Here is a 53,299-nt window from a genome sequence, read left to right as displayed (position 1 = left end):
CATCTCTCTCAATCGCACCATATTGGAATTGAAACCAAATTGTTTTGTTAGTATGATTTACTTGAATGAACTCTCAATCGCACCATATTGGAATTGAAAAATAGGAAACAGCTCAAGTGCTACACAACAGTTTTGAAATAGTAAATCTCCTTACTGTTGGATAGCTTTACCGGTCTCTTGGGGAATAGAAGAAAAAGGGTATAAAGCCCAACAAAACCCCGACCATAGCATATACGAATATCTTCAGGATGGAGTCCAAACTGACACTATTGAGCAATGATTGCAGAAGCATTTCATCTATTGGAGCGGTATCCATGTAAACAATAAGGCTATCGAAAATAGCAAATAATGCTCCTATCAACCCTCCCAAGAATGGCACTAATGTGACAATATTATTCCTCGAGAATTTCATTAGAAAAATAATCCTTATAAATGCCCCAAGTTAATAAACGCATGGTTAATTCTACATAAGATTCGTATCAATTGGGATTGTAACTAAAGAGTTGACATCGGTCTTTAATTAAGACGATTTTGGGTTATCACCTTCCCAAATTAGCTCTTTGTCTCAATGTAGGGCATCGGTACAGAGCGAGATAGATTTTTAGGGAGTTCTTTCTGGGGTATAGGTAAAGAATTCACTGTTTTTGGAAGAATCATCTACAAGGGGGTTGGAGTTCAAAAGCCTCTTTCTTCTCGCTATTAAACATGATATATTTTGTAAACTTTCGCTTGCAGTGAAAACCCAAAAAACAGAGGAGAAAAAGACTCTGAGAATAGGAGAACACATTCCTTTTTACACTCATCACAGCCACCTTCCAAAATACCGATGAATAGGGCATTTCAGGAGGGTCAAAATTCTCTCCTGAGAGAAATTTTGCTAACATAGGAGAGAGCAATTTTTTTCACAGGAGAGAATTTTTGTTCTCTCCTATGTTAGCAAAAGGTGACTCCTCTCAACCTCAAAAAAGGGAGAGAAAACAGGGTCAAAATATCCCTGATTCGAGCATTAAAAGCACCTTAGGAGAGAAACATAAAAACACATATACAAATATAATAATACAGATCAGGCATTCATACAGAACTCAAATAAGCTCGAAGAAATCCAATAAGAAATGAATGTATGGGACTGCACAATCCGGAAAGAAAAGAATTGAGACTGTTGTACAATACGGTGCTCGATGTATTATTATCGGTGTTCAGATTTGGAGTATGATCTCTTTTTCCTTGATCTCAATGTCTTCATGATTGCCACGTTCTACAGGGTTCAGCAAAAAGGCTATTGAAATAGTCTTTCAGAGACTGTGCAACGGTCTCATAATTGAAAGTGAAAGTAAGAGAGAATCCATCGCTCTTACTTCAATCTTTTGCTTTCAATCCTCTCAAAATAAAGATGCCTGTCAAGAGCCATTATGGGCTCTTGACAGGCATCACAATTTATGAAAAAAGAGAAGGGAAAGGGCTGTTGAGGGGGACATAAGCCTTCTGAGGGGCTTATATCCGCGTTATCAAAGCCACAGCAGAAGCAGATATCCCTTCCTGTCGTCCTTCGAAGCCTAATTTCTCTGTTGTGGTTGCTTTGATAGACACAGCTGAAATCTCCAACCGGAGGATGGCTGCTAAAGTCTGACGCATAGCCGGAATATGAGGAGCTAATTTAGGACATTGAGCTGATATGGTAGCATCAACATTGATCACTGTATAGCCCTCCTCAAATAGCAGACTTACCACCTTTGACAATAAGATTTTGCTGTCAATACCTTTGTATGTGTCATCCGAAGGAGGAAAATGTATACCAATATCACCGAGAGCTGCAGCTCCCAACAGGGCGTCACAGATTGCATGACAAAGGACATCTGCATCACTGTGCCCTTGCAAACCGTGCGTGTGTGGCACTTCTATGCCACCCAGCCACAAAGGGAGTCCAGCCTCTAAACGATGCACATCATAGCCATAGCCGATTCGGAAAAGACAGTTATTTGAGGACATGAGATGTGAACTTTACTGGAAATAGATACATCAACGCAAAAGATTGCTAATGCCGTCCATGTCAAAAGCCAATGTAAAACGTAGGGTTTGGTCCAGAGGGTTGTTCTGTACTGTAGAAATCAGATAGGAAGCATCCACACGGAAAACATTCATCTTAAATCCGGCTCCAGCCGTGAAATAGGATAAGTTACCCTTGTCAGGATGTTGATAGTGGTAACCGGTACGAATGAAGAAGCGGTTGTCATAGCTATACTCCATCCCCAAAGACCAATTCACCTCCTGAAACTCCTCTTTGAAGCCACCGTGTGCATCGGAAAAACTTTTGAAAATACCGGCTATCGAACTGGTGTTTCTGTATTCGTCTCTTTGTTTTTGGTATTCCTCATCCGTCATGTCTCCTCTATGTGGAGGGGTGGGCACAAGAAGCTTATTTGCTTCCACATTGAACCCAATTGTGTTATACTCATCCAACGGATAGAGCAGACCAGTCCCCAAATTAAGAGACGTGGGGATGAAACTTGAGCGAGCGTTATCCCCAAAGCTGATTTTCGTCCCAATATTCTTGATGTTGAACCCGAAGGTATACAAGCTTTCTGCATCCCCCAACATAACATATTTGTGCAAAAACCCGGCAACATCGGCTGCAAAAGCAGTTCCTTTACTTGACCCATCCCGAAGACTTCTGTCTGCTTGGATGTATCGGAGTGCCACTCCCATAGAAAAGCTCTCGGAAAGCTGTCTGGAATAACCTAAGTCAATTGCAAATTCATTCGGCTGGGCATCTCCCAAAGAATTCCCCATATCATCGAAAGTGGTCAGCTTCCCCAAAGAGAAGTAACGCAAAGAAGCACTGATTGCCTGATTAGCATCTTGCCCGGGCATATAGTATCCTACCCCTTGCACAAGGTAGATATCATTGACCAACTTCGACAGCCACGGTGTGTATGAGATAGATACACCGGCTTTACTCTGCATGAAAGAGTACTTGGAGAGGTTCCAAAATTGTGAATAAGGATCCGGGGTTGTTGAGGTTCCCTGATCTCCCATACCAGCCGCTTTGGCATCAGGCGATATTTGCATGGAGGGAACTGCTGTGTATACTGTTCGTAAATTTTGCGCTTCAATGCTACCTATAGCTGCAACAGCCACAAGAAGCGAAAGGACTGATTTGAGAGAAAAGATTTTATTCATTGCCAATTTTAATAGTTGCTATATCTTATAATAGTAGGAAAATCACAATACGCTCTGGAAAAACCTTTGCTTGGAGCAGGACTCTTTCCGAGAGATAAACGCACAAAAGTACGCTTTATTGTCAATGTTCGGAGAGGGAGCTTTTGTACCACCAAAGATTGTTACCGTTTTGGATCCTTGGGTGTAAAAATATCATTATCCTGAAGGAGCCTCTTTTCTATATCGGTCTTTATCAAAAATGCGGGAGCAGAGATAAGGGAAATATCTGTTTATAAGTCTAAAAAAACTCACACAGCTTATATTTTCAGAAAACAAGGGGAGAAAAATCCGGAGTTTATGCAAATGCAAAAAGCAAAATAAGTCGATGGAACAGCAAACAACAAGGTCGGTTGTATTTGCTTTTAAGTCCCTTTCTTAAGATAAAATGGAGGAAAAATATCTATTTGCATATCCGATTGAATAAATACCAACTTTATGTCCTTTTCGTCCTTTCTATCAAGCCTCTTTTTATGCTGTAAATAAGTTTTTCGACGCAAAAATAATACATACCTTTGTCGCCGGTGAAAATGAAAATTCGAGAGGCCACCATTCTTGCTCTTGGTGTGTCCCCGATCGGATTTGTCATTTGGGTGTGTTCTTTTTAGAAGAAGTAACTTATGAATGGAAAAACAGTGATCATTGGGGTCATTGGAGCTGATGCGCACGCTGTGGGCAACAAGATTATTGCGTTTGCACTCCAAGGTGCAGGGTACAATGTAGTGAATCTGGGCGTGATGGTATCTCAGGAAGAGTATATCGAAGCAGCCATAGAGACCAATGCCGATGCGATCTTGGTATCCTCGCTTTACGGTCACGGAGAAATTGACTGTAACGGACTGCGAGAAAAGTGTAATGAAGCGGGACTGAAAGATATCCCTCTTTTAGCCGGTGGAAATTTGGTGGTGGGAAAGCAGAACTTCGAAGAGGTAGAAGCTCGGTTCTTAGCCATGGGATTTAACAAGGTGTATCCTCCCGGAACGCCAATCGAACAGACAATAGGAGACCTCGATGCTATTTTGGGCGTAGCCTGATTGGGCAACCGTTGTTGCGATGAAATACCTTACAGTAGACTTCGGTAGCACCTATACCAAACTTACGGCTATAGATGCACAGAAGAGAGAAGTCGTAGCCACAGGGGCTTCTTTTACTACCATTGAGACACATGTGATGGATGGCTTCCGATCCGCTCTGGCTAAGCTGGAGCAGCAATTGGGAGCCCCTTTTGTTTATGACGAATTGCTTTGCTGCAGTTCGGCTGCAGGAGGTCTCAAGATGGTAGCTTTGGGCTTGGTGCCGGAGCTAACCAGCAAGGCTGCCCGTATGGCAGCCTCCAGTGCTGGAGCCAAGGTTGTCAAAACCTATGCTTTCGAGATTTCCAAAGCCGAGCAAGACGAGATTGGCCAAATAAACCCGGACTTGGTGCTGCTTTGTGGTGGCACTGATGGAGGGAATAAGGATGTTATATTGGCAAATGCTCGACGGCTGGTTGCTATAGACAGAGATTTTTCGATCATAGCTGCCGGCAACAAAGCAGCATCCTACGAACTTGAAGAGATATTCAGAGCTTCGGGTAAAAACTACGTCATAACCGAAAACGTGATGCCCTCTTTCAACCGACTCAACATTGAGCCAGCTAAGCAGTGCATCAAAGACTTGTTTATATCTCGTATCGTTCAGGCAAAAGGATTGAGTGAGGCTCAAGCCAATACTCGTTATGAAATTATCCCAACTCCTTTAGCTGTCCTCAATGGCTGTGAACTTTATAGCAAAGGCACCAAGCATACGCCTGGTGTAGGAGATATCGTAGCTGTGGATATGGGAGGAGCCACAACGGATATATACTCCATGTCTGACGGAGCTCCCACAGTGGAACCGGTGATGATCAAAGGTCTGAAAGAGCCCTACAGCAAACGGACAGTAGAAGGGGATCTCGGTATGAGATACAGCCTTTCTGCCCTCGGAGATGAAGTAGATGTGTATGCCATAGCTTGTGAGCTGGGCATAGAGGAATCTCTGGTCTTAGATTGGGTCGCTCGTTGTACCGAACATCCCGACACACTGGCACAGGAAGATACCGTGGAGCATCGTATAGAAGAGGCTCTTGCAAAAGCTGGTATCTCATTGGCTGTGGAGCGTCATACAGGCGAAATAGAAAGTGTGTATACCCCTATGGGTCAGGTATTTACCCTTACTGGTAAAGATTTATCTAATGTGCCTTATGTAATCGGTATCGGAGGTGTCTTGATCAATAGCCCAAGAGCTGCCTATATCCTTAGTGGAGCCAAATACGATCCGACTCGCATGAAGCATACAAAACCTAAGAATCCCAGTTATCTGCTTGACCGCAGATACATCTTTGCCTCCATGGGCTTGCTTTCAGCGATAGATCCGGAACTGGCCCTGGAAATAATGAAAAAAGAAATAGTACCCATCAACTAATAAGACGCAGGACTGCGTATTACGTATGGAAATCAAGAACAAAAAGCTATCAGATGATGTCTTCTTTGCCGAGCGCAAGGAAATCCTACAACATTGGCCTACAGGTGCCGGTGTCAACTTTGAGGAGGCCGTAGCATATCAGAAGTCTATTCCTGAGGAAAAACGCTTTGGAGACAAGCTGCAACAAGCAGACAAGGCTGGAGTTACACTTATCCAACCTCGAGCCGGTGTGGCTCTCTATACAGAGCATATCAAGCTACTTCAGTACCTTGAAACCGAAGGTGGGGCCGATTTGCTTCCCTCTACAGTAGATAGCTATACTCGTCTTAATCGATATACAGAGGCGGAAACTGGTATAGAAAAGAGCAAGGAGAGCGGACGTTCTATGCTCAACGGTTTCCCTATCGTGAATTATGGTGTGGATATCTGTCGCAGGGTTACCTCCAGCCTAAAAAATCCAGTGCAAGTACGTCATGGTACACCTGACGCCCGTCTTCTTACAGAAATATCCATTGCAGGAGGTTTCACTTCTTATGAAGGTGGTGGTATATCTTACAATATCCCATATTCCAAAAATCACTCTTTGGCTCATACTATTGCCTATTGGCAGTATGCAGACAGATTGGTAGGGATGTATGAGGAGGCCGGAGTATCGATCAATCGAGAACCCTTTGGCCCTCTTACCGGTACACTTATTCCTCCCTGCATTTCCAATGCCGTAGCAGTGATAGAAACCCTATTGGCTGCTGAACAGGGAGTTAAGGATATCACAGTTGGTTACGGACAGTGTGGAAACTTGATCCAAGACGTAGCTGCACTTCGCTCTTTGCGTCAGCTAACAGCTGAGTATCTCACTCGCTTCGGATACGAAGGGGTGAAAATCACAACTGTCTTCCACCAGTGGATGGGAGGTTTCCCTCAAGATGAAGCCAAGGCTTTCGGTGTTATCTCATGGGGTTCGGCAGCAGCTGCTTTGGCCAAAGCAACCAAAGTGATTGTAAAGACTCCTCACGAAGCGATGGGTGTGCCGACCAAAGAGGCCAACGCTTCGGGATTACGTGCTACCAAGCAGGTTATCTCTATGCTGCGTGACCAAGACTTTACCTCTATCCCTGCTGTAGTAGCCGAGGGAGATATCATTGTGGAAGAGACCAAGTGTATTTTGGAAAAAGTTCTCGAGCTTGGAGGTGGAGACATCGCCGTTGGCACGGTGCGTGCATTTGAGGCCGGTATCCTCGATATTCCATTTGCTCCCAGTCGTTATAATGCAGGCAAAGTGATGCCGGCACGCGACAACTTTGGAGCCGTACGAATCCTTGAAATGGGACATTTGCCTTTACACAAAGATTTGGTCGATTTCCATCGTGCTAAGCTGGAAGAAAGGGCTAAGAGCGAAAAACGAGATGTAAACTTCAACATGGTAATAGACGATGTTTATGCCATTGGCAAGGGCTTCCTGGTTGGAAGACCTAAATAAATCAGGTAATACAACATATACCACAATATAGTATCATTCTATCATGAAGATCAAGAAAGTTATTTGTGCGCCGGGGAAGACGGGGTTCTTCTTTGACGATCAGAAAGCAATCAAGTTGGGTGCGAAAAATGATGGTGCATTCTACACCGGCAGCCCTGTAACCGAAGGATTCAGCTCTGTACGTCAGGCCGGTGAATCTATCTCCGTAATCTTCCTGCTCGAAGATGGCAGCATAGCACATGGAGACTGTGCCGCTGTACAATATTCAGGAGCCGGAGGTCGAGATCCACTATTTCTTGCTGAGAACTTTATCCCCATCATAGAAAAAGAGATTGCTCCTCTATACGAGGGTCGTGAGATCACCAATTTCCGTGAAATGGCCAATATCGTGGACAAGCACGTAAGTCCATCCACTGGTAAGATTTATCATACAGCAATCCGTTATGGTGTGACACAGGCTTGTCTAGATGCCGTAGCCAAGAGCCAACACAAGCTTATGGCACAAGTCGTTGCCGATGAATATGGCACGACAGTCTCCGATAAGCTAATCCCCATCTTCTCTCAGTCTGGTGATGATCGTTACCAGAATGCAGACAAAATGATCATGAAAGGTGCCGAGGTACTGCCTCATGCTCTTTTCAACCATGTGGAAGAGAAAGTTGGTCTCAAGGGAGAAAAAATAGTTGCCTACCTCGAGTGGCTGCGTAACCGTATTCTGAATAACAAGCCTTTTGAAAGCTATAATCCTACCATCCACATTGATGTATATGGAACTTTGGGGCTTGTCTTTGACAACAACTTCGAAAATATTGCCAACTATATCGGAGAATTGGAGAAGGTGGCTGCTCCTTTCAAACTTCGAGTAGAAGGCCCCGTAGATATGGGAGAAAAACAAGCTCAGATAGAAGCTTTGGCCGAGATACGCCGACTAATGGAAAGCAAAGGAATCAAGGCCGAAATCGTTGCAGACGAGTGGTGTAATACCTTGGAAGATATCATCGACTTCACAGAGGCCAAAGCCGGACACATGGCTCAAATCAAGACCCCCGACCTTGGCGGTATCAATAATGCCATTGAAGCCGTTATCTACTGCAAGAATCACCAGATGGGAGCCTATCTGGGCGGTACTTGTAACGAAACAAATCGCTCGGCAGAAATATGCGCACATATTGCCATGGCTACACAGCCTGTACAGTATTTGGCCAAACCAGGCATGGGTGTAGATGAAGGCTATATGATCGTTTTCAACGAGATGAGTCGAGTACTTGCACTGAAGAATGTACTCTAAACACTAATCACATATTTGGCGAAGGGGAGTTCTGACCTGCCTGTTCGGAGCGTGCCAGCTTGATCCGAACGTTTTTCGGATCGGATAGTCGAGGCGGAAGTTCCCTTCCCAATGAAAAATATCACTTCTTACTATGGAAGAAATCAGAATCTTATCGCCTACAGCGATTTTGGGCTATGGCTTCCCGATAGAGTCTTTTAACGAGGGAATGAAACGCAAACCACATGTGATTGCTGTGGATGCCGGAAGTACAGATCCTGGTCCATATTATCTGGGAGCGGGTAAGTCCTTTACTGATCGCAATAGTGTAAAACGTGATTTGGAGATAATGATCCCCGCAGGGTTGGAAGCCGGTATACCGGTTATTATCGGTACTGCTGGCGGTTGTGGTGGACATCCACACGTGGCTTTTGCTGTGGATATCATAGAGGAAATTGCCAGAGAGAAAGCTCTCTCTTTCAAATTGGCAGTTATCGAGAGCGAGTTGGATAAGGAATTTGTCAAGAAGAATCTGCGAGAGGGCCGAATCGAACCTCTTAAGCCGGCTAAAGCAATTACAGAGTCTGACATCGACGAGAGTGTACGTATAGTATGCCAAATTGGAGAAGAACCATATATCAAGGCTTTGGAGGAAGGAGCACAGGTTATACTGGCAGGTCGCTCTTACGATCCGTCTGTTTTTGCATCTCTGCCAATCAAAGAAGGTTTCCCCAAAGGATTAGCTATCCATATTGGTAAAATCCTCGAATGTGCAGCTATTTGCGCCTTGCCTGGTAGTGGTAGTGACTGTATGTTCGGCTATCTGCGTCACGATAGTTTTACTCTGGAACCTTTGTCTCCGGCACGTAAATGTACCACTTTGTCTATCGCAGCCCATACTCTCTACGAAAAATCCAATCCTTACATCTTGCCCGGTCCCGGAGGTGCAATCAATTTGCATCAGACTACATTCGAGCAGGTCTCGGACAATATGGTGAAAGTCAGTGGATCTAAGTTCGAACCGACTTCTGAGTACTATGTAAAACTCGAAGGAGTACGCAAAGTGGGATACCGTACCATTTCTCCTGCTGCAACAAAAGATCCTATCATGATTTCAAAAATAGATGAGATCGTAGAGGCCGTGAAAGCAAGAGTGCGGAATAACTTCGAAACTTACGGTATCACGGACTTCCATTTGGATTTCAAGATCTATGGTAAGAATGGGGTCATGGCCATGTTCCCAGGACAGGAGAAAAAAGTAAGCTCGGATGAGTTACTCATCATTATTGAGGCTGTGGCTGCTACTCAAGCTCAAGCTGATACCATTTGTGGTTTTGCTCGATCTACGATGTTGCACTATGGCTATGAAGGTCGCATATCCACGGCAGGAAATCTGGCTTTCCCTTTCTCTCCGTCGGACTGCCATGTTGGGGAAGTGTTTGAGTTCAATGTTTACCACCTAATGAAGGTAGACGATCCTGCCAATCTTTTCCCTATAGAGTACAAGCAATTCGATAAAGGTCAGATAAAATAAGAGGAGGAATGCAATGAAAGAATACAAGTTGAGAGATCTTGCTTCTGTGATACGCAGCAAGAACTCGGGTCCATACGAATTGACCTTTGATATGATCTTCAAGGACTTCGACACCTACCATATGGTACGAGATGCCAAGGTGATCAATGCTACTATGTTTGCCAAACTATATAGCATACCGGAGTCGGATATTCTCAATGTCGTGTATTTTGATCCGGCTAAAGCCATCAAGGTGACTATCGTTCGTCCGATTCCTTCAGGAGCTCTTGGTGAGACTGATGTTTATGGTGCACAGCAACATGCTCCTCTGATGAACTTTTCATTCAGTCTTTAAGACTCTGTTTTTTATGCGTTTGCAAAAGCGGTGACGGAAATGCCGTTGCCGCTTTTATCTTTTTGCACAGGTTACAATTACAGTATTGAAAGATAATATGATACGTCATATCGAGGCCTCCGATATTACATCTTTAGTCGAAAGACTTTGCATAGAGGCAAATTGCGTTATATCGAAAGACATCGAACAGTGCTTTTTGAGAGCAAAACAAACCGAGAAGTCTCCTTTGGGGCGTGAAATTATCGGGACTCTTTTGCGTAATGCAGAGATTGCTCGCAGCACAATGGCTCCCATCTGTCAGGATACGGGTATGACAGTTGTCTTCGTCGAGATGGGACAAAATATCCATATCAATGGCGGATTTATAGAAGATGCTATCAACGAGGGTGTAAGACAAGGCTACCAAAAGGGGTATTTGCGCAAGTCTGTTGTCCGAGATGCTCTTTTGCGAGAAAATACAGGAGATAATACCCCGGCTATTATTCACTACGAGATAGTGCCGGGGGATGTGTTTCGTATTACCGTTTCACCGAAAGGCTTCGGAAGTGAAAACAAAAGTGATCTGCAAATGCTCACCCCAGCTCAAGGAATCCCCGGAATAAAGAAAGTTGTTTTGGACACAGTCAGCCACGCCGGTGCTAATCCCTGTCCCCCTATTATCGTGGGAGTAGGTATTGGCGGTACGATGGAGAAAGCTGCTTTAATGGCCAAGAAAGCCTTATTGAGACCAGTGGGGCAGCATAGTGAAAGGGAGGATATTGCGAAGCTGGAAGAAGAATTGTTGGACGAAATCAATAAGTTGGGCATAGGCCCAGCTGGATTCGGGGGATCTACAACAGCCATGGCTGTAAATATAATCACCGGACCTACTCATATAGCAGGCTTGCCTGTAGCTGTGAATATTGGTTGCCATGTGACCCGTCATGCTGAAGGTTCTATCTAAAATGTAATAGCTATGCAAGAGAAAATAATTATCACGCCTCCTTTCACTACCGATATTATACGATCCCTTCATGCAGGAAATATGGTCTATATCACAGGTACTATCTATACTGCACGAGATGCGGCACATTTGAGGCTGGTGGAGATGTTGGATAGAGGAGAATCTATGCCATTTGATTTTGAGGGACAGGCTGTGTACTATGCTGGTCCTTGTCCGGCCAAACCCGGTCAGGCTATTGGTTCGGTTGGACCGACTACGGCTGGACGTATGGATCCTTATTCACCTAGATTGATAGCCGAGGGACTAAGGGTAATGATCGGAAAGGGGTTACGATCTCCCGAAGTTGTAGAGAGTCTGAAAAAGTATACAGGGGTCTTTTTTGCTGCAATTGGAGGAGCAGCGGCATTGATGGGGCAATCTGTGAAAAAAGCAGAAGTAATAGCTTTCCCCGAACTTGGCACGGAGGCTATTCGCAAGCTGTATGTAGAAGAATTGCCTGTGATTGTTGCTGTGGATTGCTATGGACAGGATGCCTATGCTCAGGGTAGGAGTCTCTACGAAGAGAAGAGTTGAAAGCAGATCTTAGGTATTTAGTAGCTCGTAGAGCTGAGCTTCGAGACCTTGCTTGGAGAGGCTTACATTTAGAAAGAACCTAATCAATCCGCTCCTTAAAATGCCTATTGTACCTTCAAGGGGATGTGATTGATTCACTCAAACGAGGGTGTGTCGTAATTCTGTTTAGAGTTAAGAGTACTATCATTTGTATAGAAGAACCGCTACCAAAAGGATAAAATCCTATTTGATAGCGGTTTTCTTGTATGATTAAGATGTCATTTATCTCTTTTTTTGATAGCTGGAAAATCCATTTCAGAATCATGCCACATCCTCGTTTTTCATTTATACCAGTTTAATGTGCTGCAATTAAAGACACGAGGTATCGAATTTGTGCTATTCATCTAAAATATTTCTCTTTTTAGAATACTCCCCTTCCATCTTTAATAAGCGTATCGGGCAAAAGTTTCCGGCGCCAGAGTAGCTATTTTCCAACCGAGGAAAACGAACTTTCCAAAGGAGGAAAACAAACTTTCCAACTGTGGAAAATATACTTTCCAGCGGTGGGCAATTGAGAGGCGAGGGTTCAACACGCCGCTTGCCATCATTCATCTTGTTTCAATTCCAATATGATGCAATTGAAAGAGTACCCTTCTCTCACAAAATTTTCATACGGGAAAGCTCAGCCCTAATATAGCGAGCATCCCACCCTATATGCTGCGAACAGTCCTATTCTTGATAGGGAGGGTCACTTGCGAGAAACCTCATACTGCATACGCAAGAGTATTGCGTCTACTTAAGTAATGAGAAATGCTTAGCCAGCGTGAATGAACAAACAAGAAAACAACCAAAATAGTGATGTCAAACACAAAGACGAGAAATTTAGCTGACACTCTTTTTCGGACACTACCGAACACGAAAAACAACTAAGCCTTGGGAAGACTTAGTTACTATTCCAACACAAATTGCAATTCCTTAAAGGCAAACATCCGTCTCTGCCCTCCTTCTTCTTCCAAGCAAATCAACCCATTAGGTAATACACGTTCTATTCTGGCGAAAAATTGCGATCCTCCACCAACATAAGGATGATAGCCCTCCCGTCGATATAAATGACACAAATACTCCTGATGCAAGCAATCTAAGCCCTTCGCTGTCTCAAGCATTGCCACATAGAGATCCAACGTTTGGCAGTAATGCTCCACAAGAGTGGTTATATCATGGGAATGACCGGATATTTGGCGGATTGATATCGGATTAGGGAGATTAGTGGGGAAAGAGGTTTCATTTACATTGATCCCTACCCCTAAAAGAGAATAGTCAAGCCCATCTCCCGTAATGCTATGCTCTATCAAGATGCCACCCAGCTTGCGGTCTCCGTAATAAAGATCATTTGGCCACTTCAAACTTAATTTGTCCGACTCCGGCAAATAGGTTTTCACCGTCTCCAAAGCTACAAGGGCAACTAATTCGGAAATAAAAAACTGCTCTGTGGCTTTGAGATTTGTTTCTAAATAGGTCGTTAAGGTAATGTTCTCCCCCCTTGGAGTATACCAAGTGTTACCTTGCTGACCTCGCCCTCCCGGTTGTGCATCCACAACAATGGTTGTAGGTGAGGAATAACAAACACCCCGAGCCAATTCGTCACGGATATAAGTATTGGTACTGGGTAGGGAATCGAAGTGAAACAATCGATGTGTCATAATCACCATTCCTCTATCAATTCATCGCAAACAGATGCCAAAGGCTCTACCTTACGAACAGATGCAGGCAGCTTCTTTATGATCAGACAATAGCTATGGTGTATGAGCTTGCAAATCTGCTCGTCCGAAAGATCCGATTGCAGAGCTATTTGGTTCCAATGCTTCTTGTTCATGTGATAAGCAGGCTCTACAGCACGATATTTCTCTCTCAAACGGATTGCCAAATCCGGATCGCACTTGAGACTGATGCGCATAGGGCGAGCTGAGAGAGAAGTAAGGGCAAATATTTTGCCAGAAACACGAAAGACAAGAACATCTTCGTCAAAGGGCATATCTTCGGTGGCTAAAGGGAAAGAGAGGCAGTATTCTTCAGCTTGGAGCGTGTTCATAATAATATGTATTTTTGCTTTGGAAGCTTTCGGTAGCACAACTCTCCCGATGAATCCAGGGAAGAGCCGAGTTGTGACTACTACAGGCACAACAGACAAATGTAATGAATAAGCTAATCTTCGCTACAAACAATCCCCACAAATTGCAAGAGGTGCAGCAGATGCTCGCCGGTAAATATCGAATAGTTAGCCTGGAAGAGCTGGGTTGCCATGAAGAAATACCGGAGACGGCTGATTCCCTGCAAGGGAATGCCCTGATGAAAGCTCGCTACATTCACCAGAAATACGGGGTTTATTGCTTTGCCGACGATACGGGCTTGGAAGTCGAAGCCTTGGATGGCGCCCCAGGTGTGTATTCTGCCCGCTATGCAGGGGAACATTGCAGTCCGGCCGACAACAGACAAAAACTCTTGGCTGCACTGAAAGAAGTAGCATCTCCGAGGAAAGCTCGCTTTCGCACCGTAATAGCCCTGATAGACGAGAAAGGCGAACATTGCTTTGAGGGAGCCGTGGAAGGCGAAATCACTACAGCCGAATATGGAGACGCAGGTTTTGGATATGACCCAATTTTCAAACCCGATGGTTATCAACAGACATTTGCTCAAATGACCGGTGAACAGAAGGGAGAAATCAGTCATCGAGGCAAGGCAATCCAAAATCTGGCCGAATATCTAAACCAATGAAAATCAAAACATTTTTCTTTTGGCTGACTTTTTCTCTCTGTTGCATGAGCTTTTGGACAGAGGGGAAAGCACAACAGCAGAGCCAAAACAGATGGCGGACTTTACTTTCATACTACCGAACCGTTGCCATAGCAGACACTGACACTCGAGTTTTCGGTGTTTCTGAAGGAGGAGGACTCTACTCCGTCTCCAAATCTGATTCAGAAGACATTCGTTATTACGACAGAACAACCGGTCTCAGCGAATCGGACATACACCGCATCGGCTACGACAAAGCCTCTCAAACCCTTGTCATCTATTACAGAAGTGGAAATATAGATCTCCTAACTCCCAGTGGAGTAAGCAACTTGCCTGCCATTCGAGACAATACACGCCTGATGAACAAGACCTTAGCAAGGATGTGCTTTGGAAATGGAAGAATTTATCTGGCAGGTGGTTTCGGTATTATGGTTATAGACCCGGACAAGATGGTTGTACTGGGCACCTACCAACAAGGCAAAAATGTAATCGACCTTGCCTTGATCGGAGAGAATAAACTCTGGGCTTTCTGTGAAGGAAAACTAATAGAGGGTGTTGAGACCGATAATCTACAAGACCCCTACTATTGGAAAGAAATCAATCTACCCCTCAAATCCAAGGAGCAGGTACTGGGATTGGCAGTGGCAGCGGGCAACCCCATTCTCCACTTAGAAGGCGGACGGCTCGTGCGCTACATCCTCGAAACAAACAAAGCCGATACAATCGTATCGCCACTCTTACCCGAGAAACAATACATCCACAGCATCGCTTCTTCACCACATGGATACATAGCCAAAGGGGAAGGGCAGGCTTATATCTTCCGCCAAGACAAAGAGGACTACAAAATCCTTCAAACAGAATGGGCGGAAGACTTCGGTTGGTACAGCTCCGCCGAACAGATTTGGCTTGCCATGGGGATGGATGGCATTGCCAAGATAAGACCGACAGAAGAGACTCCCAAAGTGGAGAGATTGGGGATAAATATGAGCAACACTCCTTCGGATGACAAATATTTCTACTCCACATTCTCACAAGGGCGTTATTTTTCCGTGAGTGGAGGCCGAGGATCTTACCGCTTCGGCATTCCTTTCTCTTTGAAGATATATGATGGACACAAGTGGACCAACTTCTCTCAAAAAGAAGTAGAGGAGGTAAGTGACGCCACATCGGTAGCTGTTGATCCCAAGAATCCCGGGCACTACTTTGTATCTACCCACGGAGAGGGCCTGATCGAATTCAAAGACAATCAATACTACAAGACCCACGACGGAAGCAACAGTCCCATCCGCTCAGCAAAAAACCTCGGAGCTGGGTACTATCGGGTAGGCTCTCTCTGTTATGACCGCTATGGCAACCTTTGGATGACACAAAATGAAGTAGCAGAACAGGTTGTGCTGATGCTGGACGCCGACGGCAACTGGCAGACGCCTCAGTATACGCAAATACGTCCGGACAATGCCCATGGACATATGGTGGCGGTAGGTGGAGACATACATTGGCTGGCCATTTACCATGAAAATACAGGTGTGTATGTATTCGATGCCTCTCCCAAACTCGGGGGGAAAGGTGGTGAAGCTGTTTACTACTCCACTCTAAGCGACCGAAATGGCAAAGCAATCCCTGCCTCCTCTTTCCACTGCATGACTCTTGACCGGGGGGGAGTTCTTTGGTTAGGCTCCGATGCCGGTATCTGCTCTATACATTCTCCGTCCGGAGCCATCAAACGTCCACCGGTTGCTTCCAGACCAATTGCTGGTGAAGAACCCAACCTCTACTACGTGTTGGACAATGTGAGTGTAAGAGCTATAGTTGTAGACCGGCTCAATCATAAGTGGATAGGAACTTTGGGCAATGGACTCTTTTTGATGAATGAGGATTGCACGGAGATCTTACGCCAATACAAGACGACAAACAGCCCTATCTTATCAGACAACATCGCAACCCTCAGCCTCGATGAAAATAATGGAATTCTATATATCGGTACTGACAAGGGACTAATGTCACTCTCCACTGGAGGAGAGACCGCCTCGGATGAGGTACTGGAAAAAATATATGCTTGGCCCAATCCTTTGCGACCAGAACAGCCCGATATGATCACAATAGAGGGACTAAAAGCTGGCTGCAATGTAAAGATTATCAATACACAGGGGCGACTCCTCTTTGAAGAAAACACCATTGACGATAGACTGCTCTGGAATGCACGTAATGCAGACGGAAGTCGTGTAGATAGTGGGATATACCATATACTGGTATACGACCCAGAAACCAAGGCCAAGACCAAACTATCTGTGGCAGTAATCAAATAGCAAAGATTACTCCGGAAAGCCCCCATGAAGAGTGACATATAAATGACACAACAATACATCAAATGAAAAGACAAGTATTCCTACTGACAGCCCTGGCACTTGCCTTGCAAACCATGCCTTCGGCTGCACAAAAAGATGGAGGCATATCGTCCGATATGCTCCAAGAGATCAAGTCCGCTTTTCAGCACACTCCCTCCGACATTGCAATCCGCAATGCCGTCATGGCTAATGGGATGAAAGCCCTTGTTACAAATGCGGATCACATCAGCCATCTGGATGATCATTTCTCACACAGGGTCAAGAGCAAAGGTATTTCAGACCAAAAACAAAGTGGTCGTTGTTGGCTTTTTACAGGCTTGAATGTCATGCGTGCTCCTATCATTGAGCAATACGGCTTAGATGCATTCTTTTTCTCCCACAACTATAGTTTCTTCTATGACCAACTGGAGAAAGCCAACCTATTTCTTCAATCCGTAATTGACACAAAAAATCTGGATCGCAACGATCGGGAAGTGGAATGGCTCTTCCAGCATCCTATCGGAGATGGAGGGCAATTCACCGGAGTGTCGGATAATATACTCAAGTATGGTCTTGTACCACAGTCTGTGATGCCGGAGACCCTCAACAGCAACAATACACAGCAGTTGGGTTCTATGCTGGCACAGGTACTTCGGCAAGGAGGGATACGCATCCGGCAGTCGGCAGCGACCAAAGCCTCTCCCTCTAAACTCCAACAGCAGAAAGTGGAGATCCTCAAACAGGTCTACCGCCTGCTCGTATTGAACCTGGGTGAACCTCCTACGAAATTTGAATACACACTGAGAGATAAGGGTGGCAAAATCCTCTCCACAGAGACTTATACGCCTCAATCTTTCTACCAAAAGTTCGTTGGGAAAGACTTGAAAAACGACTTTATCATGGTCATGAATGATCCTTCTCGTCCCTACCATCGTCTCTACAGCATAAAATATGACAGACACAGCTATGACGGGAAAAACTGGACTTACGTCAACCTCCCTATCGAAGAGCTGAAAGAATTGGCAATCGCCTCTATCAAAGACAACACTATGCTCTACTACAGTTGCGATGTGGGTAAAAGCCTTGACAAGAAGCGAGGCTTCCTCGACCTTGATCAATACGATTACGAGTCCTTGCTCGGTATCAAGTTCGATATGAACAAGCAAGAGCGTATCGAGTCTTACGACAGTGGATCTACCCACGCCATGACCTTGGTGGCCGTAGATCTGGACAAAAATGGGAAGCCAAAAAAATGGATGGTAGAGAACAGTTGGGGAGCCGAAGCCGGCATGTCCGGTTACTTGGTGATGACAGACGATTGGTTCGATGCCTACACTTTCCGCATAGTAGTAGACCGCAAATACGCTTCAGAAAAAGTATTGAAAATACTCGATACAAAACCCGCCTTGCTACCACCTTGGGATCCTATGTTTGCCCCTGAAAACTAATCCATAAATTACGATAGAGGACCACTGCATCCCTTGCAGTAGTCTCACAATAAGAACCACCCCTGGTACTGCCATAAGGTCAGTATCAGGGGTGTTTTTTTGGCATTTTGGAGCCCAAGTAAAGAGGCTCATTTGGAAGTAATCAGTTGAAGTTGTCACACAACCTTGTATGCTTTCATACTTCTTATGATCTCAGCAGCTGCACGGTCGGAACAACCCGGAGCTCCTATCTTCTGCTTCAATTGGTCATACTCACCGAGCATACGATTACGCTCTGGTGTATCGGGCAACAACAAGTCCAATTCTCTGGCTACAGTCTCTGGAGTACAGTCGGCAGACAACAACTCACGAACCACCGGACGATCCATAATCAAATTGACCAGCGAAAAATAGCGAATAGGAAAGAGATAATCGAATATCCAATTAGCTGCCCTCAGACCCACAAAGCGATAACAGACCACTTGAGGACAACCAAGCAAAGCAGTCTCCAACGTAGCTGTCCCACTTGTCACCAAAGCGGCTCTGGCTACTCTCAACAGAGGATAGGTTTTGCCAAATATCAAGGATACGGAAGTCTCTCTCAAATAGGAGGCATAGTCCGAAGATGAAAGACCCGGAGCACCAGCCAATACAAAATGAATATGAGGATAACGCTCGGCTACCTTGAGCATTACAGGCAAATTCTCCTTCAGCTCCTGCTTACGGCTACCTGCCAACAAGGCAACAATAGGTCGCTCATCTGTGGGATCCAGCCCCAGATCCGACAAAGTCGGGCGAGGAGCTTCCAAGCAGGTAGAAAGGGCATCCATGCAAGGATTACCGACATAAGTAACGGACAAGTTGTGCGGAGTGAAAACTTTGGGCTCAAAGGGCAGTATACACAATCCCAAATCGGTATATCTGGCCAAAGACTTCAAGCGGTGCCGTCTCCAAGCCCAAACCTTCGGCACTATATAGTAAGCCACATAGAAGTGTTGGCTATGTGCAAAAGGCAAGATATACCGCAAATTAAATCCACCATAATCTACCGGAATCACGACATCAGGGGAGAAGGTCAACATAGCCTGCTGTACTTTGGTGGCAATGGCTCTAATCTGTGACATATGCAACAAGACCTGCACAAAGCCCATATAGGCCATCTCTCTATAATGCACCAAGGGAGCGGTGCCGGCAACTTCCGCCATGGCATCGCCCCCCGTATACATAAAAGAGGCCTGAGGATCCAACCGAAGAATAGCACGCATCAGGTTAGAGGCATGCAGATCTCCGGAGGCTTCTCCTGCTACAAGAAAATACTTCATCCTCTTAGTAGATCCTAAGCTTCAAAAGAAGCAAAATCCTCCCCGAGTGTTTGTAGATACTCGTATTTGGTCATATTGGTATGAATGGGAGTAAGAGTGGCATATCCATCATTAAGGTACTCCACATCACCCATTACAGAGGGTTCTTTGCTTTCTTGCCAGCCCGACATCCAATAGTAGGTACTTCCTTTGGGAGAGGTAACTGTATTGTATTCTTTCACGAAACGCCCATTGGTTTGGGGACAAACTTTCAATCCCTTGGGTTTGCCTTTAGGTAAATTCAGGCTCAAGAATGTATGTTCCGGCAACGAAGTTCCAAGGATGTAGCGAGCCACTTGCACTGCATACTCAGCTGCATATTGCATATCCGTGTGTGCCTCGAAATCATTGAGGGAAACAGCCAGAGAGGGAACCCCGGCTATCGAGCCTTCCATAGCAGCCCCTAATGTTCCTGAATAAATCACACATATACCATCATTACGACCATGGTTGATACCACTGACCACAAGATCTGGCTTCTCTTCCCTAAAAAGAGTATTCATCGCCAACTTCACGCAATCCACAGGCATACCAGAAGTGCTATACACCGCTACCCCATCTATCCAGTCCTTGCGCTCTTTGAGCGAAATAGGAGTGGAGGACGTAATGGCTCCGGAAGCTCCCGAACGCGACTCATCGGGAGCAAGGATCGTGACTTCACCTAGCTCACGGAGAGCCAATGACAACTCTCTGATCCCCTGGGCTCGGTAACCATCATCGTTGACGACCAAGATACGTATAGACTTGCTCATTCTTCCTCCTCCGGTACTATGCGATCCAACTTGACTACAAAACGCAATCCCGTATAAGGCTCTATACCACGAGCCCTATCTCCCATCTCCTTGTAAGCCAGATACCAAGGGGTTATAATCTCTGCTTCATCGCCTTCCAGCATGTTTTGCAGGCCAATGGCAAAGCCTTCCACAGAGGCTTTATCTCCACGATGGAGATAAAGCAGATCCGGTTTTTCCTTGGCATAGTTTCCATCCAATAAGCGTCCACTTACCAATTCATAAGCTTGATAGTGTACATAGACACGGCTTGTGGCGATGGGATTTGTTTTGCCATCTCCCTTGTGCAGCCATTTCATATACACGAAGGCTGTACTTCCGTCTACTTGGGCCTTGGTGTATTCTTTTTTGGAAGCATACTCCCTAAAAGCGGCCTCATTGTCGATTCGCCAACGCGTTACTCTGTCTTCTGTCTTATCGCAAGACACCCCACTCCACGCTACTACAGAGAGAAGCAGTAGGGAGTATATGAAAGACGTGATTCTATTTTGCTTGTGCGTCATTCGTGATCTATTTTCTTCAACAGGGCTTTCATGCTAACATTTTCGCCCACGATATTTCTAATGGAGTCTATAGTAATGCGCTCCTGACTCATACTGTCTCGGTCTCTCAAAGTAACCGTACCGTCCTCCATCGTCTGATGGTCTATAGTGATACAGTAGGGAGTACCAATAGCGTCTTGTCTGCGGTATCGACGGCCGATAGAATCCTTCTCATCGTATTGGCAACTGAAATCGAAGCGCAGGTCCGTGAGGATCTCTCTGGCTTTATCGTCTAAGCCGTCTTTCTTGACCAAAGGCAAAACAGCCAGCTTCACAGGAGCCAAAGGAGCCGGTAATTTGAGTACAACACGAGTTTCGCCTTTATCGGTAGTTTCTTCTGTATAGGCAGCCGAAAGGATAGAAAGGAACATACGATCCAAGCCTATGGAAGTCTCAACTACATAAGGGATATAGTTTCGATTCAGCTCGGGATCGAAGTACTGCATCTTCTTGCCACTGAACTCTTCGTGTCGCTTGAGGTCGAAATCTGTCCGACTATGAATTCCTTCCACTTCTTTGAAGCCGAAAGGCATCTCAAACTCGATATCGGTAGCAGCATTGGCATAGTGAGCCAATTTGTCATGATCATGGAAACGATACTTCTGAGCACCGAAGCCAAGAGCCTGATGCCAGCTCATACGAGTGCGTTTCCACTTCTCGAACCAATCCAATTCCTCGCCCGGACGAACAAAGAACTGCATCTCCATCTGCTCGAACTCACGCATACGGAAAATAAACTGCCGTGCCACGATCTCATTTCGGAAAGCCTTCCCAATCTGGGCTATACCGAAGGGTAATTTCATGCGGCCAGTTTTCTGTACATTGAGAAAATTGACAAAGATACCCTGAGCTGTCTCCGGACGCAGATACACCTTCATTGCACCATCGGCCGTAGAGCCCATTTCGGTAGCAAACATGAGATTGAATTGCCGAACCTCGGTCCAGTTGCGAGTACCACTGATAGGACAAACGATCTCACAATCAAGAATAAGTTGTCTCAGGGCCTCCAGATCATTCTCATTCAGCGCAGTCGCGAAGCGACTATGTACCTCTTCTCGTTTGGCGGCATACTGCAGAATTCTCGGGTTCGTCTGACGAAACATTGCCTCATCGAACGTCTCCCCAAATCGTTTGGCCGCCTTGGTAACCTCTTTGTCTATCTTCTCATCTATCTTGGCCAGATAGTCTTCAATGAGGACATCCGCACGGTAGCGTTTTTTCGAGTCCTTGTTGTCTATCAACGGATCATTGAACGCATCGACGTGGCCAGATGCTTTCCAGATCTTCGGATGCATGAATATGGCAGAGTCTATCCCCACCACATTGGAGTGCAAAAGCGTCATGGCATCCCACCAATAACGCTTGATATTATTTTTGAGTTCAGAGCCGTACTGCCCGTAGTCATACACGGCCCCCAATCCATCGTAAATCTCGGAAGAAGGAAATACAAAGCCGTATTCCTTACAGTGAGACACTATTTTCTTGAATATATCTTCTTGCTGTGCCATAAAAAGTATTGTCAAATCAAAGTCTCGCGAATAATCTCCCCTACCGTGGGGTGAGGGAAGATCACCTTAAGTATGTCTTTTACTGTCATCTGCTGCTCGATAGCCATGGCAGCTATCACAACCATTTCTCCGGCTGGATTGCCAAGGAAATGAGCTCCCAGGAGTTTATTATCCTCAGACAACAGTAACTTGCAAACGCCATTTACGCCCTCATTCTCTGCGATGAAACGACCAGAAAATGCCATTGGTTTTTGCAGCACTCGATAAGGGATGCCCTCAGCCTGCAGCTTTTCCTCCGTAGCTCCTACTCCTGCTATCTCGGGATTGGTATAGACCACTGCTGGTACGGCTCGGTAAGACATCGTCTCCTTATTTCCTAGAATATTCTCCACCGCCACCTCGGCCTCTCGGATGGCAGTATGAGCCAACAGAGAAAATCCGGTCACATCTCCAATGGCGTAAACAGAGGGGATGGAGGTACGCATATATTCATCCACGGCAACACCCCTACCCCGCATCTTCAGGTTCAGAGCTTCGAGAGCAGCCGTCACCGGTCTGCGCCCAACACTCATCAGAATACGATCAGTGAGGATTTGGCTACATTCGCCTTGATACTCCACCTCCACGGCTGTATTGCTGACAGCGGTCACCTTATGACCGAGCAAGAACTTCACTCCCTTTTTCTCATAGATGGCTCTCAACTGGGCAGCCAATTCGGGATCCATTCCATTAATGATCTCTGGGAGCATTTCTATAACAGTCACCTCGGTACCTATACTATTAAAGAAGGAAGCAAACTCCATACCGATCACTCCTCCTCCGATGATAGCCAAACGCTTCGGAGCTTCCTTGGTCGAGAGGGCCTCACGGCTGGTCCAGAAATCTGTCTCATCGACACCCGGGATAGGAGGGACAAAAGTCTCGCTGCCAGTAGCTATGATCAAGTGCTTCCCTGCATAGGAATACTCCCCGGCCGTCAGTCTCACAGTACCATCGGGATCCACACAGCTCACTGCTGCTTCGGCATTGAGAACCTCCACACCGGCTTCTTTCATCTTGGCTTTCACTCCCGCCACAAGTTTGCGTACCACCTTCGTCTTTCGGGTGATCAGTTTAGGCAGATCTACAGCCGTAGCTGAGGCCTCAACCGCATATTTGTCAGCATGCAAAGCTGTATCCAACACTTTGGCGGAGTAGAGAAGAGTCTTTGTAGGAATACATCCCTCGTTGAGACAGACACCCCCCAATGAGGCTTTCTCTATAAGCAGAGTGGAGAGGCCACTTCGAGCAGCTTTCTCAGCTGCCGAATATCCACCGGGGCCACCCCCAAGTATGATCAGATCGTATAGCATCACTGTTTTTTTGACGTTGTCGCAGGCCCGATCAGGCGAAGCCCACGCATTCTACATAATGCTCGCAAATATAGTCAAAAAGCGACTCATTTCCCCCTCTGCAAAGTACGACTCTTCCGGGTAAATTCCCTACGTACAATGAGGTCATAAGCCCGTCTTCAAATAAACATCTATTTACATAAATCGAGCCAGACAATTATATGATTTAGGAAGCTGTTTTTCGGCATTTTCACGACCTCCTAAAACGCCCTATTAATGGGCATTTCGGAGGGGTCAAAATTATCTCCTGAGAGATTTTTTACTAACACAGGAGAAAAAGTTTGCTCTCACAGGAGAGAATTTTTATTCTCTCCTGTGAAAAAAATTCATGCCTCCAGAGCAAGGAATTTTTGATCCTCATATGAATGTTTTATTATCTTTTATTAAGACAGAAACCACACATGTTATGTAAACATAAAATCAGAAAAAAGTGAGGGAAAATAGACAGAGAAAAACCTCGTATTCATTCCTTGCTTTCGTTCGATAAATTTGCGCAATAATCCGTAACTTGGCTCGACCAAATAACAAAGATCAAAATGCCTATAGAAGTAGACACACGTGGCAAACTTTGTCCATTGCCATTGATTATGCTCCGTCGGGCTCTCAAGCAATATCCGCAAGAGACCCTCTTTGAGGTCTTGACCGACAATGAGACCTCTTGTGCCAACCTTACCGATTTTGTTTCGCAAAACGGATTTTCTGTTCACATCACTTCCGAAGATGGATTTACATTGCTCACGGTAGACACCGCAGGCTGCCCCATCGTGCCGGAATTATCCGATCAATCGGACGCTACGGATGGATTCTACACAGCACCGCAGCAAATCAATGTGGTGCAACTCCGCAGTGACAAAATGGGGCAAGGGAGTGACGAATTGGGTTCCATACTCATACAAGCCTACCTCAATGCCCTGTTGGAACTTGAGGAATTACCCACACATATTGTTTGCTACAACAGCGGAGTAATGCTGGCCACAACCGATTACAGCACACACAAAACACTGCAAAATTTGGCCGAACGAGGAGTACAGGTCATCGTGTGTGGCACTTGTGCAGATTACTATGGAGTAAAAGAGCGATTGTCTGTAGGAAAAATATCTAATATGCTGGTGATAGCAGAGTTGCTTAGCCGGGCAGATCACATTGTGGCCCCTTGAGTCTGCAAACATCCACCCGAATGATTTATTTCGACAACGCATCCACTTCGTATCCCAAACCGGAGGCTCACTGTCGTCATATAGCTCACATTTATGACTTTCCACTCGGTTCGTACGGACGGAGCCGAGATAGTCATACTTTGGAATTATCCACTCAAGTGGAATCTCTCAGAGACCTATTGGCCTCCACAATAGGAGCCAAAGGACAGGGGGAGCAGATATGCTTCACGAAAAATGCCACGGAGGCCATCAATACCGTATTGAAAGGGCTACCTGGGCTACAAAAAAGAGAGATATTACTCTCTCCCATGGAACACAATGCCGTAGCCAGACCGGTCTATGGATTGGATAAAGGAGCCGATCCGACTTTGATGCCAGCCAAATCGGATGGCAGCGTAGATATAGCTGCCTTGTCGGAACTGTTGAGGTCTCAGACAACTGCTCCACGTCTCTGTGTTATCAATGGGATGAGCAATATAAATGGGTTGAAACAGGATATCGCAGCAATTGTCTCCGCTGTGCGAACTTGCTACCCTCACTGTGCCTTTCTGCTGGACGCAGCCCAAGCGCTACCCTATATGCATATCGATGTACAAGCTTGGGGTATTGATTATGTGGCCATCACCGGACACAAGGGACTGTTAGGTCCGGTCGGTACGGGAGCTCTGTATGTCCGGGATCCGTTAAGCATCACCCCTCTGATGCGAGGAGGTACAGGATTTCGCTCCGAAGAGCTTGCCGATACCACTCATATGCCGGAGCGATTTGAATCCGGAACAATGAATTTGATAGGGCTTTCTGCCTGGTATGTATCTCTTAAGCACTACCCTTGCGAACGGGAATTGATAGAGGGAGCTACGCTTTCCAACTTCATTCATCGTTTGGAACACGAATTGGGATACCGAACTTTTGCTGCTTCGGAAAGCTCCAAACAGGGCCCGCTGTTCTCCATCCTGCCACGGCAAGGTTCGGCAGCAACTCTGAGCGACAGACTGTATTACGATTTCGGTATTACTACTCGTTTTGGCATCCATTGCGCTCCTCTCGCTCATCGCACCCTTGGCACAATCAATACCGGCACGGTACGGATCTCCCTTTCTCCATACAACACAACGGACGAGTTGTCTGAACTGTACGAAGCACTGCGCATCTGTAATGGCGGGTTGTAATTCTTTTTACGTGATATTCGCTTCCACCAGAGCTTTCTTGCAAGCTCTGGAGCGTATCAGAAAAGCAGATATACCTCATCAGGTACGGACAGTTCCCGATTATCTTCACCCTGAGTGCGGTATGTGCTTATATATCCCTGCTGCTTACCGGAGCCAAAGCGAAGAAAAGATAGGCCAGCAACCCGATACTCTATTTATAGACTAATTACTATGCACCCGATAAAACTAATGGAAGACAGGCCCTATGGGGGATGCTCGGCCAAAATAGATCCACTTGCTTTGGGGAAACTGCTTAGCGGTATAGCTGTAACTTCTGATCCTAATGTGATGGTGGGACTCTCAACCTGTGATGATGCCGGAGTCTACAGATTGAATGACGAAACAGCCTTGATCGTAACGACTGATTTTTTCCCTCCTGTAGTGGATGACCCATTTACTTTTGGACGTATTGCTGCCACCAATGCCCTAAGTGATGTATATGCAATGGGAGGGAAACCCCTCCTATCTCTCAACCTGACACATTATCCCTCCAAACGCCTCCCTCTGGAAGGATTGAGAGAGATATTGCGTGGCGGGCAGGAGGCTGTAGAAGAATCGGGGGCTATTACGATGGGTGGCCATACGATAGAGGACGAGACGACTCAGTACGGCTTGGCTGTGGTTGGCACTGTGCATCCGAAGAAACTAATCACCAATGCAGGAGCCTGTCCCGGACAAAAACTAATACTAACCAAACCTCTTGGGATAGGTGTACAGTTGGCTGGCAAACGACTTGACTTAACCCCAAAAGACTCCTATCAACTAACTGTAGAAACAATGTGCCGACTCAATAGATATGCAGCTGAAATAATGACAGAAGCAGGGGTACGGACAGCGACGGATGTGACCGGCTTTGGATTGATAGGTCACGCATGGGAAATGGCCCGAGCCTCTGCCGTAGGTGTAGAGATAGAGACCTCATCACTCCCCTGCATTGACGGATCTCTGGAACTGCTCGATGATGGTTGTATCCCTGGTGCAGCATTCAGAAATATCCGCTATGTGGGAGATGCACTACAAGTCCGTTGTTCGACCAACCAGCTCTACTTATCGGCGGATCCACAAACTTCCGGAGGCCTGCTCATGGCCGTTGATTCGGAGCATGTCGATAGTACATTACAGCAATTGCACGCAGCCGGAGAGACGAGTGCAACCGTCATAGGCTCCATTGTACCGACCTCTGCTCATGGTGCAGGCGTTTGCCTTCTTTAGAGATCTCATAACTTTGCAATCAGCAATGAGGTCTCAGCAATAAAGTTCCTATGCTAGGGAAGAGAGAGCCGTTGCTCCTCCTAATGGAATTAGATACACGGAGACGGAGCCCAGGCGATATGGTCTCTCACTCAAAGAAAAACGGAAGAAAATACGATGAATACCCAACAGCTGCCATCAGGCATAGACAGCCCGGCTTATGTTCTGGAGCAAGATAAGTTTGAAAAAAATTTGGCCCTGATACGCTCTGTAGCCGAGCGAAGTGGAGCAAATATCATACTGGCTTTCAAAGCTTTCGCCATGTGGAAGACTTTCAACATTGTACGCAGCTATGTGAGAGAGAGTACTGCCAGCTCTCTTTGGGAAGCTCGTATGGCATACGAAGAAATGGGAGCTTTGGCGCATACCTACAGCCCGGTGTATAAGGAGGAAGAAATGGGAGAGTTGCTACGCCTGAGTAGCCATTTGACGTTCAATAGTCTATCTCAATATCATCGTTTTGTAGACTCTCGAGGGAATTGCCCTTTGCTGGAAAAGATCGATCACCCCGTAAGTTTCGGACTTCGGGTCAATCCGGGCTATTCGCCCGTAGAAACAGAGTTATACAACCCTTGCGGAGCTGGCACACGTTTTGGCGTACGGCGAGAAGAATTGGGTGATCATTTGCCTAAAGGAATAGAAGGTTTACATGTGCATGCCTTGTGTGAAGGTCGCAGTCAAGATCTGGCACATTTGCTTGAAGCAATAGAGACACAGTTCGGCAACCTGCTATCCCAACTCAAATGGATCAATCTGGGTGGGGGGCACTTGATGACACACAAAGAATATGATGTTGAACATCTAATCGATACCTTGCTTCGCTTTAGAGAGCGACGCCCTCACCTCAAAGTCATATTGGAACCGGGGTCTGCCTTCGCCTGGCAAACTGGATACTTATACAGCACTGTCGTAGATATAGTAGAAGACAAGGGGATCAAGACAGCTATACTCGATGTCTCTTTTACTTGCCATATGCCAGATTGTCTGGAAATGCCCTATAAACCAACCATACGAGCTGCCTACCAAGAAGCCCAGCCAGGGAAGCCGACCTATCGAATGGGGGGATGTAGCTGCCTGGCGGGGGACTATATAGGGGATTGGAGCTTTGACAACCCCCTGAAAGTAGGTGATCGGATTATTTTTGAAGATATGTGTCACTACACAACTGTCAAAACCACGATGTTCAATGGAGTGCGTCACCCGTCTCTCTATATCAAACGACCGGATGACTCCTACGAGTTACTCCGTTGCTACACATATGAGGACTACAAAAGTCGAATGGATTAACCTCTAAAACTGGGTCAGAGTCTGATTTTCACCGCCCACAAATGGAATTGAAAGGGCAATAGGCACATATAAAATCCGCCTCCGTTCTTTGTACAAACGGGCTGTCGGCATCAAAAATTTCTTCCAAGCACCTACGCAAGGCCGGCCTGTACTTGACAGCTACTTGTTGGACGTAGTTATTGATTGGCAGGAGTTCGGCTTGGGCCTTTATTTTTTTGTCCTTTAGCTCTGCACTGCTGCACTGCCTTATCCTCAATATACCATCCGCCTTTTCGTCCTTCTCCTTTTTTCCTATGGATTGCACATGATAGAGAGTCGGCCAGATCGGGTAATCTACCAACCCCGGAAACAAAGAGGGATTTTGGGTCAGCAATTCTGAATAAAACAATGTCTGGTCGATAGCTTTTTGCTCATACCCCTTCTTGGGGTCTACTGTGTAATAGAGATCGTCGGCCTTGGCTGTAAGTTCGACCGGTCCACTCTTATAGTCTACCACTCGTATCGTACCGTCTATCATGTCCAGCCTATCAATCGTTCCCTTGATACGTATATGGACCGTTTTTCCTACTCCACCTTCCCAATCCCCTTTCAATTCAATAGGCACTTGCCCTGTAACTTTCTTTTCCGATCCTATGTAGTAGAGCTGTTTTTCCGCAGCCTGCTCTATGAGTTGTATATCATGCTGCAGAATACTACGGACATATTGCGATATGAGATCTACCGTTACAACAGACATTCCCCTCAACTTGGAGACTTGTGTATTATAATACTCTGCATGTGCTTCTTCTACAAAATGCATCACGGACGTATCTGTGTTCCTTTTGTCAAGCAAATATTCTATTGCTGAGGCCTTTATCGGATGCAGCTGAGGATCCGGGCTTTTCATCCGATCGGAAGTAAGGTGATCGTATATCCTCTCCATCGAAAGATGCAATATGCTCCCGAAGTCGTTTGGCTCGATTGTCTTGTTCGGCTCATCATGCAGCCGAATTTGCTCCACCACCTCGAAATAAAAACTCAGTGGACAGAGCAAATACTGCGATATACGACTGGGTGAGAGAGCCGGGAGCCTGCCTTCGGACTGGCATTGCTCTGCTGTGGAGCTGAAGTATTCGGACAACAAACTTTGCACACGGCTGTCTTTTTCAACAACGATGGGTCGCGTAGTCGGCAGATCTCCAGGAATATCCAAGTTGATGCGACGTATCGGATAGTCGTATATATAGGATAGTTGTTTGATATACCGGCTTTCTTCTCCTGCGGCCTTCCCTCCCGCACTGCGAGAGTCATAGACAAGAAGGACTTCTTTGGCTGTAGCTATAAGGCGGAAAAAGTGGTAGGAAAAGGTTGCCTGCTCCACGTTACCATGAGGAAGACCATAGCCTCGCCTGATAGTATAGGGAATCAGAGTGGAGGCAATGGAGCTACCGGGCAAGTTGTTGTCTGTTGCTCCAAGAATGATTTGCTTGTCGAACGCCAGACAACGGGTTTCCAATTGCCCCATCACTTGCAGCCCCACAAGAGGTTCTCCCTCAAAAGAGAAGGTTGTCTCACGAATTTGCCCGGAAAGCAAATCGATAGCCGTATGCAGATCAATCGTATCCCCAATCCTTAAACACAAGTTTTGCAGGTTAATCACAATCCGCTTGAGAGTAATGAGGTATTCAGCCTCGATACTTTCAGCTTTATGCATACCTGCATCTTCCTCCCTCGAAAAAAGAAGAGAACTCAAACTATGATCAAGCAAAGCAATTGCTCTCTCCAGAAAATCTCCAGTAGAACTGACTGGATGCAACAAAAGGTTCAGAAAAGGAATATCCGAGGGAATAAAATCGGAACCAATATAGTATAGTCGAGATTCACCTATCTTTTTGGCAATACCACTATCCTTGATACTCGGTTCATTGATGATCAGAGGGTTGGAAAGCAAATTGACGAGTTTGTCGTATGGCCATATCGTTTCTCTTGAAGAATTGACACCGGATTGATACAGATAGGCCTGCAAGTCGCACCAAAGCATCAGACAGGTGGAAGCTGAGGTAAGAGACAGGGGATAGCCCATCGTTACATTCAATCTATCGAAACTCTCCGGCACAGCAGCAAAAAGAGGGGTCAATAGTCGTTCCTCCATTGGGACAATGACAGCATCGGGTTCCTCTTGAGGGTTTATCCCGGCAATCTCCAGCAGTTGCGGAAGAGCTTTGGCTTGAGCATTGAAGGAAGGTACACTTAAGACAGTGATATGAGGCTTACGCTTAGGATTTCCTCTATACACTATTCCTCCCAGTTTCTCCTTATTGATTCTCAGTATTTCGTAGGCTTCTTGCCCCATGTCTTGAGCAACCTCTCCACTTTGATCCCAAAAGAATGTAAGCTTTCCGCTTTTCTGCATCCTCCGGAAAATCCTCATCTCAGAAGGCGACAAGTAAAAAAGGCCACAGATATAGTATTGCGAACTATTGGAGAGGCGTATAGCAAAGTCTTCCAGCTCGGAAACTTCTCTATATATCATCCCCTTGTAGGCTTGTCCTCGCTCCTGCAATCTTTGCCGAAAAAGCCGGTAGAGAGGGGCTAACGAACGATAAAAAGAAAGGAACTCACTTCGCCCATGCTTCTCACTGTCTTTGTCATAGGGCTCAAAATCCTTCCAAAAACTCCGTATAGCATCTACCTGTGTACTACTCAAATAACTGTGGTCTGCTCCGAGTTCCTTTAGATCTGCGACATTGGAGAATATCTCCTCGGCATCAATAAGAGAGCGGTCTATATCATCAAAGTCTTTGAGTATCATCTGCCCCCAATAGGCAAAGTCGGCAAAAGATTGAGCCTGGTCTTGCAACAACTCGGAGTAAGCCAGATACAACTCAAAGAGCAAAGACAAAGAATCCGTTGCCTGAAAGGCTGATTGCTGAGAAATAAAACTATCTACCGTCTCTATACGTGGAGCGAAAAAAGGCCTGTCCTCGACAAGTAAACTCAACTCACGAAGAAAGAATACTCCTGCTCGCCGGGATGGGAAAATAAAAGAGAGCTTATAGAGGTCTTTGATATCATGCTCCAGCAAGACTTCTTGTGCAATAAAGCGAAGTAAGGATTTTTCCTGTTCCATATCTATCGGTCTCCCCGAATTTGCGCAGAGGTCATCCGCTCTGCCATACTTCGGTCTGCATGGGCTGCCTTTTCATCCCCTATTATTTGGCATATGTCGGCTCGCAAACGATAAAGGGCTGCCGAAGGCTGATCAGTACACTCAAAGGCTTTATCTATATCCCTGAGAGCAAAGCCGGGTTTCCCACTAAGAAGAAAAAGCCTTGCCCTGCCTTCGTATCCAAGACTCTGCCCGGGCAATTTCTCTATCAAATCATTATATAGTCGCTCGGCTCTGTCGTATTGCCCTGTGAGCGTGTATACCAAAGCTAACCCTTCGGATGCTTTGAGTGAACCGGTATTATGCTCCAATATACTACACAAGTCTGCCTCGGCCTCCGCATATCTCTTCATGCTGACATAGACCATAGCTCGCTTATAGCGATATATCTCGTTCAGAGGGTAAAGTTGGCAGAGATAGCTGTAGTCCAACACAGCCTGCTGCATCTTACCAGTAGCAGCATAGATCATAGCTCTGCTGTCTCGAGTAGAAGCCAAATCTTCATTCAGAGCTAAGGCTGCGGAATAGGATAGAAGAGCTTGATCAAGTTGGGCCAGACGTTGGTAAACAGTCCCTAAATTAGTAAGCAGCATAGCCCTGGCGTTCTTGTCTCGAATAAGAGGTAGAGCCTGACGGAGTAGTTTTTCGGCCTCGGGATAATCTCCCCGATCAATTGCTTCCGATTGAGCTTGGACGAGCCGAGTCAAGCTATCTGCCACAATCTCGGTAGAATATTCTTGCGCATGAAGTCGGCCTCCCATCAAGCCACATAAGGCAAGTAACAAGGTCGTAAAACAGAGCGTTTTTAGTATATTTGTCTTCGGTATCACTTAGCAAAAGTACACAAAATATGCCCCAAGCTTTGTCCTTCCTATCCAGCATATCCGGTCTGGATTCCATTGCACAGCAACACTCCCTGCAAGACTTGAAAAACATAGACTACGAACAACTACTCTCCGGATGGTTGCAAAAGCTAATGAATTTCGGGATTAAGGTAGTAATCGCTCTGATTGTATTCTACCTTGGCAGGCTGCTGGCTTCTTTGTTGGTCAAGTGGTTGGATCATATACTGAGGAAACGTCACATCGACAAAGCTGTAATTACATTCGTCCATTCGTTTGCATCTATCTCTCTATTTATTTTCCTGATCGTACTGACTGCTTCTATCTTGGGAGTGCAGTCTGTTAGTTTCGCGGCATTACTGGCCTCGGCTGGTGTGGCCATAGGGATGGGCTTGAGTGGTCAGTTGCAAAATCTGGCAGGAGGGCTAATCATCCTGTTGAGCAAGCCGTTTCAGGTAAACGACCATATCATTACGGCAGCAGACTTTGAAGGTAAAGTAGAAGCTGTAGGGATCTTCCACACAGTGATACGTACGTTTGAAAACCGGATGGTATACATACCCAATGGCAAGTTGGCATCCAATGAAGTAACCAATGTAAGCAAGGAAACTTTCCTGCGAAACTCTTGGACGATCGGAATAGAATACAATCAAGATTTTGAAAAAGTAAAAGAGATCATAGGCCGGCTTATCGCTTCGGATGAGAGAATACTGGAGGATCCTGCTCCCTACGTGGTCCTACATGAGTTGGGAGACAGCTCCGTAAAAGTATTGGTTCGTGCATACAGCAAACCGGAAAATTATTGGGATGTCAATTGGGATTTCAACAGACGGGTTTATGCAGAGTTCAACCGTTTGGGCATCAGCTTCCCTTTCCCTCAGCTTACCATCCACCATGCAGCGAACAAAGACCAAACAGAAATTTCCACAAAAGAGAATGCTTAATAGGATTCAAGCCGTATCGGCTCTGTGTTTCAATTGTAACTATTCACCGTGTCCGCATTGGTAGCCTTAATGTATCCTGAGTTATGAGTCTGCAAAAAATCCCCCCGTCCGCCTCTGATAGTCCTCTTGGAGCAAGGAAGCGTTCGGCTCGGATATTTCAAATCACGGCAGTGGGAACAGTTGCCAATGCACTATTGATTGGACTCAAATTTTTGGCCGGGACATTAGGCAATTCGGCAGCCATGATTGCCGATGCTGTACACTCTCTTTCTGATTTTGTAACGGATCTGGTTGTCTTGTTTTTTGTTCGCATTGCCGGAAAACCCAAAGATCACAATCATGCCTATGGACATGGGAAGTTCGAACTCATGGCTACCAGTATTATTGCATTGGTGCTACTTCTTGTCGGAACCATGCTAATGATCAATGGAGGCAGGATGATCTACGAATACTATGTAGAGGGAAAACCCATTGCCGTGCCGGGACAGATTGCTTTGTGGATGGCCGTGGTGAGTATCCTCATCAAGGAGATTCTATTCCATGTGACCCTGAGAGTGGCCCATCAGGTAAAATCCGGCTCGGTAGAAGCCAATGCCTGGCACCACAGGTCTGATGCATACAGCTCTATCGCCACACTCATCGGTATAGGGGGTGCTATCATCTTGGGTCCTCAATGGACAGTGTTAGAGCCAATGGCAGCCATAGTTGTCAGTTTCTTTATAATCAGAGTGGGCACAAGTTTACTACGGCCAGCTCTCAACGGTCTGGTAGAAGCCAGTCTGCCTGAAAATATACGTAGAGACATCGTAGATCTCATCCGGACGACTCCCGGAGTACAAAATGTCTGCAACCTGCACACCAGAGATCTGGGAAACTGCTGGGCTATAGAATGCGACATACAAGTTGGAGCAGAATTGACGGTACTGCAGGCACATAAGATATCGGACCAGATAGAATTTGCCTTGAGAGACAAATATGGAAGCGATACACATATCATGATACATATAGAACCATATATTCAAAAGAAATAAACCGGGACATGAACAAAATTGAAGTCAAAGGATCCATTCGGCTGCATGAAATGAAGTTTTATGCCTACCACGGTGTATTACCACAAGAGCGAGAAGTCGGAAACACCTTCATTCTGGATCTAAACTTAGAAACAGACCTTACGAAGGCTTCCTTTTCAGACAATATAGAAGACACTATCAGCTATGCTGACATTTATATGCTTGTAAAAAGAGAAATGGATATTCCCTCACTACTCCTCGAACATGTAGCAGGACGTATCCTCAGATGCATTGCAGAAGAATACCCCAATGTAGAATCAGCTTGTATAACGATTGCCAAACAAAACCCTCCATTCGGAGGAGATGTAAAGTCCGCTTCGGTCTCCCTTTCCTACATTCGTTCATAAGAAAGTCTCTTGAGTCTGTTGCATAACACAGTACTCGCTACACTATTATCGACATTCGGGCCAGCTATAAAGACAAGGACATTTCCCTTGTACCCTCAGTCTCAAAGCTTTCGAGATTAGCGCATTCTGAAGAGTCGGTAAAATGGCAGGTTATAATTGCCATTTTGGAACTCGTATAAAAGTCCCCTCTTTTCAGAAAAAGAAATATCCCGAGAGTCGCTCTTTGGAACGAGTCTCGGGATAACCTAATTCATGTGATTGGGCCGGGATTCGAACCCGGGACCGACTGCTTAGAAGGCAGTTGCTCTATCCAGCTGAGCTACCCAACCTCACTTTGTGCTTGACTAAAGCGTCGCAAAGATAGCAATAATTTCTCTTGGCAGACATATTCCTCTACCCTGAGAGAAAGCTTTGTATAGCAGAGGAAACTAATCTTATCTACTCCTTTTTGCGTTTTGCTACCCTGCCCTTGGTCCGGTCGTAGCCTTTTGCATTATTCTTGAAGAAAAAAGAAACAATGATCAGCCATAGCAGAGAAGCTCCTCCTACAACTATAGCCGTTTTGAATCCTTTTTGAAGTTGCTCCAATGTGATAGGACTCTCAATTCCCCAAAGATCCAACGTAAAATAAGCAACGGCACAGAAAATCAGCACCGTCACAATCGTTCCAACAACATATCTCATTGCTCAACAATTGATTTATTACAACACTACCATTTGCTCAATATCTCCTGCTTCTTGGCCTCATAGTCTGCCTGCGAGATAATATCCTCATCCAACAAGAGTTTGAGTTTTCGCAGTTTTTCGTCTGTTGTGGTGTTAGGCGCAGATAAGTGGCTATCGGTCTGCTCATTAAACTTCTTCCCTATCTCCATCCCAACACCCAATTGCAATCCGGCTCCAGCCAAACCGCCTTCATTCCGAGCGGCATCACGCAAAGCACGCAACTTCTCCAGCTCCACATAGCTCAACCCAGCCTGTTCGGCTGCTTTGACATCGGCAGAGACATCTGCTACCCGACTGATCCGCTCCTGTGTTTGCTCATCGAACTGTGTACCCTCAACTCGAAAATCGGTGAGTTGCAATCCAAGCTGCGTATATTCCTCATTGATTTTTGCTGCAACCTCAAGAGACATATCATGGATGTGCCCATCAATCTCGATGAATGAATACTTCTTCTCGTGAATGACACTTGCGATAAGTTGCAAGATACGCTCTGTGATAGTCTCACTAATCTCCTCCGTCGGGACTCCGTCTCGAGTACCGATAATTTCCGTGAAAAAGAACTTGGGATTGGATATTCGATATGAGAAATTGCCATTTAAGCCCAATTCCACAGGGATCTTATACTCTCTATCAACAAACTTGATCGGAGAAGCAGTGCCCCAAGACTGATTAAGTACTTGAGCCCGGCGGTAGAAATAGATCGCTAACTTATGCTCACTCTCAAAGTTCTGTCTAAGTTTTGACAGGGTTGTAATAAAGGGGTGGTTATCCGTTTCGAGGTTGAAAATACCATCTTCCTCGATTATATCGGCAATCTGTCCCTCATACACCAAGACACAACCTTGCCCGGGAGCAACAATCAGTTTACTCGCATTTATAATCTCGTCGCGTTTGTGCGGGAATTTATACCAAAGTATTCCGGGCTCTCCTGCCCATTGGATGACTTTGGAAAGTTGATTGTTGAAGATGTTCAAAAGACTCATAGCTACTTCTCAGTTCTTATGGTATTCACTTTTGTGCTAAATCTGATCAAAATCCCATTTGAAATATTTGCACGTTTTATTTTTTGTATTGACCAGCCACGACTCCTTATGGGATGTAAAGAGGAAACCGTCTTTCACTTCGACAAAATGGCCATATTCCCAATAGGGTATATTGGACGGTATTGTCCACAAAACCTCTGCTGTTTTGCTGTCGAGCAACTGCACAATAGGGTCTCCCGAAAGAACCGTTCTGAATGAGATCAGCACATGATCATCATTACAGGCCATGACCCGTCCCCATAAATAATGCCGATCCGGAGTAAAATCCTGATATGAAATCAATCGAGCTTTCTTTTCCCCATAATCGCTCAAAAGCCCTTTCTGATAGGTTGTAAAGGTAGTCTTGTTGTAATTGTATAGCTTTTTCCATTCAAAGCAGGGCTTTTCGAATGGATACCCCATGCGATGCCAATAGTAATATTTGAGCAATTGTATCCTCTCATCCGGATACTCTCTGGAAGCCGTCGAGAATCGAAATCCCAGTCGTTTCTTTGCATCAGGAGGCACCTGTCTGAATACATCGCCAATGTTGTCTGTTGGGTAAACCTGATTGATAAGAGGATAATAACAGAACCTCTTGCCCAAATTATTTAACACATGCAAAGCATCACCATATCTATCATAAAAGTTGATTTCATGGACACCCACAGCCAGTTCGGGCAGATTCAGTTTTTCAAAAATAATCTCTTCGAGCTCGTACGTAGAGAGATTCAACTTGAAAAGCCTGCTTTCGTTTATGATGGCATAAACATCTCCGTTTTCAAATGATACAATCTCGGCATCAGACAAATCTTCTTTTTCCAACCCCTTTATCGGACGAATCAGGATTTCCTTCTTGTTATCAGCCCGATAAATACCAAAGCTCGGCTGACGTTCTCCCTCTGAGGTCCTATCGGCGACAAGCAAAATCATTCCTTCCCCTTGATCATTAGCAAACCCGCCAAATCCTTCGACAAGGCTCCAGAATGGACCAATCTTTTCAGATCTAAAGGAAGAATGAGAGTAGGATCCCCAAAAACCAGGTGAAAAGACGAAAACAGAAACGACCATTAGCATGACAATCAATGCGAAAAAAATAATTCTCTTTCTGAGCTTTACATCATCCAGAGAATTCAAAGGACCACTTAGAGGATGCTCATATTTATGGTGGATGACAATATCATCGGAGTCAATAAAAAACTCCGCACGACAACTCTCGCAGCGATAATAATCCTCACGCAGCTCTTTCGCCTTTGTACTGCCACATTGTGGGCATTTTATTGCTTTTATCTTCTTAGCCATCTTGCTGAAGTATTCCGTACAAACATACAAAAAACTCTATTCTCCAATATTTTACAAAACAATGCAGACACAAACAATATGAAATATATTTAACTCAGAAATCTGTACAAAATGAAAGCAAAGGATGTAGAATGTGTAGCACAGCACCTGACTTCGTTTACTGATGCCGTCATTTACTCCACCATCAAATTTGAGTCGATTTTTGACCAGAGCAGGTATCTCCTTGAAATAAATGGAGGATCTTCTCTAATCAAATATCGGATATAAACATCACTCAAGAATATGTTTATTTGTTTATTTTTGCTTCATTTCATTTCTCTTACAATGACCTTTTTAGGCTCAAAATGAGACTCCTTTTGCCATGTTTTTTATCCCATTTCTGATTCCCTCAGATTCTATTTTTCTATAACACGGGAGAGAACAAAAATTCTCTCCTGAGAAAAATTTTATTCTCTCCTGTGTTAGCAAAAATTCTCTCAGGAGAGAAATTCGACCCTCTCAGAATGCCGATGAATAGGGCATTCTGGAAAGCAGATTAGAAACGCCTCGAGGGGAGGAAATCTGCTCCAGATATTTGGGTTCTTTTTCGTCTATTTTTCTCACTTAGAACAGAGATGAAAATTTACAAAAGCACAACAATTCAGTCAATGGAAGGACAAAGGATGATATGCTCCCTTTGAAACCATTGCATGGAGCAATACCCATTGCATTATTATCGACATTTAGGTTTGTCCATGCACCCCAAATACACTTCTTTCGTTCTATGTATCAACATTTTACGGTTACTACACCCCACTAAGTTCGGACAAAAAACCGTTAAAATAGCCTTTAGAGAGCTTGTTCAATGCTCTACTTACTATTTTTCCCTCGCCTATTGCTTTTTTGATAAACATCTCTACCTTTGCTGTATCCCATAAATAATACAGTGGGTATACAACTTAGAATGAAAGGGTTTAATAGGTTCTCAACCAACAGAATATCAAACGCATAGTGCGATGCTAATAAATTCGTTTTTCTTATGAAGAAGATTTACTACCTAATCTGTGTTCTGACGGCTCTCATCCTGTCACACAGTACAGTTTCGTTTGCTCAGAGTACGGACAACTCTCAAGTCCGTATTAGTGGTACAATTACAGATAGTTTGGATCAAAAGCCAATTGCTTTTGCCACCGTGGCCATTTCTATTCGTATCGGAGAGATCGAGGAACAATACGGGCAGGTGGCGGACAATGAGGGATACTTCCGCATCGCCCTACCCTATGCGACAAACTACAAAATAGAATGCTCCTATGTAGGAAAGAAATTCAACCCGATAAATATCAGCCCCAAAGAGGGCGAAAAAGAGATCAAATTGGGGAAGCTGTTCATGACCGATGACGAGTCTACCCAATTAAATGAGTTGCAGGTGGTGAGTGCGCGCCCTTTGGTGAAAATGGAGATCGACCGACTGTCTTATGCAATGAAAGAAGACAGGGAAGCTCCGACAAAGAGTTTACTTGATATGCTGCGCAAGGTACCTCTGGTAACGGTGGATGGCCAAGGGAATATTCAAGTCAAAGGGTCAAGTAACTTCCGGATCTTCTTCAATGGCAAGCCTTCTCCCATGTTCGATCAGGATCCTAAAAATATATTACGCTCTATACCTGCTGCTACGATCAGAAAAGTAGAGGTCATAACGGAGCCGGGAGTAAAATATGAGGCGGAAGGGATCAATGCTATTATCAACATTGTAACTGACGAGGCTACCGGTGACGGCCTGATGGGTTCGGTTTCGGCTTACACCGGCTACCCTGCTTTCGGAGCCGCCACAGTATACTTGGCCATGAAAAAGGGGAAATGGGGTCTGTCAAGCAATTTTACACTGAACAAAGGGACTGCCGAATCAAGGAACAATCTTAGTCAGATCAACAAACGAAATGATACACGCAATGAAATACGCTATCGGACAGATGATATTGTATTCTCCTCTGTATATGGCAATGCACTGTTGTCTTTCGAGCTGGACTCTCTGAACCTACTGACTGCAAATTTGGCTCTTCGCCCAAACAAAACGACTTTCACTACCAATGGGGAAAACAGATTCTTACACAAGGAGAATTTGCTAAAAGAATACAAATTCCAAAATAGAGATGAGAGTTCCGGAGGGAACATACAAGCCGGATTGGACTACCAACACAGTACACTTATCCCCAACGAATTACTTACACTGAGCTATCGAGCATCCTACAGCCCAAGGTCCTCTTTCTCTCGAAACACATTTTACAAACAATCTGCGAGTGGTCTCGACTCCATAAAAAAGGGCAATACGGATGCAGGGCTATGGGAACATACGGCACAGATAGACTATGTACGTCCGTTCTTGTCGAGACATATGGTAGAAGTAGGTGCAAAATTCATACACCGCTATGCCTTCTCCAACCCCACACATAAGTATTTCGACCAAGCTGCCGGAGAATGGCGTCCCTTGATGCCCAAACCCGGAGAAGAAATGAACTTCACAGATTTTCTCCACTACTACAACATCTGGGCAGGATATGCAGCCTATACCTACAAAAGAGATCGTTGGTCGGCAAAAGCCGGAGCCAGACTGGAGGGAGGTCAACTGCACATCGAATACAAAGATCTACCTCAAGCCAACTACAAGGACAATTTCTTTGACTGGATACCGGAAGTCAACTTCGACTATAAGCCCTCGGATAGCCAACAAATCAAGTTGGCTTACAACTTCCACATCAAACGCCCTCATATTACACAGCTCAATCCCTACGTAAAGGAGACAGCCTACGTACACGAGCAGGGCAATCCAAATCTCGACCCAGCCCGTAATCATACAGGGACATTGTCTTATTCCTACACACATCCTGTGATCACGGCGATGCTTTCGGCAAGTTATCTCTATACGGAGAATATAATAGAGGAGAGGTATGCTCCTCATCCTCATCTACCCGGAGTGCTATTGAAATCTTATGGGAATTTTGGACGATCCTATGGGCCCAGCTTTTCTTCTCATCTATTCTTTATGCCCTTCACTTTTATTCGCTTCTCCCTTGATGCCTCAGCGGCCTATACGACTTGGGATGCCAAACAACTCGATCTGAAAGCCTCGGATTGGTCTTATAACGGCTCTCTCTACACTCAAATCATGATGCCCAAAGATTGGAGTGCCAGCTACTACTTTGGACTGTATAACGCGGGTAGAAGTTTGCAATCCGTATCGAAAACGATGTTCTACGATGCTATTTCTATCACCAAAACCTTCCTATTGGGGCGACTCAATGTTTCTTTAGGAATATCCAATCCATGGACAAAAGAGTCGCTTTTCGAATCCATCACAGATACAAAGGATATGAAATTGATCTCCGAAAACTATAATGTTAATCGTTACATACACTTCAATATCTCTTATCGATTTGGCAGCCTTTCCTCTCAAGTGAAAAAGACTACCCGAAGCATAGTGAATGATGATTTGGGAACAGGCAAAGACAATCAAAACAAAGGAGGAATACAGGCCGGTATGTAAGCCACAAAAATTCCAATTCCCTTAAGCTTGCTTACCTTTGTGATAGCAATTATTTCATGTATCAATCAAAAAGAATCGCCGTATGAAGATCAAACAAATTCTGCTTATCGCAGTTTGCCTGTTCTCTGTCTCGGTACTGGCTCAAGCACAGCAATTCAAAACTGTGAAAAAGACAGATGCCCGAGGCTACATTTACGAGGAGGTGCAGGGAGACCCTACCCACTCTCGAATGTACACCTTGAAAAATGGGCTGAAAGTTTACTTGAGCAGGAATACCGAATCCCCTCGGATCCAAACTCTCATTCCTGTGCGCACCGGATCTAACAACGACCCGAGCGACAATACTGGCTTGGCCCACTATCTGGAACACATGATGTTTAAGGGTACTTCCAAAATGGGAGCTCTGAACTGGGAAAAAGAAAAAGTAGAGCTGGCCAAAATTTCAGACCTCTATGAGGCACACAAGGCCACAAAAGACCCGGAAAAGCGCAAGCATCTCTACCGCCAGATTGACTCTATCTCACAAATCGCAGCTCAATATGTAGCAGCCAACGAGTACGATCGTCTTACCACTTCATTGGGAGCCACGGGTACCAATGCCTACACTTGGGTGGAACAAACAGTGTATGTAAACAACATCCCTTCCAACCAACTCGACCGCTGGTTGCAAATCGAAAGCGAACGATTCGGAGAGTTGGTACTGAGACTTTTCCACACCGAACTCGAGGCCGTGTACGAAGAGTTCAACATGGGTCAAGACAATATCAACAGACGTATCAACAAGACCCAGGGAGAAGCCCTCTTCCCCACACACCCATATGGACAGCAGACAACCATCGGCACCTCCGAACACCTCAAATCTCCATCCATGGTTGCCATACACAACTATTTCAATACTTACTATGTGCCAAACAACTATGCGGTGATATTGGTCGGAGATCTGGAGTACGATGAAACTATCGCCATGGTAGACAAGTACTTCGGCAACAAAAAAGCCAAACCTGTCCCTCAAAAAACATTCCCCAGAGAAAAGCCGATAGAAAAGCCGGTTGTTCGCGAGCTATACAGCAAGGATGCGGAAAATATATACCTGACCTATCGTTTTGACGGAGGCACGGGCAGCAAAGATGATATATACATATCCCTTATAGATATGTTACTGACCAATGGTAAGGCAGGCTTGATAGACCTGTCTCTAAATCAGGGTCAAAAAGTCTTTATGGCCGGATGTTCTCCTCTCATCCTAAAAGAGTACAGCCTGCACAGCTTCTATGGTATCCCGAAAGAGGGTCAAACACTCGAGCAAGTAAAAGAGCTTCTTTTGGAGCAAATAGAAAGGATTAAGAAAGGGGATTTCCCCGACTGGCTTTTGGAGGCTGTAGTGAATGATTTGGAGCTTAGTGAAATCGCCTCCCTCAAAAATGCCGGTAGCATAGCCGAGGTGCTCTGCGCTTCCTTCATACAAGAGCGTCCGTGGAGCGAACGAGTATCACGTATCAGTGAGATGCGCAAGGTAACAAAAGCTGACATCGTAGCCTTTGCCAATAAACACTATGGCAATAACTACGTGGAAATACTGAAGCGTCAGGGTGAGAACGAAGACCTTATACGTGTAGAAAAGCCGGCTATCACTCCTCTTGAGATAGACCGAAGCGTAATTTCGGAGTTCGGTACCAAGATCTTGTCTGAAGAGGCTCCTCGGATCAAACCTCTCTTTGTCGACTATCAGAAAGAAATCAAAAAGGAATCGGTGAAGGGTCATGAGATCGACTATATCATAAACCCGGATAACGACCTCTTCCATCTCTACTTTATTTTCGATATGGGAAGCAGCAATGATAAGAAAGTAGAGTTGGCAACCTCTTATCTAAATTTCCTGGGAACAGACAAACTCAGTCCAGAAGAAGTAAAGCAAGAGTTCTACAAGCTTGGTATCGACTATAGTGTAAGTACCGGTCAAGATCGCACTTATTTGATGCTCTCCGGTTTGGGCCGCAATATGGGAAAAGGAGTAAAGCTATTCGAGGAACTGCTCGCCAATGTAAAGCCTGACAGCAAAGCCCTGCAGGAAATGATTGCTCTCACCCTGAAAGATCGTAAAGAGGAAAAGAATGACAAGAATCGGATCTTCAATGCCGCAACTGCTTATGCCATGTTTGGAGAGGTTTCTGCCAGACGAGACATCCTCTCTCGAGAAGAGCTTATGGCTATACAGCCGGAAGAACTTACAGCCATTATCAAGGATCTGACAAACTACAAACACCGTATATTCTACTACGGCAACAGGTTGTCCGAAGCCAAGAATGCTCTCAGTGCTTATCATCACTTTGGGCAAAAAGAATATCCTACTCCTGTCATCTACAAAGAACAGCCGACTGGGGGCAAAGTGTACTATACCGACTACGATATGGTACAAGCTCAAATCAACATGATCCGCAGAGTAAAAGTCTATGATCCGAGAGAAGAGGCTTTGGCGTTGATGTTCAATGCTTATTTCGGTGGTGGCATGTCTTCTATTGTTTTCCAAGAGATCCGTGAGGCCAAGAGTTTGGCATACTCGGCCTATGCATTCTACTCTCGTGCGAAAAAGAAGGAGGGGTATAATCACGTGATCGCATTCATCGGTACACAATCCAACAAACTCACCGATGCATTCCACGCCATGCAAGGCCTGGTACAGGATATGCCTCAGAGCGAAAAGAGTTTTGAAGCAGCTAAAAATTATGTACTGCAGGAGATAGAATCTCAGCGTATCACCAAGGACAATATATTCTGGTCTTACGAAGGGCTCAAACGCAAAGGGATCCATCAAAACAATGCGCGCGAGATCTACGAGGAAGTCAAAAAGATCACGATGCAAGACTTGCTCACCTTCTTCAACGAAACAATCAAGGGTAACGATTATACTTTTGTTCTCATCGGTAGAGAAAGTGACTTGCCTTTGGATCTGATGCGTCAGCTCGGTACTGTAGAAAAGCTCGATATAGACTATATCTTCAACAATAAGGAATAAGTTCGCAAGAGCTAATCCCCATTGCACAATAAAAGAGGGTGTGCCACACTTTGGATGGCACACCCTCTTTTTAGATTATTGGGAAATAATTTGATAAAGGGAAACGAGACTTTCTCTTATTCTCAAATATAGCTGTCTGCTAAAATTGTCAAATGCGATCTAAAACCATATCAATCAGATTTTCCAAACTGCTCTTGTAGTCAGTATTCATCTTCTCATTCTTACGACCGGCAATGATACAGCAGACAGTCATTCCTCGGTGCCCCATCAGTGCAGCCAATCCTGCCAACGAAGAGCTCTCCATCTCGAAGTTGGTAATACGTTTACCATCGTAATCAAATGCCTGTATCTTTTTATTCAGTTCGCTGTCTTTCAGTTCTATGCGTAATTTTCGGCCCTGTGGTCCGTAGAAACCATTGGCAGCAATTGTAACTCCACGCAAGACATCGTCTTGGCATATTTGGTCTACCAATCCCTCATCGGAAGATACGACATAAGGCTTGAGACCATCCAGCTGCCAATCCAGCTGACGAAGAAGCTCTTTCTCAAAAGCCAAATCTCTTATTTGCTCGGTATTCCCATAGAAATACATCACCCCATCGAACCCAATACTTTTGCTTGCAGCTACATAAGTCCCAATCGTTGTATTGTCTTGCAGTCCACCGGATGTACCTACTCTCACCAACGTCAGCTGGCGAAAAGAATCCTTGACCTCTCTGGTCTGGAAATCTATATTAGCCAGTGCATCCAACTCATTGAGCACAATATCGATGTTGTCCGTCCCTATCCCGTGACTAAGCACTGTGATGCGCTTGCCCTTGTAGGTCCCGGTGATAGTATGAAACTCTCTACTGGAAACATTACACTCTATGCTATCAAAGCGTTTGGCCACCATATCTACACGAGCTGGATCCCCCACCAGAAAGACTTTATCAGCAAGCTGTTCTGGTTTGATGTGTAAATGAAATACGGACCCATCCGAATTGATGATCAGTTCAGATGCCGGAATAATTCTCTTTGTCATGGTCTATTCTCTATTTATTGGTTAATTGACTTTGTTTATATCAGAATAGGATTTCTTCGCATCATTCTCCTCCTTTTCGGGACAATTCTGCTGCAAGACAATCCTGTTTCAGTTGCGCTATTTCTCGTCGAAGAGATAATTCTTGCTCCTCAAAGGAATAGATACGATCCCTCAGTCCTACCCTTCGGTTAGGGTTTTGTCGATATACTGACCTCATTCGCCCCAGTTCTTTCAACACAAGCTCAAGCTTATCTTTTCGGTCAAGCATCTGTCGATATAGTTCGGCTCCTTTGGAGCTGCGAAAATCAGTCCAATATCTGTACCTGCGACCTTCCACCAAGAGATTAACTTCCTCGACATGAGCATCGGCAGTGTCCACAGTACGAGACTTGAGTTTCTCAGTATAGTCAGTACCGATCTCTTGCGTTGCTGCAATGCATCGGAGTGTGGCTTGAGTTCTTTTTCGGTCCAAATCATCAGTTGGGAGCTGAGTATTTATGTCATCAAGCAAGAAAGTATATATACAGACCCAACCTTGTGGTTGGTAACGGTCGGAAGCAAAGTAGCCTACTCCACGGCCTTCATCATAGACAAGCAGATAATCATTGTAAATGGAATTATAAGGCATACCAAGAAGAGTAGGATCAAGGAACAACTCACCGGAAGCATTGCGCCGAGTCATATATATATCCATACCACCCAAACCTCGCTCATTATCCTCTCTGCAGAAAAATAGAGTCGAACCATCTTGTTTCATCCCGGGGTAGTTTTCCGTACCTGTTTTATTGAGGTTTTCTTGTGATCGGACTTCTTCCCATCGAGAACCTATTTTCCTCAATTCGACCAATTCGGTACCTCCTCTCCCTGCTCTGCGGGCTCCGGCTACAGCTCTTTGGTTACGAGCATCTATATGAGCTGTGATGTAACGGTCAGTCCCATTCATATCAGCCCCAGACAAGATCCGACCGGCTTCAGGAGACAATCTACTATAAGCATTGATCAATTCTCTGGCAGGAATCACCAAGCTATCTATCACCTCTACTCTGGCGACCTGCTCCATCATAGCGGCTGCCCGATCTATTTTGTCAAGAAAATGCAACGCATCCTCTGTCGGCTTCTTCTGTTTCTTCAAGAATGCAATGTAGGCATCCTCTTCCTGTCTGGCCTCTGAGAAGAAGTAAGAATGGAAATAGGCTTGAGCAAGTATCCGATGAAGTTCGGGTTCTCGTTTGGCAGCAGTCCGTAGCTCAGTCACAGCTCTCTGGTACTCTTTGTGCTCTATCAAGGCTTGGCCATAGCGAAGTGCATAGGTCCGTTTGCGAGGATTCTTCCGATACAACTCAGCTATTGCCTCCAAAGAAGAAGTTTCACTGTTTTGTGCAACAAGTTTGTACCCACTCTCTGTACTTCCAAATAGAAAGATCATCAAGAGCAAATAGCGCAATGACAATATCGATGAAAGACGAATAAAACCTATATCTCTTGTCATGTATTCTTTTTTGGCTTTTGTAATACCTCCGATAAAGGTAATCCAAAAGCCAGAGGGCTACAAGGCTGCACATCTTACAGCTGTCTCTCACCCATATGTTCAAAGGAAAAGAACAAGGAGATTATTCAAGGCTTATAATCGAATCAATCATAGGCAAGATCTCCAACAAATTCGTAAAAAGGCTGCATAAAATGCCTCTTAAGAGATTCCCTGTCCAACTCTTAATAGGGGCCTATCTAATCCCTCAGTATGTCTTGAATTGGCTTGGGGCTACAATCCAGCAAGAAGTTTTTAAGCACACTGTCATTATTCATAGATCTCATAAATATCGTTTGATTGACTTCTATCAATCAAAGGGTTTCGACCTGACCGATTTCATCCATGGAGAAGAGAATGGATAAGGAGTAATACTTCGCAGAGGAGAGAAAAGCGTAATTTTGAGTGTTAAATAAAAATACTTACCTTGCAGTGTTGTTTCCTGTGTATGAGGAGCTTTAGGTATAATCTTAATGCTCCATGTTGTGGGAAATTCACTTAAAAACTACTCTAACCTAACTAAATTTTGTAGAGCTATGGCATTTAGATCAACTCTCAACTTAGGCGGAAAGGAATACGATGTTCTTGAATGCAAGTATTCGCTTCGCCGCGATGTAGACTCCAAAGGGCGTCCTGCATCCAACATCTATGGTGGGCGTATTCGTGTTCGTGTAGAATCGACTGCTGATACCACGATTTTGGAGCACATGGTGAATCAATTCAAGCCATTTAACGGTAGCATTGTTTTCAAGAAAGGAGATGAGGAAGCCAAGATGAAAGAATTGTCTTTCGAGAATGCTTACATCATCGAATTCGAAGAAGGCATCGACATCGTAGGTGAGAACCCCATGTCTTTGGCTATAACCATTTCAGCACAAACCATCAAGATCGGTGGAGCACAGTACGAGGAGAACTGGCCGACCAATTGATCTCCTAAGACGGATTCAAAACGGGTGTCGTTCCCTTGTCCGGGCCGGCGCCCGTTTTTGGAAAAAAAAGAAACTGGATTCCAACCATAATACAGACTATTCCATGGGCATACTGAACTACGAAATTGGCGGTAACGAAGTAAAAATAGATGCTTCGGAAGCCATTGCCGACATTCCAGAAAATCGAACTCTTCTGATAGAAAAATTGACAGCGGATGATCCTATCAATCCTGAAACAGTGGAAGGACTGACAACCATCGAGGAAGTTTTTGCGGCTTTCCAGCCGAACGTCGATGTTGAATTTGAAAACGCTGAGGGAGAACCTGTGAAAGAAAATTTCCGCTTCAATAGTACTGCAGATTTCCAAGTCAAGAACATGACAGCGGGAAGTCGCTTCCTGAACAACTTGTCAATCAAAAAAGATTTCTACAGCAAATTGGTGAAGCAACTTCGTTCGAACAAGGTGCTTCAGCGGGCATTGGAGAGTCCGGAAAGCCGACAAGCTCTCATCGATGCCTTATCAGAATTAAAGAAAGAACTTCAAGAAACATCATCCGCACAATAACCCCCTACATAAGCAATGGCAGATAAAGAACTGAAGCAACAGACAGAACAGGCCACATCCTTACAGCCTGAATTCCGGGAAAAACTCGCAGAAAAGTTCTCCAAGCAATCTTTGGATACCGCCTTGGCCGGGTTGTCGCGATTCGGAGGGTTCAGTTTTTTGGAATCAGCTATCGATGGAATCCAAAACCTGAATCCGGAACGCAAAGCTCGTAAGAAAATGTTCCTGCTTGAGGAACAGAAAGAAGGAGAACGTAAGGATTTGGCAGAAAAGATAGACCTTTGGCTCGAACTCCTCTCGGGCAATAAGGATGTAGCCCAAATGGTGGAAGAATGCCAAGGCAAGGCCTCTACCGTATCCGAATTACTCTCGAAAAATCAGCTAACAGCGGTGGAAGCGGTCAAGGATTTGGAGCGTTCATACCGTGCTGTACAGCTATTCTATAAGAATACAGAATCGGATAAACTCACGAACATAACTATCGTCAATGCTACTCCAGAACAGCTAACCGATTTGGATAATTCCCGCTTTATCGATTTTGTCGCCGACGAGCTGAAACAGAACTATGACCGTCTAGACTTGCGGAACAACTATTCCCTGCTTGTCATACCTGGCTACCTTGGATCAAACAAGGTAGTGGAGAAGTGGGCCAAAATAGCAAATAACAACAAGGTCATGTTATTTACAGATTTTGCAGACCTCGAAAAACCTGACGATGTTGTGGACATGTTCTTTAGCTCAAATCTATCGGGAGGTGACACTTTCAAGTGTAATACAGTTATGTGTTGCAATTGGCTGGTAGGACGTGGGGCCTATAAAGAAATAGGAGAGACAGACGATCTGCACGTTTCTCCGGCATCTGCACTTGCGGGAAAAGTCTATTACACTCTCATGTCTCAGGTGACGGCCGGCAAGAAACATGGAGGTCTGAACGAAGTCGATGCAGTTGCATTCCCTCTGAAAAAAAGCGAAATCTCTCAGCTCGATTCCATGGGCTTGGTACCTATGGTTAATGAATACGGTAAGGTCATGGCCTTCTCGGCCAAGACCCTCTTTAATGGAGACAATCTTGGCCTACAAACCTACTCGGTAGTTCGAGTTTTCGACTACATCACCAAAGTGCTATTCGATTTCCTGAATCGTCGCTCTTTCGAGAATTGGAGTGGGAAAACTGAGCGTGATCTGCGCAGTCAGATCGTAAAGTTCCTGGACAATATACAGGGGCCCGATCGTCTGATAGAGCGTTCAAAGATTGTGCGGTTAGAAAGGGATCCATACCAAAAGGACCGCATTTATCTGGATATCCATATCACGCCATATTTCCCTGCCAAGAGCTTTGTTATCAAGCTGGATGGGACTAAGGGAGATGACGAAGCCAGCTGGAACAGCGAATATGAACAGGAGAAATAATACTTCTCCTGTTATGTTCGGCCAAACTTAACAGAACAAAAAAAGAAACTATCATGGGAGCAGGAACGAACTTGAATGCGGTAAAAACGAAGATACGTCTTGACGGAGAGGAGATTCTTTTTGAATCCTTAATTCTCGATCAGACAATGAACTCTTGCCACCGGTTCGAAATAATCAGAGAATATCCTACACACAATCAGCTCTGGAAAGAAACTCCCGAAAAACTGATCGGGGCGGTCGGTGCGCGAGTACTGATCCGCTTCGATCATATTGTATCTGGTCAGTTCTATGAATTTTCCGGTTGGGTCACGGATATTCGTATTGATACAGGGGAAGAGTCTGCAGACAGAGGTGTACATCTACGCTCCAGCAGGATGCGAATCATAGGAAGGGGCGATGTAGTCAGTTTAGATGGAGCTCCTACAATGAACTCTTTCATCGACCAACAACTTTCGGGCATTGTCTCTGAAGTGACAAGAGACACCTACTTCAAAGTGGAATGTAATCCGCGATACAAAGGCATACTACCCTATGCCATGCAATACAGAGAAAGTAACTTCGAGTTTCTCAATCGTCTCTCTCGTATCTATGGAGAACTATTCTATTACGATGGTAGGACGCTATTTTTTGGAACACCGAAAAGTGCAGACTCCGAAAAACTCTTCTTTGACAAGGATTTACTAAATCTACGAACAGGAGCATCAGCCAGACCTCGAAAATATGCCCATTACGACTATGCTGCTGAAGAAGACAAATTCCTGCGCTTCCAAGCCGATGATCAAATCCCCGGTGGAAATCCATTGATCGACGACGTAGTCAATCGGGCTGATCGACTCTTCCCTGAGAAAGGAGTCATCCCCTCCAACTCGCCCGTCTACACGGAATTCAATTTACAGGATTTGGTCGAAGAACGTAAAGCCGATGCCGTCGGCAGGATGTTATATATTGAAGCAGAAACGCAAACTTGTCGTATCACCTTGGGTTCTGTGGTGGATATACTCTTCCCTGAAGCAATGGATGTTCCTGCTTTGGGCAAATACCGCATAACAGCCATCCAGCATTATGTCAGCACAGGGGGTAAGAACTATTCAAACCGTTTCTTAGCCTCACCTGCACTGATTGATTGTGTGCCGGAAGCATACTCCAGAGAAGTGAAAGCCTACCCAGAGATGGCCATCGTTTCGGATAATAAAGACCCAAAGAATCACGGCCGAGTAAAGGTACAATTCGACTGGCAGAAGCCCAAAGGACTTTCCACAAACTGGCTGCGTGTACAGACTCCCGATGCCGGCAGTAGCAAAAAAGTAACTACCAACAGGGGATTTGTGGCTATTCCAGAGGTAGGAGATCAAGTGATGGTAGGATTCGAGTATGGTGACCCACACCGCCCGTTCGTTATGGGAAGTCTCTTTCATGGGAAAAGTGGTATTGGAGGAGGTGTTGATAATAAGATCAAAAGTCTTTCCACTCGAAGTGGAAATCGCTTAGAGTTGAATGATGAAGATGGATCTATATTACTGGCCGATCCCGATAGTGTAAAAATGCGTTTTGATGGGAAAGGGAATGCTACTACTAACGCAAACATTTCCCATTCCATCAATGCCGGAAACAAAAGCTCCATTAATGTCGGAGCAACAAAAGAACAGCCCGCTCAGGCTGTTATATCTGCTGATGCAGAAGGTAATATCCTGATTGACGGGAAAACGAAAATAACAATCCAAGTCGGAAAGAACAGGATTGAAATCTCGAAAGATGGTATCATCACAACTGCTGCGGATGGGAGTATCGAAACACTTGCACAGACAGGGTCAGTGTCAATAGAAAGCGCATCTGCCGAGGCTTCGCTCAAGGGTTCTTCGAAGACAAAAGTCGGCGGAGGAGAAAAAACATATGTTTCGGGAGGGAAAGTAGAGATTAACTCTTGAGTAAATGAGCAACACGATGAAAAGACTGTATCCCGATGCGTATAAAACGATCGAGACTTACCGAATGGAGGCTTTGCAGCGCGTTGTCCTCGGCGGATTACCCAATGAAAACAGGGTAAGGTCAGAAATAAAAAAGATCCTCACGGACACAGCTAAAAACCGTTTTGTCTACCGCATCGAGATATCGGGGTGGGAACAGAGCAATATGGACGGAATCCGCAGGGCAGAGGCCTCGACTGTTATGCTTTGGGATGGGGTTCTGATAGAAACGGATAATACCGGTGCTATTATTCGTATCATCAATCAGAATGAAATTGCCGAAAAATGGTACAGAATGCGTCCGCAGGTTGAAAAGAACCTGACTTTTCTCGAAAATAAGGCCGAAGTATTGGCAAGCATTGATAATTTATGCATAGCTCCTGAAGAGCTGAAAACGGTTTTTGAAGAGAGCGATATGGGCACATTGCTTTTCCCTCCGATGTATAACTGTCTTGAAAAACCGGGAGACTCCATAGAACAGCACAAATCATATCACGATTTTTTCGGGAAGGTATCATTGCCTATACGGATCATTACCACCCTGAAAAGATGGGACATTCTGAAAGATAAGGTAACTATTATCAGAGAAGGACAGCTTGATGAACCGATTTTCGACCATCGGGAAATGGCACGCCATTTTAAAGTATTGGCCGATGACTTGAGCATCAAGGCAGGGAAACCCATACTAAGATATGTAGAAACGTTTGATCTTGACGGCTATCGATGGATAACGCATAGTGGACTGGTTTTTTCCGTTGAAATCCCCAACCTTTTCCATTACGAGAAAATTCTTCGTTTAACTCATTTGCCCAAGGGGGAGTAATCTATGGCTGGAAAGAAATATGTCCCTGAAGGAATCTGGCTGGTTTGTGACAAAGGAGTAAAGCCTTCGCAGTTGCGAAGCCTCTCTTACCGAGAAACGGTCATTATGGGCGAGCATATGTGCACTCGGATGGACAAGGTATTGGCAGTCAATTTCGATCCGTTCGGTGCCTGTGCCTGCTGCAATGGGTCGCCTTGTACAGCTCCCGTTATAGACTGGGTCAATGTAACAGAGAAGATTCGCCTGGGAGGGAATCCTCTTCTACTCGAAAATAGTGAGTTACTCTGTTCGCTGGGTGGTCGGATTAGGATTTTCTATACTCTGAC

45 protein-coding genes and 1 tRNA gene are annotated in these 53,299 nt (G+C 45.2%); 28 read left to right on the top strand and 18 right to left on the bottom strand.

The window, feature by feature from the left end:
- Positions 1-166: 166 nt before the first annotated feature.
- The 3 genes from B5D48_RS07365 to porV form a co-directional block, all read right to left on the bottom strand.
- Complete coding sequence (locus B5D48_RS07365; RefSeq protein ID WP_023937042.1) at positions 167-412, bottom strand: hypothetical protein; 246 nt, start codon at positions 410-412, stop codon at positions 167-169.
- 1,079 nt (positions 413-1,491) lie between these two features.
- Positions 1,492-1,986 (bottom strand): 2-C-methyl-D-erythritol 2,4-cyclodiphosphate synthase, encoded by a 495-nt coding sequence (ispF, locus tag B5D48_RS07350; RefSeq protein ID WP_023937036.1) that lies wholly within the window; start codon positions 1,984-1,986, stop codon positions 1,492-1,494.
- Positions 1,987-2,016: 30 nt separating this feature from the next.
- The gene (gene porV / locus B5D48_RS07345) at positions 2,017-3,177 is read right to left on the bottom strand and encodes a type IX secretion system outer membrane channel protein PorV (RefSeq protein ID WP_036888668.1); all 1,161 of its coding nucleotides are present in this window, start codon (positions 3,175-3,177) and stop codon (positions 2,017-2,019) included.
- A 656-nt stretch (positions 3,178-3,833) separates the two neighbouring features.
- Between porV and glmS the strand changes: the two genes are divergently transcribed.
- From glmS to B5D48_RS07305, 8 genes are all read left to right on the top strand, one after another.
- Positions 3,834-4,247 carry a methylaspartate mutase subunit S gene (glmS, locus tag B5D48_RS07340; RefSeq protein ID WP_023937032.1) on the top strand — a complete coding sequence of 138 codons (414 nt, stop codon included), beginning with the start codon at positions 3,834-3,836 and terminating at the stop codon, positions 4,245-4,247.
- Positions 4,248-4,266: 19 nt separating this feature from the next.
- Positions 4,267-5,655 (top strand): methylaspartate mutase accessory protein GlmL, encoded by a 1,389-nt coding sequence (gene glmL, locus B5D48_RS07335; protein WP_023937030.1) that lies wholly within the window; start codon positions 4,267-4,269, stop codon positions 5,653-5,655.
- A 25-nt stretch (positions 5,656-5,680) separates the two neighbouring features.
- The gene (locus B5D48_RS07330) at positions 5,681-7,132 is read left to right on the top strand and encodes a methylaspartate mutase subunit E (RefSeq protein ID WP_023937029.1); all 1,452 of its coding nucleotides are present in this window, start codon (positions 5,681-5,683) and stop codon (positions 7,130-7,132) included.
- A 43-nt stretch (positions 7,133-7,175) separates the two neighbouring features.
- Positions 7,176-8,420 carry a methylaspartate ammonia-lyase gene (locus tag B5D48_RS07325; protein WP_023937028.1) on the top strand — a complete coding sequence of 415 codons (1,245 nt, stop codon included), beginning with the start codon at positions 7,176-7,178 and terminating at the stop codon, positions 8,418-8,420.
- A 133-nt stretch (positions 8,421-8,553) separates the two neighbouring features.
- Positions 8,554-9,933, top strand: coding sequence for an acyclic terpene utilization AtuA family protein (locus B5D48_RS07320; protein ID WP_023937027.1), 1,380 nt, complete (start codon positions 8,554-8,556; stop codon positions 9,931-9,933).
- Between the two features lie 13 nt (positions 9,934-9,946).
- The gene (locus B5D48_RS07315) at positions 9,947-10,267 is read left to right on the top strand and encodes a DUF4387 domain-containing protein (RefSeq protein ID WP_023937026.1); all 321 of its coding nucleotides are present in this window, start codon (positions 9,947-9,949) and stop codon (positions 10,265-10,267) included.
- Between the two features lie 100 nt (positions 10,268-10,367).
- Positions 10,368-11,210, top strand: a complete 843-nt coding sequence (locus tag B5D48_RS07310; RefSeq protein WP_036888823.1) for a fumarate hydratase — start codon at positions 10,368-10,370, stop codon at positions 11,208-11,210.
- A gap of 12 nt (positions 11,211-11,222) precedes the next feature.
- Entirely contained in the window at positions 11,223-11,783 is a 561-nt protein-coding gene (locus tag B5D48_RS07305; RefSeq protein ID WP_023937024.1) for a Fe-S-containing hydro-lyase, read from the top strand.
- A 929-nt stretch (positions 11,784-12,712) separates the two neighbouring features.
- Here the strand turns inward: B5D48_RS07305 and B5D48_RS07295 are convergent.
- Positions 12,713-13,462: a biotin--[acetyl-CoA-carboxylase] ligase gene (locus B5D48_RS07295; protein WP_023937018.1), complete on the bottom strand. Its 750-nt coding sequence runs from the start codon at positions 13,460-13,462 to the stop codon at positions 12,713-12,715.
- Between the two features lie 2 nt (positions 13,463-13,464).
- Positions 13,465-13,851, bottom strand: coding sequence for an MmcQ/YjbR family DNA-binding protein (locus tag B5D48_RS07290; RefSeq protein WP_023937016.1), 387 nt, complete (start codon positions 13,849-13,851; stop codon positions 13,465-13,467).
- Positions 13,852-13,955: 104 nt separating this feature from the next.
- Here B5D48_RS07290 and B5D48_RS07285 point away from each other — a divergent pair, with 104 nt between their 5' ends.
- The 3 genes from B5D48_RS07285 to B5D48_RS07275 all read left to right on the top strand — a co-directional run bounded on the left by B5D48_RS07285 (position 13,956) and on the right by B5D48_RS07275 (position 18,324).
- The gene (locus B5D48_RS07285; protein WP_023937015.1) at positions 13,956-14,534 is read left to right on the top strand and encodes a non-canonical purine NTP diphosphatase; all 579 of its coding nucleotides are present in this window, start codon (positions 13,956-13,958) and stop codon (positions 14,532-14,534) included.
- The gene (gene porZ, locus B5D48_RS07280; protein WP_023937013.1) at positions 14,531-16,858 is read left to right on the top strand and encodes a type IX secretion system anionic LPS delivery protein PorZ; all 2,328 of its coding nucleotides are present in this window, start codon (positions 14,531-14,533) and stop codon (positions 16,856-16,858) included. Before B5D48_RS07285 ends, porZ begins: the two co-directional genes overlap by 4 nt.
- A gap of 62 nt (positions 16,859-16,920) precedes the next feature.
- Positions 16,921-18,324: a C1 family peptidase gene (locus B5D48_RS07275; RefSeq protein ID WP_023937011.1), complete on the top strand. Its 1,404-nt coding sequence runs from the start codon at positions 16,921-16,923 to the stop codon at positions 18,322-18,324.
- Positions 18,325-18,479: 155 nt separating this feature from the next.
- Here B5D48_RS07275 and lpxB read toward each other — a convergent pair whose 3' ends face one another.
- Genes lpxB through lpdA form a run of 5 tightly spaced genes read right to left on the bottom strand, consistent with a single transcriptional unit; the run spans position 18,480 to position 23,857 of the window.
- Positions 18,480-19,625, bottom strand: coding sequence for a lipid-A-disaccharide synthase (lpxB, locus tag B5D48_RS07270; protein WP_023937009.1), 1,146 nt, complete (start codon positions 19,623-19,625; stop codon positions 18,480-18,482).
- A gap of 14 nt (positions 19,626-19,639) precedes the next feature.
- Positions 19,640-20,416: a 5'/3'-nucleotidase SurE gene (surE, locus tag B5D48_RS07265; protein ID WP_023937007.1), complete on the bottom strand. Its 777-nt coding sequence runs from the start codon at positions 20,414-20,416 to the stop codon at positions 19,640-19,642.
- A complete protein-coding gene (locus B5D48_RS07260; protein ID WP_023937005.1) occupies positions 20,413-20,958 on the bottom strand; it encodes an FKBP-type peptidyl-prolyl cis-trans isomerase in 546 nt (181 codons plus the stop codon). Before B5D48_RS07260 ends, surE begins: the two co-directional genes overlap by 4 nt.
- A complete protein-coding gene (locus B5D48_RS07255) occupies positions 20,955-22,505 on the bottom strand; it encodes a glycine--tRNA ligase (protein ID WP_023937003.1) in 1,551 nt (516 codons plus the stop codon). Before B5D48_RS07255 ends, B5D48_RS07260 begins: the two co-directional genes overlap by 4 nt.
- 11 nt (positions 22,506-22,516) lie before the next feature.
- Complete coding sequence (gene lpdA / locus B5D48_RS07250) at positions 22,517-23,857, bottom strand: dihydrolipoyl dehydrogenase (protein WP_023937001.1); 1,341 nt, start codon at positions 23,855-23,857, stop codon at positions 22,517-22,519.
- Positions 23,858-24,432: 575 nt separating this feature from the next.
- On the opposite strand from lpdA, the gene yedF reads away from it, so the two are divergent.
- The 5 genes from yedF (at position 24,433) to nspC (ending at position 28,799) form a co-directional block, all read left to right on the top strand.
- Positions 24,433-25,053 carry a sulfurtransferase-like selenium metabolism protein YedF gene (gene yedF / locus B5D48_RS07245; protein WP_023936997.1) on the top strand — a complete coding sequence of 207 codons (621 nt, stop codon included), beginning with the start codon at positions 24,433-24,435 and terminating at the stop codon, positions 25,051-25,053.
- Between the two features lie 20 nt (positions 25,054-25,073).
- The gene (locus B5D48_RS07240) at positions 25,074-26,222 is read left to right on the top strand and encodes an aminotransferase class V-fold PLP-dependent enzyme (RefSeq protein WP_023936995.1); all 1,149 of its coding nucleotides are present in this window, start codon (positions 25,074-25,076) and stop codon (positions 26,220-26,222) included.
- Positions 26,209-26,427, top strand: a complete 219-nt coding sequence (locus B5D48_RS07235) for a putative Se/S carrier-like protein (protein WP_023940804.1) — start codon at positions 26,209-26,211, stop codon at positions 26,425-26,427. The genes B5D48_RS07240 and B5D48_RS07235 overlap by 14 nt, the downstream gene beginning before the upstream one ends.
- A 5-nt stretch (positions 26,428-26,432) precedes the next feature.
- Entirely contained in the window at positions 26,433-27,473 is a 1,041-nt protein-coding gene (gene selD / locus B5D48_RS07230) for a selenide, water dikinase SelD (RefSeq protein ID WP_023936991.1), read from the top strand.
- A 156-nt stretch (positions 27,474-27,629) separates the two neighbouring features.
- On the top strand, positions 27,630-28,799 hold the full coding sequence (gene nspC / locus B5D48_RS07225) for a carboxynorspermidine decarboxylase (protein WP_023936988.1): 1,170 nt from the start codon (positions 27,630-27,632) through the stop codon (positions 28,797-28,799).
- A 28-nt stretch (positions 28,800-28,827) separates the two neighbouring features.
- On the opposite strand, the gene B5D48_RS07220 is transcribed toward nspC, so the two are convergent.
- Together B5D48_RS07220 and B5D48_RS07215 are read right to left on the bottom strand one after the other, a co-directional pair.
- Entirely contained in the window at positions 28,828-31,908 is a 3,081-nt protein-coding gene (locus B5D48_RS07220) for a PD-(D/E)XK nuclease family protein (RefSeq protein WP_023936987.1), read from the bottom strand.
- 2 nt (positions 31,909-31,910) lie between these two features.
- Positions 31,911-32,777: a tetratricopeptide repeat protein gene (locus B5D48_RS07215; protein ID WP_143742824.1), complete on the bottom strand. Its 867-nt coding sequence runs from the start codon at positions 32,775-32,777 to the stop codon at positions 31,911-31,913.
- A 20-nt stretch (positions 32,778-32,797) separates the two neighbouring features.
- Here B5D48_RS07215 and B5D48_RS07210 point away from each other — a divergent pair, with 20 nt between their 5' ends.
- The 3 genes from B5D48_RS07210 to folB all read left to right on the top strand — a co-directional run bounded on the left by B5D48_RS07210 (position 32,798) and on the right by folB (position 35,150).
- Positions 32,798-33,733, top strand: a complete 936-nt coding sequence (locus tag B5D48_RS07210; protein ID WP_023936985.1) for a mechanosensitive ion channel family protein — start codon at positions 32,798-32,800, stop codon at positions 33,731-33,733.
- Between the two features lie 83 nt (positions 33,734-33,816).
- Positions 33,817-34,764: a cation diffusion facilitator family transporter gene (locus tag B5D48_RS07205; RefSeq protein ID WP_023936984.1), complete on the top strand. Its 948-nt coding sequence runs from the start codon at positions 33,817-33,819 to the stop codon at positions 34,762-34,764.
- An 8-nt stretch (positions 34,765-34,772) separates the two neighbouring features.
- Positions 34,773-35,150, top strand: coding sequence for a dihydroneopterin aldolase (gene folB / locus B5D48_RS07200; RefSeq protein WP_023936983.1), 378 nt, complete (start codon positions 34,773-34,775; stop codon positions 35,148-35,150).
- 255 nt (positions 35,151-35,405) lie between these two features.
- Here the strand turns inward: folB and B5D48_RS07195 are convergent.
- From B5D48_RS07195 to B5D48_RS07180, 4 genes are all read right to left on the bottom strand, one after another.
- Positions 35,406-35,479, bottom strand: a tRNA-Arg gene (locus B5D48_RS07195).
- A 109-nt stretch (positions 35,480-35,588) separates the two neighbouring features.
- Positions 35,589-35,834: a hypothetical protein gene (locus B5D48_RS07190; RefSeq protein WP_023936982.1), complete on the bottom strand. Its 246-nt coding sequence runs from the start codon at positions 35,832-35,834 to the stop codon at positions 35,589-35,591.
- Between the two features lie 26 nt (positions 35,835-35,860).
- On the bottom strand, positions 35,861-36,859 hold the full coding sequence (locus B5D48_RS07185; RefSeq protein WP_023936981.1) for an SPFH domain-containing protein: 999 nt from the start codon (positions 36,857-36,859) through the stop codon (positions 35,861-35,863).
- Between the two features lie 36 nt (positions 36,860-36,895).
- Positions 36,896-38,200, bottom strand: a complete 1,305-nt coding sequence (locus tag B5D48_RS07180) for a hypothetical protein (protein WP_042120207.1) — start codon at positions 38,198-38,200, stop codon at positions 36,896-36,898.
- A gap of 1,018 nt (positions 38,201-39,218) precedes the next feature.
- Here B5D48_RS07180 and B5D48_RS07175 point away from each other — a divergent pair.
- Both B5D48_RS07175 and B5D48_RS07170 read left to right on the top strand, forming a co-directional pair.
- Positions 39,219-41,720 carry a TonB-dependent receptor gene (locus B5D48_RS07175; protein ID WP_023936976.1) on the top strand — a complete coding sequence of 834 codons (2,502 nt, stop codon included), beginning with the start codon at positions 39,219-39,221 and terminating at the stop codon, positions 41,718-41,720.
- A gap of 82 nt (positions 41,721-41,802) precedes the next feature.
- Positions 41,803-44,733 (top strand): M16 family metallopeptidase, encoded by a 2,931-nt coding sequence (locus tag B5D48_RS07170; protein ID WP_023936974.1) that lies wholly within the window; start codon positions 41,803-41,805, stop codon positions 44,731-44,733.
- A gap of 148 nt (positions 44,734-44,881) precedes the next feature.
- Here B5D48_RS07170 and B5D48_RS07165 read toward each other — a convergent pair whose 3' ends face one another.
- Positions 44,882-45,757 carry a nucleoside phosphorylase gene (locus tag B5D48_RS07165; protein WP_023936972.1) on the bottom strand — a complete coding sequence of 292 codons (876 nt, stop codon included), beginning with the start codon at positions 45,755-45,757 and terminating at the stop codon, positions 44,882-44,884.
- A gap of 61 nt (positions 45,758-45,818) precedes the next feature.
- The gene (locus tag B5D48_RS07160) at positions 45,819-47,246 is read right to left on the bottom strand and encodes a tetratricopeptide repeat protein (protein WP_023936971.1); all 1,428 of its coding nucleotides are present in this window, start codon (positions 47,244-47,246) and stop codon (positions 45,819-45,821) included.
- A gap of 191 nt (positions 47,247-47,437) precedes the next feature.
- Between B5D48_RS07160 and B5D48_RS07150 the strand changes: the two genes are divergently transcribed.
- The 7 genes from B5D48_RS07150 to B5D48_RS07120 form a co-directional block, all read left to right on the top strand.
- The gene (locus B5D48_RS07150) at positions 47,438-47,647 is read left to right on the top strand and encodes a hypothetical protein (RefSeq protein ID WP_023936968.1); all 210 of its coding nucleotides are present in this window, start codon (positions 47,438-47,440) and stop codon (positions 47,645-47,647) included.
- Positions 47,648-47,818: 171 nt separating this feature from the next.
- Positions 47,819-48,211: a type VI secretion system tube protein TssD gene (tssD, locus tag B5D48_RS07145; RefSeq protein ID WP_023936966.1), complete on the top strand. Its 393-nt coding sequence runs from the start codon at positions 47,819-47,821 to the stop codon at positions 48,209-48,211.
- Positions 48,212-48,314: 103 nt separating this feature from the next.
- Positions 48,315-48,776, top strand: a complete 462-nt coding sequence (locus tag B5D48_RS07140; protein WP_023936964.1) for a hypothetical protein — start codon at positions 48,315-48,317, stop codon at positions 48,774-48,776.
- A gap of 15 nt (positions 48,777-48,791) precedes the next feature.
- Positions 48,792-50,186, top strand: a complete 1,395-nt coding sequence (locus tag B5D48_RS07135) for a DUF5458 family protein (RefSeq protein WP_023936962.1) — start codon at positions 48,792-48,794, stop codon at positions 50,184-50,186.
- A gap of 53 nt (positions 50,187-50,239) precedes the next feature.
- Positions 50,240-52,111 (top strand): phage baseplate assembly protein V, encoded by a 1,872-nt coding sequence (locus B5D48_RS07130; RefSeq protein ID WP_023936960.1) that lies wholly within the window; start codon positions 50,240-50,242, stop codon positions 52,109-52,111.
- A 16-nt stretch (positions 52,112-52,127) separates the two neighbouring features.
- Positions 52,128-52,973: a hypothetical protein gene (locus B5D48_RS07125; RefSeq protein WP_023936959.1), complete on the top strand. Its 846-nt coding sequence runs from the start codon at positions 52,128-52,130 to the stop codon at positions 52,971-52,973.
- A gap of 3 nt (positions 52,974-52,976) precedes the next feature.
- Positions 52,977-53,299: PAAR-like protein (locus tag B5D48_RS07120; RefSeq protein ID WP_078801708.1), on the top strand; the 323-nt coding region annotated here is incomplete at its 3' end.

Source organism: Porphyromonas crevioricanis, from assembly GCF_900167225.1.
GTDB classification, from domain to species: domain Bacteria; phylum Bacteroidota; class Bacteroidia; order Bacteroidales; family Porphyromonadaceae; genus Porphyromonas; species Porphyromonas crevioricanis.
The sequence above is the reverse complement of the archived record's forward strand: the minus strand, read 5'-3'. Positions and strand labels throughout refer to the sequence as shown.

What these genes read in the sequence shown, in the direction of transcription:
- B5D48_RS07365 (WP_023937042.1), bottom strand. Translation starts at nt 412, where the DNA reads ATGAAATTCTCGAGGAATAATATTGTCACATTAGTGCCATTCTTGGGA.
- ispF (WP_023937036.1), bottom strand. Translation starts at nt 1,986, where the DNA reads ATGTCCTCAAATAACTGTCTTTTCCGAATCGGCTATGGCTATGATGTG.
- porV (WP_036888668.1), bottom strand. Translation starts at nt 3,177, where the DNA reads ATGAATAAAATCTTTTCTCTCAAATCAGTCCTTTCGCTTCTTGTGGCT.
- glmS (WP_023937032.1), top strand. Translation starts at nt 3,834, where the DNA reads ATGAATGGAAAAACAGTGATCATTGGGGTCATTGGAGCTGATGCGCAC.
- glmL (WP_023937030.1), top strand. Translation starts at nt 4,267, where the DNA reads ATGAAATACCTTACAGTAGACTTCGGTAGCACCTATACCAAACTTACG.
- B5D48_RS07330 (WP_023937029.1), top strand. Translation starts at nt 5,681, where the DNA reads ATGGAAATCAAGAACAAAAAGCTATCAGATGATGTCTTCTTTGCCGAG.
- B5D48_RS07325 (WP_023937028.1), top strand. Translation starts at nt 7,176, where the DNA reads ATGAAGATCAAGAAAGTTATTTGTGCGCCGGGGAAGACGGGGTTCTTC.
- B5D48_RS07320 (WP_023937027.1), top strand. Translation starts at nt 8,554, where the DNA reads ATGGAAGAAATCAGAATCTTATCGCCTACAGCGATTTTGGGCTATGGC.
- B5D48_RS07315 (WP_023937026.1), top strand. Translation starts at nt 9,947, where the DNA reads ATGAAAGAATACAAGTTGAGAGATCTTGCTTCTGTGATACGCAGCAAG.
- B5D48_RS07305 (WP_023937024.1), top strand. Translation starts at nt 11,223, where the DNA reads ATGCAAGAGAAAATAATTATCACGCCTCCTTTCACTACCGATATTATA.
- B5D48_RS07295 (WP_023937018.1), bottom strand. Translation starts at nt 13,462, where the DNA reads ATGACACATCGATTGTTTCACTTCGATTCCCTACCCAGTACCAATACT.
- B5D48_RS07290 (WP_023937016.1), bottom strand. Translation starts at nt 13,851, where the DNA reads ATGAACACGCTCCAAGCTGAAGAATACTGCCTCTCTTTCCCTTTAGCC.
- B5D48_RS07285 (WP_023937015.1), top strand. Translation starts at nt 13,956, where the DNA reads ATGAATAAGCTAATCTTCGCTACAAACAATCCCCACAAATTGCAAGAG.
- porZ (WP_023937013.1), top strand. Translation starts at nt 14,531, where the DNA reads ATGAAAATCAAAACATTTTTCTTTTGGCTGACTTTTTCTCTCTGTTGC.
- B5D48_RS07275 (WP_023937011.1), top strand. Translation starts at nt 16,921, where the DNA reads ATGAAAAGACAAGTATTCCTACTGACAGCCCTGGCACTTGCCTTGCAA.
- lpxB (WP_023937009.1), bottom strand. Translation starts at nt 19,625, where the DNA reads ATGAAGTATTTTCTTGTAGCAGGAGAAGCCTCCGGAGATCTGCATGCC.
- surE (WP_023937007.1), bottom strand. Translation starts at nt 20,416, where the DNA reads ATGAGCAAGTCTATACGTATCTTGGTCGTCAACGATGATGGTTACCGA.
- B5D48_RS07260 (WP_023937005.1), bottom strand. Translation starts at nt 20,958, where the DNA reads ATGACGCACAAGCAAAATAGAATCACGTCTTTCATATACTCCCTACTG.
- B5D48_RS07255 (WP_023937003.1), bottom strand. Translation starts at nt 22,505, where the DNA reads ATGGCACAGCAAGAAGATATATTCAAGAAAATAGTGTCTCACTGTAAG.
- lpdA (WP_023937001.1), bottom strand. Translation starts at nt 23,857, where the DNA reads ATGCTATACGATCTGATCATACTTGGGGGTGGCCCCGGTGGATATTCG.
- yedF (WP_023936997.1), top strand. Translation starts at nt 24,433, where the DNA reads ATGCCTATAGAAGTAGACACACGTGGCAAACTTTGTCCATTGCCATTG.
- B5D48_RS07240 (WP_023936995.1), top strand. Translation starts at nt 25,074, where the DNA reads ATGATTTATTTCGACAACGCATCCACTTCGTATCCCAAACCGGAGGCT.
- B5D48_RS07235 (WP_023940804.1), top strand. Translation starts at nt 26,209, where the DNA reads ATGGCGGGTTGTAATTCTTTTTACGTGATATTCGCTTCCACCAGAGCT.
- selD (WP_023936991.1), top strand. Translation starts at nt 26,433, where the DNA reads ATGCACCCGATAAAACTAATGGAAGACAGGCCCTATGGGGGATGCTCG.
- nspC (WP_023936988.1), top strand. Translation starts at nt 27,630, where the DNA reads ATGAATACCCAACAGCTGCCATCAGGCATAGACAGCCCGGCTTATGTT.
- B5D48_RS07220 (WP_023936987.1), bottom strand. Translation starts at nt 31,908, where the DNA reads ATGGAACAGGAAAAATCCTTACTTCGCTTTATTGCACAAGAAGTCTTG.
- B5D48_RS07210 (WP_023936985.1), top strand. Translation starts at nt 32,798, where the DNA reads ATGCCCCAAGCTTTGTCCTTCCTATCCAGCATATCCGGTCTGGATTCC.
- B5D48_RS07205 (WP_023936984.1), top strand. Translation starts at nt 33,817, where the DNA reads ATGAGTCTGCAAAAAATCCCCCCGTCCGCCTCTGATAGTCCTCTTGGA.
- folB (WP_023936983.1), top strand. Translation starts at nt 34,773, where the DNA reads ATGAACAAAATTGAAGTCAAAGGATCCATTCGGCTGCATGAAATGAAG.
- B5D48_RS07190 (WP_023936982.1), bottom strand. Translation starts at nt 35,834, where the DNA reads ATGAGATATGTTGTTGGAACGATTGTGACGGTGCTGATTTTCTGTGCC.
- B5D48_RS07185 (WP_023936981.1), bottom strand. Translation starts at nt 36,859, where the DNA reads ATGAGTCTTTTGAACATCTTCAACAATCAACTTTCCAAAGTCATCCAA.
- B5D48_RS07180 (WP_042120207.1), bottom strand. Translation starts at nt 38,200, where the DNA reads ATGGCTAAGAAGATAAAAGCAATAAAATGCCCACAATGTGGCAGTACA.
- B5D48_RS07175 (WP_023936976.1), top strand. Translation starts at nt 39,219, where the DNA reads ATGAAGAAGATTTACTACCTAATCTGTGTTCTGACGGCTCTCATCCTG.
- B5D48_RS07170 (WP_023936974.1), top strand. Translation starts at nt 41,803, where the DNA reads ATGAAGATCAAACAAATTCTGCTTATCGCAGTTTGCCTGTTCTCTGTC.
- B5D48_RS07165 (WP_023936972.1), bottom strand. Translation starts at nt 45,757, where the DNA reads ATGACAAAGAGAATTATTCCGGCATCTGAACTGATCATCAATTCGGAT.
- B5D48_RS07160 (WP_023936971.1), bottom strand. Translation starts at nt 47,246, where the DNA reads ATGACAAGAGATATAGGTTTTATTCGTCTTTCATCGATATTGTCATTG.
- B5D48_RS07150 (WP_023936968.1), top strand. Translation starts at nt 47,438, where the DNA reads ATGCCTCTTAAGAGATTCCCTGTCCAACTCTTAATAGGGGCCTATCTA.
- tssD (WP_023936966.1), top strand. Translation starts at nt 47,819, where the DNA reads ATGGCATTTAGATCAACTCTCAACTTAGGCGGAAAGGAATACGATGTT.
- B5D48_RS07140 (WP_023936964.1), top strand. Translation starts at nt 48,315, where the DNA reads ATGGGCATACTGAACTACGAAATTGGCGGTAACGAAGTAAAAATAGAT.
- B5D48_RS07135 (WP_023936962.1), top strand. Translation starts at nt 48,792, where the DNA reads ATGGCAGATAAAGAACTGAAGCAACAGACAGAACAGGCCACATCCTTA.
- B5D48_RS07130 (WP_023936960.1), top strand. Translation starts at nt 50,240, where the DNA reads ATGGGAGCAGGAACGAACTTGAATGCGGTAAAAACGAAGATACGTCTT.
- B5D48_RS07125 (WP_023936959.1), top strand. Translation starts at nt 52,128, where the DNA reads ATGAAAAGACTGTATCCCGATGCGTATAAAACGATCGAGACTTACCGA.